This is a genomic window from Pauljensenia sp. 27098_8_83 (genome assembly GCF_041432695.1).
Lineage (GTDB): Bacteria > Actinomycetota > Actinomycetes > Actinomycetales > Actinomycetaceae > Pauljensenia.
The window spans coordinates 1-57,671 of the sequence record NZ_JAPWAD010000006.1; the positions used below are offsets into that span (position 1 = coordinate 1).

Sequence of the window (57,671 nt, forward strand, 5' to 3'; positions counted from 1 at the left end):
GCGCACACACCCCGCAGCCGGTGTCATCCCCAGATGGGGCGACGCCATCGCCTGGCACGACCTCCACCACACAAGCCCCCACCGAAACAACTGGGACTAACCCTCCACCAACTCTTTTTGTCCTTTAACCCCGAAGACCGGCGATGCATCACACAAGCAATCGCACAGTCGATTGCTCGTCGGGTTCGGTCCTGCGGGACCGGGCCCGATTTTGTCTACGACCCGCGGCCGGTGTTAGCTTCAGCCGAGTAAGGGAGTAGGGGCGCGCAGCGCTATGGATAGACGTGAGGGGCCGTGGCCGTATGGCCACGCCCCCTCATGTCTCAGACAGGCTGATCAGCCCGCGTCCACCGCCTGGTTGGCGATCTGACGCTCGCACACGTCGATGAGCTCGCGGATGATGCGGATCGTTCCTGCGGACGCATCCGCGTGAGCTTCGATCCAGGCCTTGCCCGAAGCAACCACGTCGACCTCGGGGGCGTAGCCCGCGATGGCGTTCGGGAAGAGCAGCGTCGTGAGGTCTTCGGCCGTGTGGAAGGTGAAGGTCTCCCAGATGCCAGCAAGGGCCTCGAAGTACTCGCCCACGTAGCTCGCGTAGGCCGACGGGTTGGAGCGTGCCTGCGCCCAGAAGCCAGAGATCATCGCCCAGCGCGTGTCATTGGGGATCGAGGTGTCGGTCAGGACCTTGTCCCACACGTCAGCCTTGATCCACTCGCCTGCGCGAGCCGCACGAGCGGCGGCGGCGTTCTGGTGGCCGGTCATCGTGTCATCGGTGGCCTCCAGGGCGGCGATGTCCTCCTCGGTGGCGGCGTTGCCGCGCACGAGGGCGATCAGCAGACCCCACTTGAGGTCGACGTCGAGGTCCAGGCCTTCGAGGGTCTGGGTCCCGTCGTACAGGGCGCGGATGGCCTCGAACTGCTCGGGGCTGGTCGCGTTGCGGGCTGCTGCGGCCACGAGCATGCGCTGTGCGTCAGAACCGGAGGCAGCCGTGCGAGCCAGGAGGAGCAGACGGCGGCCCGTGTCCTCGGCGGCCTCGGCGCGGTGCTGGGGCGCAACGAAGGTACGTACGGCCTCATCGATGTGACGCAGGGTGAGCGTCAGGAGGCTCATGTTGTCCTCGACGGGCACCGCGCGCAGCGCCAGGTTCAGGTAATCGCGAGCCGGCATCTCACCGTCACGGGTCATGTCCCACGCGGAGGCCATGACGACGCCGCGGGTCAGTGAGTCCGTGAACTTGGTGATGTTAGCGACCGCGAAGGCCAGGGACTGCTCGTCGAGGCGTACCTTCGCGTAGCCGAGGTCGCCGTCGTTGACGAGGATGAAGTCGGGACGGGCGATGCCCGCGGCGGCCTCGACCACCGTGGAGGCGCCGTCAATGTCGAGCTCCTCGCGGAAGACCTGGGCCAGCGTGCCCTCCTCGGTCAGCGAGTAGCCGGCCACGCCCATGCGGTGCGGACGCAGGGAGGCACCCTCGGAGAAGGCTTCCTGGGTGATCTCGAGGCGCTCGATCGTGCCGTCCTCGGCCGTGGTGATGACGGGACGCAGGAGGGTCACGCCGGCTTCCTCCAGCCACACCTTCGACCACGAGGCGAGGTCTCGGCCCGAGGCAGCGGCCAGCTCTGAGAGCAGGTCGTCCAGCGTCGCGTTGGCGTAGGAGTGCTTCGTCAGGTACTCGTGCAGGCCGGCGAAGAAAGCGTCGCGGCCCACGTAGGAGACGAGCTGGCGCAGCACGGAGGCACCCTTGGCGTAGGTGATGCCGTCGAAGTTGACCTCGACGTCGGCCAGGTCGCGGATTTCAGCCGTGATCGGGTGCGTCGTGGGCAGCTGATCCTGCTTGAGGCCCCAGTCCTTGCGGACCATGAACCCGGTCCAGCCCTCGGTGTACTTGGTGGCCTCGGCCAGAGCCAGGTGGCTCATGAACTCGGCGAAGGATTCGTTGAGCCACAGGTCGTTCCACCACTTCATGGTGACCAGGTCGCCGAACCACATGTGCGCCAGCTCGTGCAGGATCGTGTTGGCGCGAGCCTCCATCTGAGCCTCGGTGGGACGCGTGCGGAACACGTAGGCGTCGCGGAAGGTGACGCAGCCCGCGTTCTCCATAGCACCCGCGTTGTACTCGGGCACGAAGATCTGGTCGTACTTGGTGAAGGGGTAGGCGATGCCGTACGCACCCTCGAAGAACTCGAAGCCACGTCGGGTGATGTCGATGATTTCGTCGGCATCCAGGTGCTCGACGATCGACGCGCGGGCGTAGACGCCCAGGTCGATCGTGCGGCCATCGGAGGACGTGAGCGTCGCCGTCGTGCCCTCGTAGGGGCCTGCGACGATCGCCGTGATGTAGGTCGACATGACCTCGGTGGTGGCGAAGCGGTAGATCCAGGCCTCGCCCTCTTCCTCGGGGGTGGGGGTCGGGGCGTTGGAAAAGACCTTCCAGCCCTTGGGGGCCTTGACCGTCAGCGTGAAGGTGGACTTCAGGTCGGGCTGCTCGAACGTCGTGTACACGCGGCGTGCGTCCGGGACCTCGAACTGCGAGTAAGTGTAGGCCTGTCCGTCGGCCGGGTCGACGAAGCGGTGTAGGCCTTCGCCCGTGTGCATGTATTGGCAGGATGCCTCAACTTCGAGGACGTTGTGCTCGGCCAGGTTCTCCAGCGCGATGCGGTTGTCCTGGTGAACCGAGAAGGGGTCCAGGGCGTTGCCGTTCAGCGTGATTGAGTGGACGTTGTTGGACACGAGGTCAGCGAATGTGGAGGCGCCTGCGCGCGCGTCGAACTCGATGCGGGTGAATGAACCGAAGTCGGTGTCTCCGCGCGTGAGGTCCAGTGAGATCTCGTAGCGGGTCACAGAGGAAATGATCGAGGCTCGCTCGGTCGCTTCCTCGCGAGTCAGGTTCAGGCCTGGCATGGGGTGCCTTTCCGTCGATGGAATGGGGGCGCTGTTGCGCTCAACATTCCTATGTTGTCATGTGTTGGGGGTGATTGCGCGGGGCGCGCCGGGTTTTGTCGGCTGGGACACGCTCTACCAGATGGTGACGCGCTGGGCGGGATCGAGCCACATGTCGTCGCCGGGGGTGACGTCGAATGCCCGGGCGAACGTGTCAAGGTTGCGCAGTACCTGATTGCATCGGAATTCCGCGGGGGAGTGCGGGTCAATCGCCAGCATCTGGCGCGCGAACTGGGGGCGTGTTGCCGTGCGCCAGGCGCGTGCCCACGAGTAGAAGAAACGCTGCGGACCCGAGATTCCGTCGATGACGGGAGCAGTCTGGGGGGTCAGCCCCTGCTCGGCGAGCGAGGCGACCCAAGCCTTCCATGCGATCGTCAGGCCGCCGAGGTCGCCGATGTTCTCGCCGATCGTGAGCGCGCCGTTGACGTGGGGGAGGGAACGCTCAGCGTCCGTGGCCTCCGGTTCTTCGCCGTTTCCCTGTTCGAGGAGGATCGCGGGGGTGAGGGCGTCGTACTGCGCGATAAGTGCGTGGGTGCGTTCTTCGAAGGCGGCGCGGTCCTCGTCCGTCCACCAGTTCGATAGGTTTCCCGCTCCGTCGTAGCGCGAGCCCTGGTCGTCGAAGCCGTGACCGATTTCGTGGCCGATGACCGCACCGATTGCGCCGAAGTTCACCGCGTCGTCAGCCTCGGCGTCGAAGAACGGGGGCTGGAGGATCGCGGCGGGGAAGACGATCTCGTTCTGAGTGGGGTTGTAGTAGGCGTTGACCGTCTGTGGGGTCATGTACCACTCGTCGCGGTCGACCGGACGGCCGAGCTTGGCCCATTCGCGGTCGGTCGCGTGCGCGCTGGCGGCGCGCACGTTCTCGACGATGGAGGCGTTGGGATCCAGGTTCAGGGTCGAGTAGTCACGCCACTTGACGGGGTAACCGATCTTGGGGTTGAAGGTTGCCAGCTTGTCGAGTGCCTTGGCCTTCGTGTCTTCGCTCATCCAGTCGAGGCCGCGGATCGACTCACCGTAGGCGTCGAGGAGGCGGCGCACCAGCGCGTCCATCGCTTCCTTGGCGTTGGGCGGGAAGTGGCGTGCCACCCACGCGCGGCCCATGGCTTCACCGAGGTAGGCCTCGATGAGGCCGAGGGCGCGCTTCCAGCGCGGACGCAGCTCCTGCGTGCCCGACAGCGTGCGACCGTGGAAGTCGAAGTTTTCGTTCACGAAGTCGCCAGAGAGAAGGGAAGCGTGGCAGTCGATGGCCGAGGCGCTCAGCCACTCCTTGAGGACGGGCAGGTCGATGGCGGCCCACAGCGCGGCGGCGGCCTTGAGGAAGTCGGGCTGATCGACGTTGACGACGAGGCCGGCGACGGGCATGCGTGCGCCGCTGGCCCACGCGTCCCAGTCGAATCCGGGTGCGAGCGTGGCGAGCTCCTCCCACGGCACTGGGTTGTCCGAGAGCAGGGGATCGCGGTTGCTCACAGAATCGCGGTGGTGTGAAGCCAGTGCAGTCTCGAGCTCCATGATGCGCGTGGCCGCTCCTTCGGGGTCGTCCACGCCAGCGAGGGCGAGGAGACGGGCCGTGTGTGCGACGTACGCCTGACGGATCGGCGCGTAGTCCTCCTCGCGGTAGTAGGCCTCGTCGGGCAGGCCGATTCCGGACTGAACGAGGGAGACCATGTAGCGGGAGGAATCGTGCGGGTCGGTGCCCACGTATGCGCCGACGAGACCTCCGATGCCCTCGCGCATGAGGCGGCCCATTTCGCGGGCGAGTTCCTCGTGGGTGGCGCACGCGTTGATCGCGTCGAGGTCGGGGCGTAGGGGGGTGGCACCGGCTGCCTCGATGGTGTCTTCGTCGAGGAATTGGGTCCACAGGGTGGCGATGCGATCGGCGTCCGGATCGTCCAGGGTGCCTGCCGCCGCGTCTTGAGCAATTGCTCGGGCGTACTTTTCTGAGGCGTCGCGTAGCGCGTGGAAGGCTCCGTCCATCGGGCGATCCGCGGGGATCGTGTGCGTCGCCAGCCAGGTGCCGTTGACGTGGCGGTAGAAGTCGTCCTGGGGGCGCACCGTCGAATCGGTGTACTCGGTGTCGAGGACTCGTGCCAGCAGTGTATTCGTCATGCCTTAACTCTAGGGGGAGAGGGGCCGATGGCGTGGGATGAGTGTCCACGGGGCGTGACTCATCCGAAATTACGTGATGTGCATCGTGTGTAATTCCCTGTTTTTGCCCAGAGTTGTGCGGATGAGTGCGGATGTCGTTGTGCGAGCGCGGCACCGTGCACATATGTGCAGAGTCGTGTGTGCATTCGTGCAATCGGGCTCATAGGGCGCATGATGGAGGCAGCAATGAGGCACTTCCTCATCAACAGGTGAAGGGATTTTTAACGGTGAAGACACTTCGCACTGACGTGTGTGTCATCGGTGGCGGATCCACCGGTGCCGGCGTCGTCCGCGACGTCGCCATGCGCGGCTTCTCAGCCGTCCTCGTCGATCGGGCCGATATCGCTCAGGGAACCTCGGGTCGCTTCCATGGCCTGCTCCACTCGGGCGGCCGCTACATTGCGTCCGATCCCGAGTCGGCCACCGAATGCGCCGAAGAAAACGAAATCGTCAAGCGCATCAACGCCAACGCGATCGAGGCCACCGGTGGCCTCTTCGTGGTGACGGCCCACGACGATGAAGAGTACGCGGACCAGTTCCTGGCTCGTGCAGCGGCTGCAAAGGTGCCCGCCGCAGAAATCTCCATCGCCGAGGCCCTGCGCCGCGAACCCCGGCTCGACCCGCGTATCAAGCGAGCCTTCGAGGTCCAGGACGGCACGGTTGATGGCTGGCAGATGACCTGGGGAGCGATCCGCTCCGCGCAGGCATATGGGGCGCAGATCTTGACCTACCACCGCGTCACCTCCGTCGAACGCGAAGGCGATCGCGTCAGCGCCGTCATCGTTCACGACGAGCGCGGCGGCGAGGACGTGCGCATCGAATGCGGGTTCGTCCTCAACTGCGGCGGCCCCTGGGCCGGACAGATTGCTGCCATGGCGAACTGCCACGGTGTCGACGTCGTCCCGGGCGCCGGCATCATGATCGCCATGAATCACCGCCTGAGCCACTCAGTCATCAACCGCTGCGTGTGGCCCGCCGACGGCGACATTCTCGTGCCCGACCACACCGTGTGCATCATCGGCACGACCGACCTGAAGGCCGACGACCCGGATCGCCTCTCCATCCCCGCCGACCAGGTCCAGCAGATGCTCGACGCCGGCGAGGCCATGATCCCGGGCTTCCGCAAGTCCCGTGCCGTCCACGCATGGGCCGGCGCGCGCCCCCTTATCAAGGACTCGCGAGTGTCCGCGACGGACACCCGCCACATGGCGCGCGGCATGAGCATCATCGACCACAACACGCGTGACGGCGTCTACGGCATGCTCACCATCGCGGGCGGCAAACTCACCACCTACCGCCTCATGGCCGAGCGCATCGTCGACATCATGTGCGAGGAGATGGGCGAGCAGCGCGCCTGCACGACCGCCGACGAGGCCGTCCCGCCCGCCAAGGAAGCGCGCCTGTACGCGATCGGCCACCGCCTCGACAATGTCGAATCGCGCAACGAATCCCCCTCCCACGAGCAGATCATCTGCGAGTGCGAGATGGCCACGCGCACCATGCTTGAAAACGTCATGGATACCCTGCCCAAGGGCCAGCTCGACGACGTTCGCCGCCAGATGCGCCTGGGCATGGGCCCGTGCCAGGGAGGCTTCTGCTCCCAGCGCGCCGCCGGCATCGCTCACGAGCGCGGAGACATCGACTCGATGCGCGCCAACTCCCTCCTGCGTCTTTTCCTGAAGAACCGCTGGATCGGACTGTGGCCCATCCTGTTCGGCAAGCAAGCCAGGCAGGCCGCGTTGGATGCCTGGATCCACGAGGGCACGCTCGATGTTGAGCACCTGCCCGCACCCAGCGAGGAGGTTGTTCGATGAGAGACGTCGTCGTTATCGGCGCTGGCCTGGCAGGCCTGGCCGCCGCAATCAAGGCAGCTGACGCGGGCCTGAGCGTCACCCTCATCACGAAGGGTGTCGGTGGCATCCAGCTCGGCACGGGCACGGTCGACATCCTCGGCTACCGCCCCGAGCCGGTCGACAAGCCTCTCGAGGCTCTGGAAGCCCACGTGGCCTCCCGCCCCACCCACCCCTACGTGCACGTTACCCCCGACCGCGTCGGTGCTTCCGTCGCGTGGCTGCGCGACCTCGTCGGTTCCGACGTGCTCATCGGCGACGAGACCCGCAACGTGCGAATCCCGACCGGCGTTGGCGCGCTGCGCCCCACCTGCCTGATTCCGCCCTCCATGGAGGCCGGAATCCCCCAAGTGGGCGCCCGCTACGCCATCGTGGGACTGGCGCGCTTCAAGGACTTCTACCCCAGCCTCGTCGCCGAAAACCTGACGCGCCAAAGCGGGCCCGACGGCGCTCCGATTAAGGCACGCGCCTTCAGCGTCGACTACGTCGTGCGCGAGGGCGAGGTCGACTCGACGGGCACCAACCACGCGCGCAGCCTCGACCGCGAGGAGAACCGCGCTCGCCTCGCAGACCTGATTCGCCCACTCCTCGAAGAAGGCGAAATCGTCGGCCTGCCCGCCGTCCTCGGCCTCGACGACGCGAACGCCTGGCGCGACCTCGCGGATAAGCTCGGCCACCCCGTCTTCGAAATCCCGATCCAGCCCCCGTCGGTGCCCGGCATGCGCCTCAACGCGCTGCTCACCCGCATCGCCTCCGAGAAGTGCCGCGTCATCCTCGGATCCCCGATCAAGGCCGTGCACACCGCCGACGGACGCGTGAGCGCCGTCGAATACGCCAGCGCGGGACGCCCCACGATCGTGGAAACCCGATCTCTCATCCTGGCAGCCGGCGGTTTTGAATCCGGCGCTCTCGAGATGGACTCCTACGGCACCGTGCGCGAAACCATCTGCGGCCTGCCCGTCATGGGGGCCTCCGGCCAGCTCCTGCACGCCGACTTCTGGGGGGATGACCAGCCCCTCTTCCTGGCCGGACTCGCCGTCGACGACAACATGCGCGTCCTGAACGAGGAAGGCGCGCCCGTGTGCCCCAACCTGTACGCGGCCGGAGGCAACCTGGTCGGCGCCACCCGCTGGCGCGAAAAGAGCGGCGAAGGAATCGCGCTGGCCAGCGCGCTCGCGGCCGTCGACTCGATCGTGGAGGAACTGAAATGACTCTCGAAATGTCAACGCTGATGGGCCCGGGCGTCGAGGAAGAAGACGTCTTCGCCCTGAGTGGCGACGGCGCGCTGCGCGCGAGCCTCGACTCCTGCGTCAAGTGCACGATTTGCGAAACCCAGTGCCCGGTCATGCGCGTCACCGACCTGTTCGCAGGCCCCAAGTACTCCGGTCCGCAGGCCGAGCGCTTCCGCAAGGACGGGCAGATGGTGGATAAGTCCATCGACTACTGCTCCTCGTGCGGCACCTGCTCGCTCGTGTGCCCCCAGGGTGTGAAGGTCACCGAGATCATTCACCACCGCCGCACCGCCATGAAGGAAGCGCACGGCATCCCCATGCGCGACCGCCTCATCGGCCGTACCTCCCTGATCGGCACCATGATGACCCCGGTCGCCCCCATCGCGAACTGGGCGCTCGACGTCAAGCCGATCCGCATGGCGATGGAGGCTGTCATCGGTGTGCACCGCTCGGCGCCCATGCCGCGCGCCTACGGGCGTACCTTCGAGTCCTGGTTCAAGAAGCACACACCGCTGCCCGGCTCGGGCACGCGCGGCCAGGTGATCTTCTTCCACGGCTGCGCGGGCCAGTACTTCGAGGTCGAGACCTCCATCCACTCCGTGATGGTCCTCGAGCACCTGGGTTACGAGGTCCTGGTTCCCAAGCACGGCTGCTGCGGCCTGGCGCTGCAGTCCAACGGCCTGTACAAGGATGCGCGCAAGTACGTCTCGAAGCTGACCAACGACCTGCGCAGCGTGAACCGCGATGCCCCGATCATTTCCGCGTCCGGTTCGTGCGCGGGCATGCTGCGCCACGAGGCCCACGAGATCCTGGAGATGGACACGCCCGAGCTGACGGATGTGGGTAGCCGCATGTGGGACATCAGCGAGTTCTTGCTGCACCTGTATGACAAGGGTGAGCTGGACATGAACTTCCAGCGCATCGACGTCACCATCCCGTACCACGCGCCCTGCCAGGTCAAGTCCCAGGGGCTGGGCAAGCCGGCCATCGAGCTCATGAGTTTGATTCCCGGCGTGACCGTGAAGGACTCCGAGCAGCCTTGCTGTGGCATCGCGGGCACGTACGGCATGAAGAAGGAGAAGTACGCGATCGCCCAGGCCGTGGGTGCCCCGGTCTTCGACTTCATCAAGCAGGTCAACGCCGAGCTGGCGGCCTGCGACACGGAGACGTGCCGTTGGCAGCTGCGCACGGCCACGGGCGCGAACGTCGTCCACCCGATCTGGCTGATCCACAAGGCCTACGGCCTGCCCAACGGCTGACTGAGCGATGGTACGCGAGTGGGGATCCAATCATGGATCCCCACTCGCACGTCATTGGAGCGTAGTCGGCTCCTGGGTGCCTCGCGATCGTCACATAGTGAGGGGCGGCTCTGGGAACTAGTCGAGCCAGGCGATGGGCTCGAAGCCGTCAACACCGTCATTGATGACGGGAACGGTATGGTCGCCGGTTCCGTCGACATTGAGGATGTGGAGGGCGAAATCTGTTTGATCTTCGTTCCACATCGTAAATGCGATCTGTTGTTGATCGGGACTCAAGACGATCTTGTTACCGCCATATTTTTTGCACTTGCGTGCGTCGTCGTAGGGTTTGTAGATGCTCCTCTCCTGGTAGTACTCCCCTGAGAAAGTGCTCCGGTCAAGCTCGGGGCCTGATGCGGTGTAGACGAAGATGCCCCGGCCCTCCATATAATCGAAGCACTCGTTGTTTCTGGAGACGCTCGCATTGATGCTCCAGCACATGTGGTCTTTGTCGTTTCCTTCAGCGTACTGTGTTCCGCTCTCGGTGGCGAGCTTGGTCCCTGAGAGCAAACTGAGATAGCGAGAGCTGGGATCCGACGGTTCGATGTTTAGGAGAAGTTCTGGCTGCGTGCTGCCGATTTTGAGGCGGTAGTACAGTGTCCGCTTGCCATCGTCTTCATCGTACTCACGCTGGAAGTAGAAGTAATCGTCAGCTGAGAATGTCGGCAAGTAATCGGAATATGGGCGTCCCTCGTAAAGGGATGGGACTGCGGCGGACATGTCCGTGACGTTGTCGTCGGTATCGACGTATCCGACGTGAGCCCCTTGGAGGCCACTATCGCCATCGACGTACCATTCGGCCGTGACGTAGGAAAAATCTCGGGAGTAGCAGTAGTTGAAGCTGCAGCCCGCAGCTTGTCTGACAGTGTTTGAATTGTCGCTTGCGGGTTTGTTGCGAAATATGCGCATCGCGACCACTTCCCCTGTGGCTGGGTCAGTGGCTCGGAATCGGGAGAGGTTGCCATATTTGCTGAAGGGATCTTTGATCAAGTCTTGGACGATCAGCCCGCGCATGGGTTTGTCTTCGAGAGGGCTGTGCGGGACGCCAGTTGGTGACGGGCTCGTGGTGGGCGTGGGACTCGGAGTTGTGGTCGCCGGTGTGGTCGTCGTTGCAACCGGTGTTTCGGGCGGCGGAGAGCTCCTGGGTATGCAGGCGCTGAGCGCGAATATACAGGAGCAAACGAGTACGGTAATGGGGGCGACGCTGCGAGACATGACGTTCCTCGGTAAGTGCTGTGAGTGCGATGCTAAATAGTATAGGCAGCCCTTCTATCCCGCCGCTTGAGGGCGAGGAGATGTGTTACGTGTGAATGGGAGCATGACGGTGCGTGCCTGGGGATATTACAGTGTCCCCATGAGCATTTCTCGTCGCGTCGTCGTCACTGGAGCCTCCACCGGAATTGGGCAGGCAACTGCCCGACTCCTCGCTGAACGGGGGTGGAAGGTCGTCGCCGTGGCCAGGCGCCGCGAGCGCCTGGAGGCCCTCGCCCAGCAGGTCGGCTGCGAGTACTGGGCTGTCGACCTGACGGATGAGGCACAGGTGGAGGAGATGGCCGCACACGTCCTGGCGGGCGGCCCCGTGGACGCGCTGGTAAACAATGCCGGTGGGGCGATTGGTGTGGACCGCGTCGCCGACGGTGATCCTGCCAGGTGGAGCGCGATGTTCGAGCGCAACGTCCTGACCGCCCTGCACTGCTCGCGTGCGTTCCTGCCGGGGATGCGCGAGCGCGGGGGAGACCTCGTCTTCCTCACCTCGACCGCCGCCCACGACACCTACCCGGGAGGCGGCGGCTACGTTGCCGCCAAGCACGCCGAGCGCATCATCGCCAACACGCTTCGTCAGGAGCTGGTGGGCGAGCCGGTGCGCGTCATCGAGATTGCGCCCGGCATGGTGCGCACCGAGGAGTTTTCGCTCAACCGCCTCGGCTCGCAGGAGGCCGCCGACCGCGTCTATGAGGGCGTTGCAGCACCGCTCGTCGCCGAGGATATTGCCGAGGCGATCGTGTGGACCCTGGAGCGCCCCTCCCACGTCAACATCGACTCGATGATTGTGCGTCCGGTCGCCCAGGCGACGAACACGCTCGTGGCCAGGGAAGCCGCGCAGTAGAGTCTGCGCGCTAACGGCATAGGAACGAGGCCGGGGACACTCGCGCGATGGGGTGCGCGTCTCGTCCCCGGCCTCGCGTCTTCTACTGAGTCCAGCCCAGGATGCGCACGACGCCCGGGACGTCCTCGGTGGTCGTCGTGATCTGGGTGGCCTCGCCGCCTGTGACGGGGGCGACGAAGAGGTGTAGTGAGAGGTCGGAGTAGGGGTCCTTGGGCGACGCATACAGTGCCATCTGCGTGCCGTCGGGGCTCACGGCGAGCCATCCCTCGATGGTGTGAGTGCTCTCGAGGCTGGGCAGGCTGACCTTTGTCCAGTTGGAAACGAGCAGTGTCTGGTCCTCCGGGGTGGTCTGGGCGAGAGGCGTGCCCGGCTTGGAGTAGATGGTGCCCTGGTCGATCGTGAGGCACGTGCCGTCGGGGGTGACGGCGTCCGCGCCGAAACATCCAACGCCGGCCTCGTTGGCGACCCACATCGCGGTTTTGGTGCGCTGGATGGACAGGTCGGGCATGACTTGGAATCGCGCGTAGTTTTCGACCGTGAAGTCGGTGGAAACGGCCTCGGGCGCTTCAGTTTCTGAGGGGAAACGGTAGATTGTACCGACGCGATCCGATGCGGCGTCCTTGTCGATGTGGGCCACGTAGATGGCTCCGTCGGGGCCGAATTGGGCGAAGTGATTGGACACGGGGGTGTGTCCGCTCGGCGTCGGGATCGCGTCATTGAGGACGGTGAGCGTACCGTTCGTGGAGACCACGGCGACCTTTTCGTTCTCGCCATCGTCGTTCGCGATGATCATGCGTGAGAAGTCGGGGGAGTAGCACTGCATATACTCACACATGTACCCCGGTGCGGACAGGTACTCGCTCGGGAAGGTGAAGGTACGCGTCGCCGTGATCGTGCCCGATTGCGGGTCGATGGCCCGCACGGTGGTGACCGTCGTGTCGATGCCGTCGTCGGCGGCGGCGAAGATAATGCCGGACATGGGCGCGGTCGACGGGTCTGCCGCAGCCGCGGACGAGGCCTCGGCGCTCGCGGTGGGGGTGGAGGGGGTCGAGGCTGATCCGCAGGCGGTGAGAGCAAGCGCGGTTGCCGTGGCAAACAGGATCGTGGGGAGCGGCTTGATGGACATGAGGCACCTCGTGAGCGTGATCGTCGGGTGGCGAACGTTGCAGGATAGTTGTGAGCTGACAAATTAATCAAGCTCCAAAAAGTGATGTGCGACACCTGTTATTTCATAGCGTTTTCACAGTTTCGTCATAACGTCCCCTTATGTGTCGTCCCTAATCTGCGAGGCATTGATGCACATATCAGCAGAAAGGAGCGTCCCCATGGCGGACGACAACAAGAACCCGGCAGGTGACACCGAGCGCACCTCGATCCTGCCCCAGTCGGAGGCGCAGAGCGCAGAGCAGACCGAAATCCTGCCCACTCACGTGTCCCAGGAGGAAACGGCACAGATGCCGCCCGTCCCCCAGCAGGAAACCGGCAATGCGTTTGCTGGCACGCCCCTCGAGTCCGTCGCGCACTCTTCTGCCGACGACCAGGCGGGTGACGAGGCCGTGGCAGCTAGCGCCGCGACGCTCGAGCCTGCACCGAAGAAAACCTCGTGGGGTAAGCGCGCGGCCATCGCCGGAGCGGCCGCCGCCATCCTCTCCGTCGGCTTCGGCGCGGGCATCATTACCCATGCCGCCGTGGTGGGGGATGGACAGGACTACTACGAACAGGGGTACGAGGACGGCTCCAACGATCAGGGTAACGGGACCGAGGATGAGGATTCCGGTCGCGGAAGTGATCGGCAGGGTCCGGGTAACGGCCAGCAGCAGGGGCCGGGCGATGATCAGCAGGGGCAGGGCAATGATCGCCAGGGATCCGGCAGCGATCAGCAACAAGGACCTGGTTCACAGCAGGGAGACACTGGCAGTAGGCGGCCCGGACCTCCTCCGGAGGGTGGCCGAGGCCCCGGCAGCAAGCCTGGAGGCCAAGGCAGTGCGGACACCTCAACCGAGAATGAGGGGTCGACCGCCAGCTAAGCGATGAGGGCGCGCGAGACGGCATCTGTCTCGCGCGCTCTTTCACGCGAGGGTGGCTACGAGGGTCGAGGCGGCTACGCCTACGAGGAGAGCCGCAAAAACGAGTCCGAGCACCCGGTTCGACACTCTCTTGGTGAGCTTGGCTCCCACGATGCCGCCTCCCATCGATGCCGCGGTGAAGAGCGCGACCATCACCCCGGCCTCGGCGGTGATCGTCAGGGTCCCGGCGACCGTGCGCGAGGCCAGCCCGAAGGCGGCGGTGATCACCATGACCAGCAGGGACGTCGCAGAGGCTCGCTTCATCGGGTATCGCAGCGCCAGGTGTAGCGCGGGCACGATCGCGAACCCTCCGCCGACGCCGAAGAATCCCGTGAGGAAACCCGTCAGCGTCGCCAGGGCGACGACGCGGCACACGGTCGCGAGCGTCCACGAGTGGTGATCGGGCGGGCGCGCCCCGGCCTCGTGCGACGATGACTCCGAGGAACGCAGCTGAGAGCGCACCATGAACACCGCGACCGCTCCCAGGAGAGCACAAAATGAGAGCATGAGTGCGCGCGCCGAGACGAGCGGACCGAGCGTTGACCCCGCCCACGTGCCGACGAGGCCCGCGAGCGCGAAGATCGTTCCCTCGCGCCATGCGACGTTGCCGCTGCGAGTGCGCGTTGCCAGCGACACGGCGGCTGTTAGCCCCACGATGATGAGGGACAGGCCCGTCGCCTGGTGGGGGTCTTGGCCGAGGATGTAGACGAGGATCGGTACCGACAGGATGCCGCCACCTGCGCCGAGTGAGCCGACGATGATGCCGACGAATGCGCCGATGAGGAGCGCTTCAATGATCATTGGTGATTCCGGGTTGACGTGGACAAGGGAAGTCCGAGTGAGGAAGCGACTGCGGGATCCATGATGTCCGAGGCTGGCCTGCCCGCTGCGATCAGCATGCCCATCGCACGCAGGGCGGGAGTTGCGTGCTCGTAAAACGCCCGGTATCCTTCGCACAGGTAGTTGTGCGCGGTTTTGCCTCGGCGGACGAATCTGTCTTTCGGGCATCCACCCCAGCACAGTCGCAGGTGCGGGCAGGACCGGCACTCCTCGCCGAGGTCGGGCTTCAGGCGTGCAAAGTCGCGCATCTTGTCCGATGTTGCCAGCTGCGCGAATGATGAGGAGTTGATTGAGCCGACCAGCCAGTCCGGCTCCACCCAGTGATCGCAGGCGTACACGTCGCCGTTGAACTCCATCGCCATGTTCGCCCCGCAGTGGGGCGCATGGACGCACACCGTGGCCGATCCAAAGAGAGCTGAGAGCGTCGAATCCACGTCCTGGATGAACACCTCGCCGACGTCGGCGGCGATCCACTGGTCGAACACCTCGCACAGGAAACGCCCGTAGGAGGCGGGGGACGTGGAGCGGCTGGTCACGCAATCCCCGTCCTGTCGATACAGGAGCGCGGAGGTGCCAGACCTCCAGCCGCGCTCGGCCTGGGCCAGGTCGGCCGCGCGCACGCGCTCCACGATGGGGATGAACTGCAGGTAGCGGGCCCCAAGCTCGTCGCGGAAGTAGCGGTACACGTGCTCCCCGTGGTCCTCGTTCGCGGCGTTGACCGTGCACAGGATGTTCGTCTCCACGCCCGCGCGCTCGAGGGCCTCCCAGCCGCGCACAACCATCGCGTGCGTGCCGCGCCCGCCGCGGTTGAGCCGGTAGGCGTCGTGCAGGGGAGCGGGCCCGTCGATGGACACACCCACGAGAAAGTTGTGGTCTGCGAAAAAGCGCGCCCACTCGTCGGTCACCAGCGTGCCGTTCGTCTGCAGGGCGTGACGCACGCGCTGGGTGGGGCGACGGAAGCGCTCACACAGCGCAATGAGGCGCTCGAAAAAACCCAGGCCTCGCAGGGTAGGCTCCCCGCCCTGCCACAGCATCGTGACCTCGCCGTCGGGGCTCGACTCGAGAAAAGCCTCCACGTAGCGCTCAAGCGTCTGCTCCGACATGGTCTGCGCGGCCGCGTTGTAGAGCAGCTCCTTTGACAGGAAGAAACAGTACTGGCAATCCAGGTTGCAGGCGGCACCCGTCGGCTTCGTGACAACGGAGAAAGGGATCGAGCGGGTCACGGCCTGCCCCCGCGATCGGTGCGCGTGCGCATTGACGAGGCCGACCCCACCTCACGGGTCGGAGCATCCTCAGCGTAACGGGAGAGGGAAACCTCATCGTCGGAGGGGTGAGCAGCGATGTACGCGCTGGCTTGCGCGGCACCCAAGGGCCCCAGCGATGCCCCCACGACATCGATGTCCCACTCCATCACGGGAAGGAGCTCCTTGTACATGGAAGCCGTAATATCGGCCCGAAGGGAAGGGAACGCGTCGACGACCTCACCCGCCACGATGATGGCTCGCGGATTAATGAGGAGCGCGGCCGAGCCGAGGACGTAGCCGACAGCCTCCGCCGCCCGGTCCAATGCCTCGCGCGCACGTGCATTGCCGGACAGGACGGCGCCGCGTAGCTCCGCAATGTCACGAACTCCAGCGCGCTCACACAACGCCGGAACGGAGGCCAGCGTCTCCAAACACCCACGCTTGCCGCACGCACACGGAGAGTCGTTGGCACCCACCGTCATATGGCCCAGCTCGCCGGCCAAGCCACCCGCTCCACCAACGAGTCGAAAATCGGAGACGACGCACCCGCCCACGCCACCCGACAAACGCAGGTAGATGAATGAGGACATGTCGACCCCAGCACCCCACATCGCCTCAGCGAGAGCCGCCATCCGCACGGTGTTATCAACCACCGGAGCGGGAGACCACCAGCGACGCGTCAGAGCTGCGAGTTCCTCCACGCTCGGGTACGCATCCGAGGACAACCTCGCGTTACGCCCCATCGGAATGGGAACGCCCACACCCACCGCGCGCACGGTCGACGTGTCAATACCCTGCCGGGCAGCGCTCGCGGCCAGGGCCTCGCAGGTCTGCTCAAGGGAGAGCTGCAGGGATGGGGAGGCGGGGGAAACAATATGGACGGCGGCCAAGACTGCGCCGCTGCGCGAGAGCATGACGCCCGCACACGACGTGCGCGTGACGTTGAGGCCGACGCAGTGGGCGGCCGAGGAATTGAGGGTGAGAAGCTGGGTGGGGCGGCCTCGTCCGGGGGCGTTGGTACGCACCGGCGTCACCGATCCCTCATCGAGGAGGGTCGTGAGTGCGCGCCCCAGGTTTGTGCGCGAGGTGTCGAGTGCTTCGCACAGCTGGGAGCGTGTGGCCGGGGCTTTGGCCAGGTGAGCGACGATGCGGTCTTCCAGGGTTGGCAGGGGGCTGCGGGTGGGGTAGTGCATGTCTCTCCTTCCCGGCGCTTTGTCGTTGATGTTCGGTCGGTGCGTTCCGACCTCGTTGATACTTTCTATGATACGCGTCACTGCTTGGGGTGTGCAGAGGGCGCGTTGCCTCGGCGGCGGGATGTGAGTGCCTTCCCGCCGCCGAGGCGTTGCGTCAGTCGCTCGTGACCTCGTCGAGGTCGGAGCGAGCCGTGTTCACCAGCGGGATGTCGAAGTCCGTCATCGCCGCCATCCACTTGGCGAAGGAATGATCCCCGCGCTCACGCAGCTGCAGGTACAGGTTCGTGGCCAACTCCCTACGGATCTCGTCGTAGACGGGCACGGTGTACACGTTGTTCATCTCGGCCGGATCCAGGCGCAGGTCGTAGAGCTCGTTGATCGACTCGGGGTTGATGACGAGCTTGAAATCCCGCGTGCGCAGCATGCGCTGCTGGAGGGGGAAGTGATGGCCGTGGAACTCGCACACGATGTCCTCACGCCAGCCCTCGACGTCCTCGCCGCGCGTCAGGTCCACGATCGAGCGGCCGTCCTCGACAAGCGAGGGGTCCAAGCCCGCGATGTCCAGGACCGTGGCCGGCAGGTCGATGAGGGAGACGAACGCGTCCGAGCGGCCCACCGTGGACACGCCAGGGATGTGGGCGATGAACGGGACATTGTAGATGTCGTCGTACATCATCGGGCCCTTGTCGTTGAGACGATGCGAGCCCGTGAACTCACCGTGGTCCGCACAGAAGAACACCGCCGTGTCGTCCAGGATGCCCAGCTCGCGCGCCACGTCCATGATGCGTCCGATTTCGAAGTCGATCATGGCCGTGTAACCCCAGTAGACCGCGATGAGCTTCTTCCACTGCTCGTTCGTGAACGAGGACGTGGACCAGTAGGTCGCGTAGTTCTCCTGAATTGGGGGCTTACCGATGAGGGAGTCGCCGAAGTTTTCCGGCAGCTCGACGTCATTGGGATCAATGAGATCGAACCACTCGTCGGGCAGGAAGTAGGGCAGGTGGGGGCCAAAGAAATGCACGTCGAGGCAGAAGGGCTGAGAAGAGTCCTTCCAGTCGGCCGCGTATTCGCGCAGCTTCTCGATCGCACGGTCCGCGAGGAAGCGTTCGAAGGTTGCCTCCTCGGGTTGGTCGAGGCGCGCGGCGATGATGTGGCCGTCGCGCCCACCTGGGAGCTTGCCGCGCCACAGGTCGTGGGCGCGAACGGGCGGGAGGTTGTTGGCCTCGAGCCAGGCGACGTACTTCTCGTTGGCTACCGGGTTTTCAGCGCCCCAGTAGGTGTCGTCGTCGGCGCCGAACTTATCGGGCAGGTTGTAGCCGCAGTGGTACTTGCCGACGATGCCGACGTTGTAGCCGGCGTCGCGCAGCTCCTGCGTGTACGTCCACGTTCCCTCGGGGATCGACACCTGGTAGGCGATGTTCCACTCGGGGTTGGCCAGCACCTGGTGCTTACCTGGGCGCTTGCCGGTGAGCAGCGAGGCGCGCGCCGGCGTGCAGATAGCCGTGGGGGTGAAGCAGTGTGTGAAGGCGAAGCCCGATTCGCCCATCGCGTCGATGACGGGGGTGCGTGCGTGGGGGTTGCCCAGGCAGCCGATCGTGTCGGTGCGGTGCTGGTCGGTCATGATGACCAGGACGTTGCGCACGTTGTCGGGAATATCCCGAGTCGTATCAGTCATTGCAATGCCTTTTCGTCGTTGAAATCGAAGGGGAGGGCGCTCACTTCTGGGTGACGACCTTGTCCATGTCCTCAAGCTCAGCGCCGCTGGTCTCGGTGAGGAACTTCGCCGTGAAGATGACCGCGAGGACGCCGAAGGCGCAGTAGATCCAGTAGGTGCCGGCGGGCGACCAGCCGATGAGGAAGGGGAAGAGGAGGACAACCAGGAAGTTCACGAGGAAGTCGGCGCCCGATGCGAGCGACATGGCGCCACCACGGATCGAGTTGGGGAACATCTCGCCCATGACGATGGAGAAGATGGGGCCCCACGAAGAGGTGAATCCGAGGAGGAAGGTACACAGCGCCGCGACCGCCAGGAACGCCAGGACCGGGGAGTCTGCGACGTCCGGCTTGCCGTCGACGGTGGGGGCGACCGTGAAGACCGTGGCCACGATGCCCAGCGACACGAAGATGAGGGTGCCGCCGTAGATCAGCATGCGCTTGCGGCCCACGCGGTCCACCAGCATGATGCCCGACAGGACGCCGACGATCTTGAACGCGGTGATGAGCAGCGTCTGGGCCAGGGCCATCGACTCGGTGAAGCCGACGGCAGCGAACAGGGAGTTCGAGTAGAAGAAGACGCCGTTGATGCCGGTGAGCTGCTGGAATGCGGCGATCGCCATGCCGACGAACACGAGGCCGCGCCACTGGGAGGACAGAATCTGTCCGATCGAGAGCTTCGCGCCGCCCGTGATCGTCAGGGACTGGGTGATGGCCGTGACGCGGTCTGCGGGATCTTCCTCGCCGCACAGCTTGGCCAGGATCTGCTCGGCCTCCTTGGTGCGCCCCACGGAGACGAGGTAACGGGGAGACTCGGGGATCTTCGCCGTAAAGACGACGAAGAGGAGGGCCGGGATGATCAGGCACGCGAAGAGGACCTGCCAGGTCATGAGCCCGCCGAACGCGGGCTTCGCGGCACCGCCCGTGATCGAGACGACCGCCGTGTTGATGAGGCCAGCGAAGAACAGGCCCAGGATGATCGCGAGCTGACGGAAGCCGATGAGACGTCCGCGGATCTCAGCGGGAGCGATCTCCGCAACGTAGCCGGGGGCGACCGTGGTCGCCGCGCCAAAACCGATGCCGCCGACGATGCGGGTCAGGAGCAGGAAGGGGTAGCCGAGGCTGCCCAGGAGGGGAGAGATGGGGCCGAGGAGGGCCTCGAAGAGCAGGAAGGGGCCGACCCACATGAGCGTGGTCTTGCGGCCGATCTTGTCGGAGATGCGTCCCGCGGCGAGCGCGCCGATGAGGCCGCCGATGACGCCTGCTGCACCTGCAACGCCCTGCAGGATCGGTCCGAGCTCGAAGGTGGATCCCACCGCCTTGATGGCGGCGTTGAGGACCATGCCTTCGAATCCGTAGAAGAAGGGCCCGAGGGTGGCGATCAGAGCGAGGGACGTCGCGTAGCGCCTCGCTTGTTTTTCGCGGGGAGTAAGTGTTGTTGTCGATGACATGTCTTCATCCTTGAAGGTGAGATGGTGCGCCCGCGCCTGCCGTGTGCGCTTCATTCACCGTACGCGCGCAATTTTGTGTCCGAGGTAACGGACATAAACGATCGAAGTGATCTGCATCACTATAAATTGTGTATTTAGCGCGACTGAATCACGAACTCCGGATTCGGCGCATCGGTCACCTCGACCGAATCAGCATCGATGACGAGCGCCTTCGTGCCGCGCAGGCGCAGCGTACCGCTCACGTGAACCCAGCTATCCGCCTCGGGCGCGGGGCCGGACCACCGAACAACGAAACCGATCGGGTATGCGTCAGCAGCACAGCACCAGATAGCCATGCGGGCCACCGCGAAACTGTCATCCTCCGTCACGCGAGGAATCGACGCCTGTGCGCGAGCCGCCTCAGGGCTCATCACAAAACCGACGAGATCGATGTGATCGCCGTCGTGCGCGCGCCCGTGAGCAATCAACTCCTCAACCTGATCGTAGAAGTTATCAGTCGTCAGCTCCAGCTTCCCCGACGACGAGGCCGATGCGGCGTCCCCGCTCTGCGGAGTAACGGTGGGGGAGGCCTCCCCCTGGGAGGTGGACGTCGACGCAGAGCCGTCCCCATCGTCCCCAGCGTCGAGGCCGGGGCTCGTGCCTGCGTCAGCCACACGAGCGTTCCACGCGGTCGATGCCAACTCCGAGGGAGAGACTCGGAAAGGAAGAACGATCAGAGCACTCGCAAGGAGCGCCACAAGGGCGCGCGAGAGAGCGCGACGAGTGTGAGCACTGTCGGTGTGCTCGTGGTCGGCGGACCCGAGTCGAGCAGACAGAGCGAGCGAGCACGCGAGCAGACACACTCCCGAGGCGATGATCCCGAGACGCGCGGAAGGCGGGACGAACGATGCATAGCGACCCGACAGTGACAGCCACAGCAAGCCAGCGCCGAGGCAAGCCAACGACAAGGACTCGGCGACCGGGGCCAGGCGATCCATAACCCTCACGACAGCACCCCCGCCCACCAGGCGCAGCCAATCACGGTGGCAGCAGCCACGCTCACCGTCACGAACAAACGGACCACAAACGCACCCCGGAACTGAGAGGCCAGGAGCGCCACATTCTTCACATCCATCATCGGCCCGTACACCATGAAACCCATCAGCGCGCCCGTGGGCGCCAACGAAGCGAGAGAACGGGCAATCACTGCGTCAGAGGATGAACACAGAGACAACGCAAAACCGGCACCCATCATCAGGGCCAGTGCTGCGGGCGCGGGAAGCCCCGCGAGCAGAGAAGACACCGGCCATAGCACTTGAGCCAGCGTCGACGCCGCAACGCCACCGAGCAGATACGGCAGAATCCTGCCGAAAGACTGCCCTGTCGCACCCAGCACGCCGAAGAAGGATTGATCCGGCACCGCGCAGCCACCCTCACAGCCGCACGCATCGCCGTCATGGAAGGCGCCATCCGCCCGCAGCGCCCGCGGGGAAGCGACCAGCATCGACAGGCCAACCGAGAGAGCAACAATAACGCTCAGTCCGATACGCGTGGCGACCAACGGCCATGAGCCAAACGCGTAGTAGGTCGACGCAATCACCAGCGGGTTGATGGCGGGAGAAGCCAGCATGAGGGTCGTGGCTGCCGAGAGTGGAACACCCTTGCGCAACAGCGAGCGGAAGATCGGTACCGCCGAGCAATCGCACACGGGGAGCAGGAAAGCCGTGAGAAGCGCAGTAGCGACGGAAGCAATCGGATTCCTCGGGAATACGCGCGCGATGAGCGCGGGGGAGATGAATGCCTCGATGAGTTCAGCGACGAACACGCCCAGCAGCAGGAACGGAATCGCCTGCAGCGTCATGCCGACGGCGATCGTTGCCGCGCGACCAATGGGTAACCCCGATCCAGCTAGAACACCCTGCGCCGCCCACACGGCGATCAACGCAATGAGGAACAGTACGCCAATGAGCGCACCCCAGGGGCGCGCAGGGCGTCTCGTATCTGTCGAACTCACCCCACAACTCTAGGACAGGAGGCCCAAGCCTCCCCGGTCACGCGCCGACCACAGCCCACCAGACCATCGTCTGCGCGTGCGTCGCCGAGCGCTCTCAGGTGCGCTGTGGGCAGACAGACGCTCCGCCCGGTGGGCGCGCCGGAGTTTCTTCGCTACACTTGTTTCTCGCTATGATCCGGCCCGCTCCAGCGGGGTATCACCGGGGAGCATCCGGAAGAAAGAGGAACGCGACAGCCGGCCACGGCCTCGTCCCCTCCAGTAGAACCGGACGGGAGGGCCCGACATAGCCCCAACGAAGCGGCCGCGCCCAGTGTGGGAGCGGCAAGCGGGGTGGTACCGCGGGTGCCGGCGACGCCGGTCCTCGTCCCTGTATAGGCGCGAGACGAGGACACTCATGACGAAGCACGGCTTCTACCCCCGCCACCGGCAAGACGAGGTGGACCCCAGCCCTTCCTTCCCCACGATGGAAGAGGGCACCCTGGCGTTCTGGGCCAGCGACGACACCTTCCGCAAGTCCATTGAGATGCGCGACGCCGGCGAGCATGGCTCCAACGAGTTCGTGTTCTACGACGGCCCGCCTTTCGCCAACGGCCTGCCCCACTACGGTCACCTCCTGACCGGCTACGTCAAGGACGTCGTGGGCCGCTACCAGACCATGAAAGGCCGCCGCGTCGAGCGCCGCTTCGGCTGGGACACGCACGGCCTGCCCGCCGAGCTCGAGGCCCAGCGCCAGCTCGGCATCGAGGACGTCACCGAGATCACCCGCGAGGGTGGCGTCGGCATCGAGGCGTTCAACGCCGCCTGCCGCTCCTCCGTCCTGCGCTACACGAAGGAATGGGAAGAATACGTTACCCGCCAGGCCCGCTGGGTGGACTTCGAGAACGACTACAAGACGCTCGACATGCCCTACACCGAGTCCGTGCTGTGGGCCTTCAAGCAGCTCTACGACAAGGGCCTGGCCTACCAGGGCCACCGCGTCCTGCCCTACTGCTGGAACGACCGCACGCCTCTGAGCAACCACGAGCTCAAGATGGACGACGACGTGTACCAGGACCGCACCGACAACACGGTGACGGTGGGCCTGCGTCTCGAGAGTAAGCTGCGCGAGGACTCGGCGCGCCCCGAACTGGCCCTCATCTGGACGACCACGCCCTGGACCCTGCCGTCGAACTCGGCTGTGGCCGTGGGCCCGCAGATCGAGTACTCCCTCGTCGAGGTTGCAGCCGATCACGCGGGTAACCTCGCGGGCGAGCGCGTCATCATCGCCACCGACCTGATTCCCGCCTACGCCAAGGAGCTGGGCGAGGAACCCACCGTCGTCGCCACCTACAAGGGCCACGAGCTGGTTGGTACCCACTACCACCCGATCTACGACTACTTCGACACCCCCGAGCGCCGCGCTGAAGGGGCCGCCCCCGGCCCCAACGGCTGGTCCATCATCGCCGCCGACTACGTGACGACCACGGACGGCACCGGCCTCGTCCACCAGGCTCCCGCCTTCGGTGAGGACGATATGTGGACGTGCATGGAGTACAACATCGGCATGGTCCTGCCTGTCGACGAGGGTGGCGTCTTCACCTCCGAGGTGCCCGACTACGAGGGCATGCAGATCTTTGACGCGAACCGCTACGTGGTCGCCGACCTGCGCGAGCAGGGTGGCCCCATCGCGCGCCGTGCCCCCGAGATCCGCGCCGTGCTCGTGCGCGAGAAGTCCTACGTGCACTCCTACCCGCACTGCTGGCGCTGCCGCAAGCCCCTCATGTACAAGGCTGTGTCCTCGTGGTTCGTGCGCGTGACCCAGATCCGCGATCGCATGGTGGAGCTCAACCAGGAGATCACCTGGACCCCCGCGCACACCAAGGACGGCATCTTCGGCAAGTGGCTGGAGGGTGCCCGCGACTGGTCGATTTCGCGTAACCGCTTCTGGGGCGCGCCGATCCCCGTGTGGGTCTCGGACGATCCGGCTTACCCGCGCACGGACGTCTACGGCTCCATCGCGGAGCTTGAGGCTGACTTCGGCGTGAAGGTCACGGACTTCCACCGTCCTTTCATTGATTCACTCACGCGCCCGAACCCGGACGACCCGACGGGCAAGTCGACGATGCGCCGTATCTCCGACGTGTTCGACTGCTGGTTCGAGTCCGGTTCGATGCCCTTCGCGCAGGTGCACTACCCGTTCGAAAACCAGGAGTGGTTCGAGAACCACTACCCGGGCGACTTCATCGTCGAGTACATCGGCCAGACGCGCGGCTGGTTCTACACGCTGCACGTCCTGGCGACCGCGCTCTTCGATCGCCCGGCGTTCCGCTCCTGCGTCTCCCACGGCATCGTCCTGGGTGACGACGGCCTGAAGATGAGTAAGTCGCTGCGTAACTACCCGGACGTGGCCGAGGTGTTCAACAAGTACGGTTCCGACGCGATGCGTTGGTTCCTCATGTCGAGCCCGGTCGTGCGCGGCGGCAACCTGATCGTCAAGGAGGAGTCGATCCGCGACACCGTCCGTCAGGTGCTGCTGCCGATCTGGAACACGTACTACTTCTTCACGCTGTACGCGGGCGCCTGCAACAAGGGCGAGGGCTACGAGGCGAAGCGCATCGATCTGTCGTCGCCCGAGGCCGTGGCCGCGCTGGCGCAGATGGATCGTTACCTGCTGGCGCACACTCGTACCCTGGCGGAGGACGTGCGCGGCGCGCTGGACGCCTATGACGTGGCCGGCGCGTGCGAGGCGGTCCGCGACTACCTGGATGTTCTGACGAACTGGTACGTGCGTACTCAGCGTCAGCGTTTCTGGGACGAGGACAGCGCCGCGTTCGACACGCTGTACACGGCTCTCGTGACGCTCATGGAGCTGGCGGCGCCCCTGCTGCCGCTGCTGAGCGAGGAGATCTGGCGTGGCCTGACGGGCGGCGAGTCCGTGCACCTGACGGACTTCCCGGTTATCGACGAGGCCGTGGATGCCCCCGAGCTGGTCGCAGCCATGGACGAGGTTCGTTCCATCGTGTCGGCAGCCCACGCGCTGCGCAAGACGCACCAGCTGCGCGTGCGCCAGCCGCTGGCGTCCCTGCAGGTCGTCTCCGAGCACTTTGCAGCCCTGGAGCCCTTCGCGGACCTGATCGCCTCCGAGGTGAACGTGAAGTCCGTGGTCTTCTCTGCGCCGCAGGACTCGGGCCTGAGCGTTCGCACCGAGCTGGCGCTGAACCCGCGCGCTTTCGATCCGGCCGTCCGTAAGCTGACGAGCCAGCTGTTCAAGGCTCAGAAGTCCGGGCAGTGGGAGGTCGTGGACGGCGAGTGCCGTTTCGCCTCCGTCGAGCTGGACGGGAAGCCGCTGGTGCTCACGGGCGACATGTTCTCCGTGTCCACCTCCGTGGACGCCGCCGAGGGCCAGGTCGCGGACGTGCTGGCGTCGGGCACCTTCGTCGTGCTCGATACGGAGCTAACCCCCGAGCTCGAGGCCGAGGGCTACGCCCGCGACGTCGTCCGCGCCGTTCAGGACGAGCGTAAGAACGCTGGCCTGCACATCGCGGATCGTATCGACCTGTCGCTGACCGTTCCCGCCGATCACGTGGCCGACGTGGAGACCTGGCGCGACATGATCGCCGCCGAGACCCTTGCTCTGTCGCTTGAGGTCGAGGCCGGCGACAAGCTCGCGGTGAGTGTCGCCAAGCACTGAGTGCTGTTAGACAGGCGGGCGGGCTGCGCGAAAGCGCGGCCCGCCCGCCTGTCTCTCCGCGGGTACCTCGGTCGAAAACGTGCGATCAGCTGTCTGTCGCCGTCATCTCCTGGTAGCGCTTGAAGAGAATCGCGAGGCGCTGTTCGTTCGTTTCCAGGGCCTTGCGTGCCCCGAAAGCTCGGTCGACCGCGCGATCGAGGGCCCGGTGAGCCTTGAGCAGGCTCGGGGCCATCGCCAGCGGGTTGTACATGTCGGCCAGGCTGACGCCCGGCTGCTCCGCGCGTGCCTCCAGGACGCCCTGGCCGGCCGCGATGATGGCGGCGCGCTGCTTGTCGGAGACATTGGGCAGCGGCAGGGTGTTCCAGACGATCTTGTTCGAGAAGTTGAGATCAGACTTCAGGCGTCCACCGACGAGTTTCTGCCAGGACATGAACATCGAAGAGCTAATGATTGCGAAGAGGAAGCCATCGGGGTCAAGAGCTGTGTATACCTTGTCACCGGCGATGACGTCTTCACTCAGATGTGCTGCCGTGTAGAAAAGTCGCGTCTCTGACACCACGCGGGGGATCGCAACGTATGGCTCGGACGGCTGTCGGTTCTCTTGGAAGAGGTGAGCGGTCTGGGCTCCCGCAACCGTTGCCTTCTTCTTTGATCCTTGTCTAAAAGTGGCGCATGCTCGCACCCGTTCTTTCAAGATGGGGCTACGGGCAATGTCACGAGGATCGAAATCCTCCGTGTGCATCCACAGGCACCAGCGGTCGAGGCCTCGAACGACCTCGCGGCCCATGCGGAAGGGGCGCAGATACTTCGCCGCGATCGGGTCAGCCGCAACTTGCGGATAGTCACTTATCTCGACGATGAGGTTGCCGCCGTCAGTAGGTTGCGATCCACGTTGCACGGGTGTGACGGAAGATGAAATTGGATGCGTCTGTGGTTCGAGGAAGATATCAGGCCCCTCGACGAGGTAGGGGTTGATGTGGTTGACCGGCAGCGCCTCGGGATGTGCCTTCAGGCTCGAATACGTGAAGAGCACGGGACGTTCCTTCTCGTGCGGTGCTCCCCGGTCGAAGCCCGTGATGACGCAGTGGACCGCGGCGGCCTTCGGGGCCTCTGAGGTCCAGGCGAAGGTCTGGTGAGCGAAACGGATCCTCCAGCCCCCTTCGAGGAGGGGGCGGAAGAGTGCCGCAACGGGCGCTCCTTGTGCGATCGAGTTCGTCGAGACGAAGGCGAAGCGGCCGCCATTCGGGACGGATTGGAAGTAGCGGGACGCCTTGATAAACCATCCAGTCACGTAGTCAAGGTAGCCGTTGTAGCCATCGCCCCACACGAAGCGCAGATCATCGGTCTGCTCCTCGGATCGCATGTGCTGGCCAATAAACGGCGGATTGCCGACGATCCTGACGGTGGGGGAGGGCGGACACACCTGTGTCCAGTCCGTGCGCAGCGCGTTGCCAATCGTGATGTGGGCGGACGTGCTGAGGGGAAGGATCGAGGGGGCCTGGCCGAGCAGCCGCTCCATCTCTCGATTCGCCTGATGGTGGGCCAGGTGCAGGGCCGTCTGGGCGATGCGGGCCGGCCACTCCTCGATCTCGATGCCGAAAAAGTGGTCTAGCTGAACCGCGATGTCGGCGTTTTTACCGCTGTCTTCGAAGAACATCGTGGCCTGGAACTCGTCGTTATCCTTGCGGGCGAGTTCCAGCTCCCGGATACGCACCAGGATCTCGGTGTCCAGGCGGCGCAGTTCGCGGTAGGCGACGACCAGGAAGTTGCCGCAGCCGCAGGCGGGGTCCATGATCCGTAGGTCTCGGAGCTCCTGACGGAGCTCCTTGAGCTTGGCGAAATCGTGCGTGTGTTCTGCGAATTTTTGGCGCAGCTCGTCGAGGAACAGGGGTTCCAGCGTCTTGAGAATGTTCGTCTCGCTGGTGTAGTGCTCGCCGAGCTCGCGGCGGGCCTCGGGGGACTTGACGGCCTGGAAGAGTGACCCGAAGACGGCGGGGCTGATGCCCGACCAGTCGAAGGCGCACGCGCGCATGAGTTCCTCTCTCATTGCGAGAGAGAAGCTGGGAATGCTGAGCGGCTCTGCGAAGATCCCGCCGTTCACGTAGGGGAAACGTGCGATTAGCTCGTCGAGGGTCGACTGACGCCGCTCGGCGGGTGTGTTCAGCGTCTGGTAGAGGAGTGCGAGCTGAGCGCCGAGGTCGCTGCCGTCCTCGCGGGTCCGGGTATCCAGGAATTCAGCGAACAGGTCGCGTTCCCACAGGCCGGCGTCGTCCCCGTAGAGACAAAAGAGCGTGCGGATGAGGAAGATGGAGGCCTCGTGGTCGCTGTAGCCCGATCCGTCCAGGGCCTCGTAGAGGTCGGCCATGACGCGGGCGGCCCGAATCGAGGCCTCCTCCTGCTCGCGCGAACCGACCTGAACCATTCCGTATCCTGCGAGGAACTTCAGGTCGTCGACGTGATCGGGAAGTTGGGCGAGTTTAAACTCTGTGCGCCCTGAATCGATGCCGTCAGCGGTCATCATGTCGTTGTCGAGATCGATGATACGGATGCGGCGGAAGTCGCTGATGATGAGGAGCCGTGGAGTCTCGACGTCGGCGAGGTCGTGGATGTAATCGAGAGCCTGTCCCTCAGCTTCATCCAGGCTCTTACCCGCGGACTTCATCTCGATGAGCGCCTTACCAGGGATGAGAGCGTCGATGTATCCCTGCCGCCCCGTCGACGCTCGGTTAGAACGTTTCTCGTAGGCGATAGCTTTGTGTTTGGTGATGCCAAAGCACTTCATGAGTTTGCGCATGAACTCATGACCTTCTTGTTTCTCGTCCCCCATGCAATCGCTCCATTCGTGGGCGAACTTCACGCATCTGTCGCGGATTGCATTGAGTGAGAGGGCTGTGGGCATGGGCGACTCCTGGTTGTCGACGGAAGTGGACGCGAGCGGTACTCGAGGCCGGTTGCTTGCTCAGTATATCCGGGCTTGACAGTTGGCAAGTATCGCGCGTGAATTTAGCACGGCTACAAGCAGAAATGAGACTCTTTTTCGCACCAGTCCACTGTCTGTAGGTGGGCGCATGCGTGTCGCGACAGCTTGAGAGTGAGGCGGAAGCTGCGAAACAACCGCGCTACTACTTGGAGGGCGTCAGATGCATCATGATCTCGATAGAGTCCATGAACTGGCCCAGCGACTTATTGAACTTTTCGTAGTCAGTGTTCTGGTATTCCTCGCCGACGCGGCCCACCGCGACGTTGACGAAGGACACCTGGTTGTGGAACACCAGCATGGCGGGCGCCTTGATGACGGGCGAGAAGCCGCGAATGGTGATGGAACCGGCCTCGGGAATGGAGAGGATCTCGTCGCGGGAAGAAATCTGGATGATTGCGTCATCGACCAGTACCTCGGGAGTGTCGGCGTTCGGGGAGACGCCGCGCATGAAGGGGAAGACACCGTGCACCCCCTTGAGCAGCCCCTCCCAGGGAACGCGGTAGGTGAGATTGAAGGTGGAACGAATCCAGTCGGGTTCCTCTGTGATGCCAACGAGTAGCATGGCGCATCCTGTCGTCGATGACGGTGATTATGTGATCAGCATCCTATCAGAGCGGTTGTCTGGCCGAGCGTGAGGACAGGCGATGACCGTGCCTGCCCCGGCCTCGTCGCTATTGATGAAAGGGCACCATCGCATCATGCGCGTCAGTAGCGGGCGTCCTTACGCGGATAGGTTATAAGCATGCGGATAGGTTACGAGCATGTGGATAGGTTAATATCCTATCCGTATCTGCATAACCTATCCGCAAGTGCACAACCTATCCGCATGAGCTAGCGTCACCGGGGAAACGGTCACCTATTTGCCGACGCTCTGCGGGCCGCGTCGATTGCCGCCTTCGCCGTCTTGAGGCCGACGCCGGTGCGGTCCTTGTAGTTCTTGACGGCGTAGATCATCCTGCCCTCGGCGATCATCTGGATCTCCACCGCGTTCAGCTCCGGGAGCGAGACTGAGGCCGGGGAAGGGGTAGCAGGAACCGGGGTGGGGGCTGCTGCCTCGAAGGCGGGGGAGGCGGATCCGGCGAGCGCCGTGATACCGGCGTCCGCGTAAGCGGCACGCAGTCGCGCCTCGAGGTTCGCGACCTGTTCCTTCAGCTGGCGGTTTTCGGCTCGCAGCTCTTCGATTTCGCTAGCCTGACCAAACCACTTACCCACGTGCTGCCTCCTTGAGGGGATTACCTTGATGGAAGCAATCCTATGCGTCTTCGCCAACCTGGTGCCGACGATCGGCCTGCGGCGAATACGAAGGTTCGCGGAGAAACCCGCCCCGGCCTCGTCGATGACGATGCGCGGACTGTGCACGACAACGCGCCGTGACCGGTGGAACAAGCCGCCCGCGCGACCCAGCCCGGTAAAATAGCGAAGACACTGTGAGCAGCGGAGGAAACATGGCAGGCGAATCGTTCTTCGGGCAAGACCCCACCCACGAGGACCAGCGCGGTGGCATCCCGGCCGATCTGATCCCGTACCTGGAAGCGGCCGACGAGGTCGAAGACACCGAGGCGGGGGAGAGCACCGACCCGCAGGCCGAGGAGAGCGAGCGCGAGGCTGCCCTACGAGCCCTCGTTGAGCACTCGCTGCTGCTGGGCCCCGACCCGTCGGTCCTCGCCGAGATCGAGGGCGAGGTGGATGAGGACTTCGCCGATGACGCGGCGGAGGAGCGCGACGAGCGCGCCTCACACGAGGCTGCGCTGTCCAAGGCCGAGGATGAGGTCGCCCTCGACGCACGCGTGCAGGAGATCTACCAGTCCATCGTCGCGCGTGCCCCCGAGCACGACATCGACCCGACCCTTGACCGTGTGAAGCTCGCCCTGGATATCCTGGGCGACCCGCAGAACTCCTATCCGTCGATCCACATCACGGGCACGAACGGCAAGACGTCCACGTCGCGCATGATCGACTCGCTCCTGACAGCTTTCGGCATGAAGACGGGCCGTTTCACGAGCCCGCACCTGCTCGACGTGCGCGAACGCATCTCGCTGGAAGGCCATCCGATCACGCGCGAGGGCTTCGTGCGCGCCTGGGAGGACATCGAGCCCTACGTCGGCATGGTGGACGAGCGCAGCCAGGAAGAGGGCGGCCTGCGTCTGTCCTTCTTCGAGGTTTTTACGATCATGGCGTACGCGGCCTTCGCCGACTACCCGGTCGACGCTGCCGTCGTCGAGGTCGGCATGGGCGGGCGCTGGGACGCCACGAACGTCATTGACGCGGGCGTCTCAGTCATCACGCCGATCGCCCTGGATCACACGAAGTGGCTCGGCTCTACCATTGAGGAGATCGCGCGCGAAAAGGCCGGCATCATCAAGCCTGGCCAGGTCGTCGTCATCATGGCTCAGGAGGAGGAAGTCCTCGACATCCTCCTCGAGCAGGCGCGCTCCGTCGATGCGATCGCGCGCGTCGAGGGCCGCGACTTCGAGGTCGTGGATCGTCAGATGGGGGTCGGCGGACAGATGGTCACCATCCGCACGCCTTCCGCGCTCTACGAGGACGTGTTTGTCCCGCTGTTTGGGCGGTATCAGGCGCACAACGCGGCGGCGGCGCTCGTGGCCGTCGAGGCCTTCATGGGGGGCCGCGGCCTGGACGGTCGGATCGTCGAGCAGGGCCTCATGAACGCCTCCAGCCCGGGCCGCATGCAGGTCGTGCGTCATTCGCCCACGATCATCGTGGACGCCGCGCACAACCCCGCGGGTGCGGCCACCCTGCGCGAGGCCGTCGAGTCCTCCTTCGGGTTTGCGCGCATCGTGGGCGTGTACGCGGCGATGGGGGACAAGGACGTCGAGGGCGTCCTGTCCGAGGTCGAGCCCTTCCTCGATCACCTTGTCGTCACGCAGATGCCGGGCGAGCGGGCGGCCGATGTCGCGCGCCTGGCCGAGATCGCGGAAGAGGTCTTCGGTCCCGACCGGGTAGATGTGCGCGAGGCGCTCGCGGATGCGGTCGATCGTGCAGCGGAGATTGCCGAGGCCGGGGCCGAGCCCGCAGATCGCAGCGGAGTTCTCGTGTTTGGCTCGGTGATGCTGGCTGGCGAAATGCTGGCCCTCGCTGGCCACTCTCCGCGCTAGGATGTCATCCAACCAGGGCGGCCGCATCGTGGCGGCCGCCACGGTTGGGAAATCGTGCTCGATGGTGGCACGATTGATCATGCGTACAAGTACAGATGAGCAATGTCGCAAGGAGGCATCATGAAGAAGCTCGTCAATGATGTTCACGCCGTCGTTCGCGAAACCCTCGAAGGTTTCGCCCTGGCACACCCCGATCTCGTCGATGTCCACTACTCGCCGGATTTCGTGACCCGGCGCGCCCCCAAGGCCGAGGGCAAGGTCGGCCTCGTCTCCGGTGGCGGATCCGGACACGAGCCCCTGCACGCGGGTTTCGTCGGCGAAGGCATGCTGGACGCGGCCGTGCCCGGCGCGGTTTTCACCTCGCCGACCCCCGACCCGATTCTGGAGGCCACCAAGGCCGCCGATCACGGCGCGGGCGTCCTGCATATCGTCAAGAACTACACGGGCGACGTCCTCAATTTTGAGACTGCCGCCGAGCTGGCCGACATGGAGGACATCAAGGTTTCCACGGTCGTCGTGAACGACGATGTGGCCGTTGAGGATTCCCTCTACACGGCGGGTCGCCGTGGCGTCGCCGGAACCATCTTCGTCGAGAAGATCGCAGGTGCCGCAGCAGAGCGCGGCGACTCCCTGGAGGAAGTCACCCGCATCGCGACCAAGGTCAACGATCAGACCCGCTCCATGGGCCTGGCCCTGGGTCCCTGCACGGTGCCCCACGCTGGTAAGCCCTCCTTCGAGCTGGGCGAGGATGAGATTGAGCTGGGCATCGGCATTCACGGTGAGCCCGGATACCGCCGCGGTGCGATGGAAAGCGCCGACGCTCTCATCGCCGAGCTCTACGAGCGCGTGCGCGATGACCTCGGGCTGAGCGAGGGTGAGCGCGTCGTCGCCCTGGTCAACGGCATGGGCGGCACCCCCATCTCCGAGCTCTACATCTGCTTCCGAGCACTCGCCGCCCTCCTGAAGAAGGATGGCATCGAGATTGCTCGCCAGATGGTCGGCAACTACGTCACCAGCCTGGAGATGCCCGGTGTCTCCGTGACCCTCATGCGCGCCGATGACGAGCTCCTGGAGCTCTTCGACGCGCCCGTGAACACGGTCGCCTGGAAGTAAGCAACGAAGCAGGACAAGGAGAAGCACGATGAGCCTAGATGCAGCGTGGGCACAGCGGTGGATCGAGCTGGCGGCGGCTGACATCGCCGAGCAGCGCGACTATCTGGTGGACCTGGACCGAGCCATCGGGGACGGCGACCACGGCGAGAACATGGATCGCGGATTCACGGCCGCGCTCGAGGCCCTGGGCCAGGCCCAGCCGGGCAGCGTCGCCGAGGTGCTCAAGACCGTCGCCAAGACGCTCATGTCCACGGTCGGCGGCGCCGCCGGACCCCTGTACGGGACCGCGTTCCTGCGCGCATCGAAGGCCGCCGGTGACGGTGAGCTGGACGGCGCGGGCGCTGCCGCGGTGATCGTGGGCGCGCTCGAAGGGATTCAGGCGCGCGGCAAGGCCACCACGGGCGAAAAGACCATGGTGGACGCGTGGACACCCGCGCTCGAGGCAGCCCGCGCAGCCGCTGAGTCCGGTAGCGACGCGGCCGCCGTCTTCGAGGCCGCCGCCACCGCCGCCGAGGCCGGAGCAGCCGCCACCGAGCCGATGCGGGCCACGAAGGGACGTGCCTCCTACCTGGGAGAACGCTCCATCGGGCACCTCGACCCGGGCGCCGTCTCCACCTCCCTCATCCTGCGAGCCGCCGCGCGCGCGGCGGGCGAGGGCGGCGCAGCATGAGCGTGCGCGTCTCTTATGTGATCGTCTCTCACTCTGCCTCCCTGGCCTCCGGCGTGTGCGAGCTCGCCGCCCAGATGGCCCCCGACGTTCACTTCGAGGCTGCCGGAGGCACGGACGATGGCCGCATCGGCACCTCCTACGACCGCGTGGAGGCAGCCCTCGAGGCAGCCCTTGCGGCCGTGGACGGGGACGGCAGCGGCGTCATCGTCCTGACCGACCTGGGCTCGGCCACGATGACCGTCGAATCCGTCATCGACATGAGCGACGAGCCCGAACGCATTCGCTTCGTCGACACCTGCCTCGTCGAAGGAGCCGTCGCGTCCTCCGTGCGCGCGCAGCTCGGTGAAGACCTCGACCAGGTCGCCGATGTCGCAGCCGCCCTGGCCCCCCGCGTGGACGACGTACCCGCCCAGGAGGCACCCAGCCCCGCTCCCGCGAAGCTGAGCGGGGGAGCGGAAGGGGCCCCGGCCTCGTCGACGTGGGCGCAAGGGGATGCGGTCGTCGCGGACCCCGTCGGTCTGCACGCGCGCCCGGCCGCCGCATTCGTGCGCCTGGCGGGCACCTTCGACGCCGAAGTTACCGTGAACGGGGCGGACGGCGGTTCGGTCCTCGAGCTCATGGCGCTCGGCATCACCCAAGGTCAGAGCGTCCACATCGAAGCCAATGGGGCCGATGCCACAGCCGCGGTGGCAGCGCTGACCGATATGCTTGAAAGCGCAACACCGCAAACGCCAGAATCAAAGGAGACAACGTGAGCGCTAAGAGTGTTCTGCTGGAGCCCCAGCACCTTCTCGACCCCACCCTCGAGCACACCCTCATCGTCGTCAAGCCCGACGGCTACGCCCGCGGTCTGACCGGTGAGATCCTGCGCCGCATCGAGGCCAAGGGCTACACGATCAAGGGCCTCAAGCTCATGGTCGCCTCCCGCGAACTGCTTGCCGAGCACTACGCCGACCACAAGGACAAGCCCTTCTTCGAGGGCCTCCTGGAGTTCATGAACTCGGGCCCGGTCGTCGCCATGATCGTCGAAGGCCAGCGCGTCGTCGAGGGCATGCGCGTCCTCATGGGCTCGACCGACCCGACGACGGCACCGGCGGGCACGATCCGTGGTGACCTCGGTCGCGCGTGGAACAGTCCCCACATGGAGAACCTGGTTCACGGTTCGGACTCTGTGGAGAACGCAACGCGCGAAATCTCCCTGTGGTTCCCGGAGATTTACTGAGTCACGGCTAACCTGCAAGGGTGTACCTCAAAAACCTGACGCTGCGGGGCTTTAAGTCCTTCGCCAGTGCGACCACGCTTGCCCTTCAGCCGGGCATTACGTGCGTCGTGGGCCCCAACGGGTCGGGTAAATCGAACGTCGTCGACGCGCTCGCCTGGGTCATGGGCGAGCAGGGTGCCCGCGCGCTGCGCGGAGGGCAAATGGCGGACGTGATTTTCGCGGGGACATCTGGGCGCGCGGCGTTGGGGCGCGCCCAGGTGGACCTGGCGATTGACAACACCGACGGGCTGCTCGATATTGAGTATTCCGAGGTGACGATCAGCCGCACCCTGTTTCGCGGGGGCGGCTCCGAATACTCCATTAACGGCACTCCCGCGAGGCTGCTGGATGTCCAAGAGCTCCTGTCTGACACGGGCATGGGCCGTCAGATGCACGTCATCGTCGGCCAGGGGCAGCTCGACGCGATTCTGTCCTCGACGCCCGAGGAGCGTCGCGGCTTCATCGAGGAGGCCGCGGGCGTCCTCAAGCATCGGCGCCGCAAGGAGCGCGCGCTGAAAAAGCTGGCCGACATGGACGCGAACCTCGTGCGCGTCCTGGACCTGACGAACGAGATCCACCGCCAGCTGGGTCCTCTCGCACGCCAGGCGCGCATCGCGCGGCGTGCGTCCCTCATTCAGGCGCGCGTGCGCGACGCGAAGGCCCGCCTGCTCGCTGATGACCTGGCCTCTGCGCTGTCGAAGCTGTCCGTGCTCGAGGCCTCGGACGAGTCGGCCGCGACGCGCCGCGCGTCGCTTGAGCAGCAGATAGCTGCTGCGCGCGCCGAGTTGTCACGGCTGGAGGACGCCGAGCGTGCGTCCTCTCCCGCGCTCGATCAGGCCTCCTCCGACTGGCAGTCGCTCACCACGATCACCGAGCGCCTGCGCGGTACGCTCATGGCCGCGACTCAGAAGGTTGCGTTGCGGGCGACCCCCGAGCTGCCGCCGGGCGGCGAGGATCCCGACGTGCTCGACGAGCGCGCCCGCGTGGCAGGTGCCGAGGATGCTGCCCTGGTTGGGCAGGTTGAATCCGCGCGCTCAGCGCTGACGTCCGCGACTCGTGCGCGAGAGGCCGCGGAGGACGCCGACGATTCCGCGTCCCGCGAGCTGGCCCGGGTCAACCGCGTGATCGCCGACCACCGCGAGAAGGTTGCACGCCTGACGGGCGACGCCTCCACGGCGGCCTCTCGCCTGGAGGCCGCGATCGCCGAGGCCGACCGCGCGTGGGGCGCCTACCGCGCGGCCCAGGAGCGCGCCGAGGCCGCCGAGAAGGCCGTGCCCGCGTCGTTCGTGGGCTCCGTTGGTGCGGATGCTTCTGTCGCTGAGGGCTCCTCGTCCGAGGAAGAAGCCGGCGGGGGAGCAGCCCGCGCACACGCCGAGGCCTCCGCCCGCCGCGACACCGCGCGCGCCCGCGTGGACGAGCTGCTCGGCGTCGAACGCGAGGCCCGCGCCGACCGCGCCCGCTGGGAAGCTCGCCGCGACGCGCTCTCCCAGCTGCTCGCCCCCGAGGACGGCACCGCCGAGCTGCTGGGACGACCCGGAGTGCTCGGCCAGGTCGCGCCCCTCCTGCAAGTCACCCCCGGTTTCGAGGACGCCGTCGCCGCCGCGCTCGCTCCCTTCGCCGACGCCGTGGTCGTCGACTCCCTGGCCCGAGGCCTGGGCGAGCTGGACGCGGCCCGCGCGGCCGGTCGCTCGCTGCGGCTCGTCGTTGCGTCGGGTTCTTCTGCTGATCTTTCTGGCGATTCCGATGACGGGATCGGTGCTGCGCGCGCCGATCTGCCAGAGGGGGCGACGTGGCTGTCCGACGTCGTCGCCTGCGAGGGGGCCGCCGCGCCGCTGGCATCCCTGCTGGACGGGGTCGTCTCGTGCTCCCTTGAGACCGCCGCTGACGTGCTGGACATGCCCGGTGTGCGCGCCGTCGTCACGCCTGGTGGCGACGTGCTGCGCTCTTGGTCGGTGGAGGGTGGCCGCCAGGCCTCCTCCGTGCTCTCCGTGCGCGCCGACTACGAGGAGGCGTGCGCGCAGGCCGAGGCCGCCCAGGCCCGCATGGCCGAGGTCTCCGAGCAGCTCAGCGAGGCAAACGCCGACCTGGACCACTGCATTCGCGAGGCAAACGACGCCCTGAAGGCCCTGCGCGAGGAAGACGCGCAGCGCGCCAAGGAAGCCCAGGAACTGGCCCGCGCCCAGTCGGCCGCGCAGGCCGCCCGAGCCGAGGCCGAGCGCGCCCACGACGTGGCCCGCCGCGCAGACGAACAGGTCACCTGGGCCCGCGAGCAGGATGTGGCCGCACGCGCGCGCCTCGACGGGGCGGACACCGTCGGCCCGCCCGAATCCCTTGAAGACGCCCAGGCCCGCGCTGACGCCGCCTCCCGCGCCGCGCGCGAGGCCCGCGAGGCCGAAAACGAGGCGCGCCTGAGCCTGCGTGCCCTCGAAGAACAATCGCGGCGCGCCGCCTCACGCGCCCGCTCCCTGCGCCAGGCCGCCGCCGCCGAGCGCGAGGAGCGCACCCGCTACGCCCGGCGCGAGGCCGCGCGACGAACGGAGCTGGCCACGGCCTCGGACGTGGAGGCAGCCGCCCGCGTGGCCCTCGAGGCAGCCGAGCGTGCCCTGTCCCGGGCCGCAGCCGAACGCGACCGCCTGAGCGAGCGGCGCTCCCAGGTCTCCCAGGAGCTTTCGGATGCACGCCGCGCCCTGGACCGACTGAGCGCGGAGCTGTCGGAGGCCACGGCCTCGGCCCACCAGGGGCAGATCGCGGCGGAGCAGACCCGTCTGCGCGTCGAGGACCTGCAGAGGCGAGCCCTTGAGGAGCTGTCCCTCGAACCCGAGCAGCTGCTCGCCGAGTTTGGCCCGGAGACGCTGGTGCCGATGCTGCCGCTCGACCCTGATCAGGTCGAGAAGGCCGCGGCCGCCGAGCCGAGCGCGTACGTGCGCGCCGAGCAGGAACGGGCGCTCGCCAAGGCACAGAAGGACCTGGAGAAGCTGGGACGCGTGAATCCGCTGGCGCTCGAGGAGCACGAGGCGCTGGCTTCGCGGCACAAGTTCCTCGTGGATCAGGTCCAGGACCTCAAAGCTTCGAAGGCGGATCTGCTGCGCATCGTGCAGGACGTGGATCGCCTGGTTCAGGAGGCCTTCGCGTCGGCGTTCGCCGAGACGCGCGAGCAGTTCGAGCACGTGTTCGGCGTGCTGTTCCCGGGCGGGGTGGGTGACCTGGTGCTTACCGATCCGGACGACATGCTGACGACCGGCATCGAGATCGAGGCTCGGCCCGCGGGCAAGAAGGTCAAGCGCCTGTCGCTGCTGTCGGGTGGCGAGCGGTCCCTGGCCGCGATCGCGTTCCTGGTCGCGATCTTTAAGGCGCGCCCGTCCCCGTTCTACGTGATGGACGAGGTCGAGGCCGCCCTGGACGACATGAACCTGACGCGCCTGCTCGCCATCTTCAAGGAGCTGCAGGAGACCTCGCAGCTGATTGTCATCACGCACCAGAAGCGCACGATGGAGATCGCGGACGCCCTCTACGGCGTCACGATGCGCGACGGCGTCACGACGGTGGTGTCCCAGCGCCTTGCGGACTAGGGGAGTGTACTGTCAAGTGTCACTGGTAGCCTTAACGCATGGTGGAACGATGCAACGTAAGTGAGCGGGACCAAGGCGACAGCTTCGACAATGGCGTTGACTGGGAAGCTTTCGGCGAGCTGAGGACCCGATCCGATGACGTCAGTGAGCCGTGGATTACGGACGCCGATATCTACGACGAGTTCGGTGCTGTGCCTGTGTCTGACGAACGAAGCGTGACTGCACAAAGGGCACGTGAGACCGGTACCTATCATCTTGCGAGCGGTTACGTCGTCACCGATGCTGATCTTGAGGCAGACGCGGTGCGCTTTGAGGATGGGGAGTGTACCGGTGAGTGGAGGATCGTATAGGGAACTCCATTCGTATATCACCATGAAGAGCCAGTTACGCGCGTGCCAGCTGAGAGATTCTGGACCGGGAAACGCCCATGATCCAGGCAGTATCGTCAATGGGATAGGCCTGAGGCGCGTAGTGAACGAGCGACTTCGCGGGATTGAGCAGCAGCGGCTGCCTGGGCATCAATGGCGTCTTGTGTCGCAGCCTTTGCTTCTTTGACGGACTGTGCCTGTGGGATAGCTGGGGTGATGGTGATATCCCAGTCCCTGTGGTCGACATCTGGGTCAATCGTGTCCAGGTAATCGATCACTTGCTGTCGGGCGTCGGAAAGGCGTCGGACCTGCGTCATTGCGTGGTCGCCGTTGAGGAGCTCCCAGCCACCACCGAGCTTGCTTTCCCACCGCTGGGCGGTGACGATAATGCTCGTCATTTCTGTTTACTCCTTTCAATAGCCGCAAGGGCTTGTCGTGTTAATGCGGGCGACACTTCGCGGGTCTGTGTAGTAACAACTGTCTAAACTCGCTGGGCAATGCGATTGCGGTGATTGTCCGGTAGGTAGGGGTTGGCTGTGCTGCGAAACGCGGGCGGGGACCCCGTCGGTCCCCGCCCGCGCCTCAAAGCCGTGCGTCCCGTCGCTGCGGGAGGCTCGCTCTCAGTCGTTCATGAAATGACGCTCGTCCAGGATCTGTGCGCCGCCGCCCACCAGCGAGGGCAGGTGCTCGTTAGCGTGGTGGCCGCAGAAGTACAGCTGGCCACCCGACGGCATCGTCGCACGAACCCAGGCGCGAGCGCCGCAGGCGTCGCAACGATTCGCCGCGGTCAGCTGCGGCTCGTTCAGTACGGGGCGTTCAAGAGTCTGTGCGTTCATGCTTCCATCACACACCATCACCCCGCCGCGCGCACCCCTGTTCACCCGGGGCGCAATCGAGAGCTCACACGCCGACACATCGAAACGGGGGTGTGCAAACCCTCCCGAAGCAGCACCCAACGCGTCCCAAAATGGCACTCACCAGCGCGATCTGGCCCCGGCCTCGTCAATCGTGGAAAGCATCCCAGAACCTGCGCCACGCGCACCGGTGGCCCCAAACGGGCATGGCTCCACCTATGATGCACCTCGTGACTCCTACCGACGCATCCGACTACAACGCACGGCACCTCTCGGTCCTCGAGGGGCTCGAGGCCGTGCGCAAGCGCCCCGGCATGTACATCGGCTCCACCGACCACCGGGGCCTCATGCACTGCCTCTGGGAGATCATCGACAACGCGGTCGACGAGGCCCTGGAAGGCCACTGCGACACGATCGACGTGCGCCTGCACCCCGACCACTCCGCCTCCGTCGCCGACAACGGCCGAGGCATCCCCGTCGACATCGTCCCCGGTCAGGGCCTGACGGGCGTCGAGGTCGTCTACACCAAGCTCCACGCCGGTGGTAAGTTCGGCGGCGGCTCCTACGCGGCCTCCGGCGGCCTCCACGGCGTCGGTGCCTCCGTCGTCAACGCCCTGTCGGCGCGCCTCGACGTGCAGGTCGACCGTGGCGGTAAGACGCACGAGATGTGCTTCCGCCGCGGCGAGCCTGGCGAATTCGACGACTCGAAGCAGCGCACCCCCAACTCACCCTTCACGCCCTTCGTGGACGGCTCGACCCTCAAGACGGTCGGCAAGGTGAAGAAATCCCAGACCGGCACGCGCGTGCGCTTCTGGGCGGACTTCCAGATCTTCCCGTCGACCGAGGGCTTCTCGTGGGAGAACCTGCTGGCGCGCGCCCGCCAGACCGCCTTCCTCGTCCCCGGCCTGACCATCAACTGCTACGACGAGCGCGGCGAAGAAGAGCTCCACGAGAGCTTCCGCTTTGACGGCGGCGTCGTCGACTTCGCGAACTGGCTGGCCTCCGACGGCCCCGTCACCGACACGTGGCACATCACGGGCGAAGGCACCTACAACGAAACGGTGCAGGCGTTGGACTCCGAGACCGGGCACCTGCGCGCCACCGAGGTTGAGCGCACGTGCGAGGTCGACATCGCGCTGCGCTGGGGTATCGGCTACGACACGACCGTCCAGTCCTTCGTCAACATCATCGCCACCCCCAAGGGCGGCACCCACGTGACCGGCTTCGAGCAGGCGGTCCTCAAAACCCTGCGCGCCGCGATCGACAAGAACGCGCGCAAGCTCAAGGTCGGAGCGAAGGACGGGCGTCCCGAGAAGGACGACGTCCAGGCCGGCATGACCGCCGTCATCACCGTGCGCTTCCCCGAGCCCCAGTTCGAGGGGCAGACCAAGGAAACCTTGGGCACGCCGCAGATCCGCACCGTCGTCAACCGCGTGGTCTCCGACTGGCTGAAGGCGAAGTTCGCCTCCTCCAAGCGCGACGACAAGCAGCAGACCTCCCTCCTCATGGAGAAGGTCGTCGGCGAGATGAAGGCCCGTGTTTCCGCGCGCCTGCACAAGGAGATCTCGCGCAAGAAGAACGCGCTGGAAACCTCCTCGCTGCCCGCCAAGCTCGCGGACTGCCGCCTCGAGGACGTCGAGGAGACCGAGCTGTTCATCGTCGAGGGCGACTCCGCCCTGGGCACGGCCAAGGCCGCGCGCAACTCCCAGTACCAGGCCCTCTTCCCGATTCGAGGCAAGATCCTCAACGTGCAGAAGGCCTCGACCGCGGACATGCTGGCCAACGCCGAGTGCGCCAACATCATCCAGGTGATCGGCGCGGGCTCGGGCCGTACCTTCGACTTGTCTCAGGCTCGATACGGCAAGGTCATTCTCATGACCGACGCCGACGTCGACGGCGCGCACATCCGCACCCTGCTGCTGACCTTGTTCTTCCGCTACATGCGCCCGATGGTCGAGGCCGGCCGCATCTACGCCGCCGTCCCGCCCCTGCACCGCATCGAGGTCGCGGGCAAGGGACGCAAGAAGCGCGAGTATATCTACACGTACTCCGAGGACGAGCTGCATCGCAAGCTCGCCTCCCTGCGCCGGTCGGGGCGCACCTGGAAGGAGCCCATCCAGCGCTACAAGGGCCTGGGTGAGATGGATGCCGACCAGTTGGCGGAGACCACGATGGATCGGGCGCATCGCTCGCTGCGTCGTATCACGCTGGCCGACGAGGAGGCTCTGCGCCAGGCCGAGGACGTGTTTGAGCTGCTCATGGGTTCGACTGTGGGCCCGCGCAAGGAGTTCATTGTCGAGGAGTCTGCGGGGCTGGATCGTACGCGCATCGACGCGTAATCACGGGCAAAAATGCCCGTGCGCTGCACAAACGTTCATGCACGTTGCCCATATGTCATGCGCCAGTGTGACTAAAGGCCCGAATAGCCGGTAGGATATCTGCCATGACAGGACTTGCGCAGCGACTCACGCCGCCCGGGTCCGTCCCGTACCCGGGCAATCACCTCGGGTTGCGCTGGCGGCCCATGATCGGCGGCGATGCCCCCGCCGTGTACGCGCTTATCGCCCTGATCGAAGACGATGACAACGCCATTCGGCGCACCTCCGTCGACGACATCGCGGACATGATGGAGGGCGAGAACGGGCGCGACTGGGTCGACACCATCGTCGGCCTCGACGCGAAGCGAAACATTTGCGCGGTGGCATCCGTGCGCGTGCTGCGCGGTATCCATGAGGCTGCAACCGCCATCGTGAGCGCTTACATTCACCCGCACTGGCGTGGCCGAGGCGTGGGCCGAGCCCTGCTGTACTGGCAGGACGGGCGCGCTCGCCAGATGCTCGTCGAGGCATTCGGTGCCGAGTCCGAGGTCCCGGTGTCCATCTCGAACCTCGTTGACGCGCACATGACCGACCGTCGCCGCCTCTACATTGCGGCCGGTTTCTTTGCCAAGCGCACCTACCAGGTCATGTACCGTGACCTTGCTGGTGGCGAGGTTGCTCCGCAGCCGCGCCATGGCTACCGCGTCCTGCCATGGACCCAGGTTCCGCAGGAGCAGGTTCGTGCCATCCACATGGAGGCTTTCCAGCAGTCGTTCCGTTCCCCGCTGCGTGCCCTGTGGTGGGATGACGCGATGAATCACTTTGATCCGCGGTGGTCTTTCGTCGCTGTCGATTCCGAGGGTGACGTGGTCGGCTATGCGATGACGGGGCGCCCCGCGCAGCGCTGGGTGGCCACAGGTCGGCCCGAGGCGTACATCTACCTGCTGGGCGTCGCCGAAGCTCACCGTGGCCGTTCCGTGGCGACGGCTCTCGTGGGGCACACGGTCGCGGCAGCGTCGGCCTCGGGAGTGAGTCGGATCGGCTTGGATGTCGATATGTCGAGTCCCGACGGCGCGCATAATATCTATGAACACCTTGGCTTCGTTGATGAAGCCGCCGAGGTTTATTACACGATCGACCAGTAGAGTCGGAAGGAGACGAGCATGAGCATTCCTCTCGCGCAGCGAGCAAATGCCCCGGAGTTCGTCCCCTTCCCGGGCGAGCATCATGGGATCGAGTGGGAGGAGCTGACGCCTGCCCACCACACGGGTCTTGCTGCCCTGTTTGCTCGCATGGAGGCCCGCGATAATCCGCCGTATCGCACGAGCCCGGATGAGGTTGCAGAGATGCTCTCGGGTGCCTCGCAGTGGCGTGGCCTGGTAGGTATCGCACGGAGAGGAATCGCGGCGGGTCGCATCGTCGCCTTTGCTCAGGTGGTCCTGCGTTTCCCTGGGCGAGTGGAGTGCGTGTGCGTCGGGGGAGTGGACCCCGACTTTCGGCGCATCGGCCTCGGCAATGCGATCGTCGACTGGCAGGAGGGTACTGCCCGCCAGATGCTGGCCGAGGTTGAGGGTGATGCTCCCGCCCAGATCACCTGTCACGTCGAGACCGGCCAGGATGACCTCGAGGTGCAGCTGAAAGTCCATGGTTTCCGTTGGACGCGCACCTACTACGAACTGCGCGCTTCGCTCGAGGGACTGCCGCAGCTGCCTGGCCTGGGCTCGTACATGAGCATCGAGGCCTGGGGCCCCCAGTGGGAGGAACCTGCCCTGCGTGCGGCGAACCGCCTCAACGAGTCCGAGTGGGGTCGGCCCCCGCTCACTCAGGAGCAGTGGATGCAGGGGCGCACGGCCTTCGCTCCCGAATGGTCGTTCGTCGCCGTCGACCGCACGGGGGATCGCCCCCGCGTCGCCGGCTTCCTGCTGGCATCGTGTTACGAGCAGGATTGGGCGGCTCTGGGCTGGCGCGAGGGGTACATCGACCAGCTGGGCGTCCTGTCCCAGTGGCGCGACAGTCGCGTCGCGGACGCACTGATCCTGGCGTCGATGTGGGCGCAGAAGCGCGACGGCATGGACCGTGCGGGCACGGGCGTGGGCTCCGCGAACCATACGGGCGCGCTCGCCATCTACGACTACCTGGGCTTCCGTACGGTGGGCCAGACGAGGCTGTACGCCATCGAGATCTGACTGTCGTTTCGCATGGTGGACGTTTCCGCGCATTCCCTTGTGTTATCATCGTTACTTTTTCTTTGTCGGTGGGCGCTGTTCTTCCTTTTTCTTTTCAGTTTTCACGTAACCGCTCCCTAGGTCCTAATCGTCTGACCAATTAAATTCTTAGGCTCACTGCGGAGGACCGCGAGCGTCCTCGGCGCCACGCGCGCCCCATCTCCACAGTGCGGAGCCAGCATGACTACGAAGTCGTCAGCACCAACCAAGTCCATTCCGCCTCTGGTCATTCGAAGCGCCATCGTTGCCTCCCTCGGCGGCCTGCTCTTCGGCTTTGACACAGCGGTCATTTCCGGCGCGGAAGAAAAGCTCACCAAGCTCTACGCGCTCTCCTCCATGGGGGAGGGCATGATCGTTGCCATCGCAACCATCGGCACGATCTGCGGTGCCATCGTCGCCGGTAAACTCGCCGACCGCTTTGGCCGTAAACCCATCCTCTTCTGGATCGGCATTCTCTTCGGCGTGGGTGCGCTGGCCACTGCCCTGGCGCCTGTGCCTACCCTGGTGACAGCTGCTGACGGCACGGTCTCGGCCTCGTCCGCCTTCCCGATCACCTTCTTCATGGTGTTCCGCTTCCTGGGCGGCGTCGGCGTCGGCCTGTCCTCCGTGGTCGCTCCCATTTACACCGCCGAAATCGCCCCCGCCCGCGTGCGCGGACGCCTGGTCGGCCTGGTCCAGTTCAACATCGTCTTCGGTATCCTCCTGGCCTACGCCTCCAACGCGGTCATCCGCGAAATTGCGCACGAAGACACCGCGTGGCGCTGGATGCTCGGCGTCATGGCCGTGCCCGCTGTCTTCTTCCTGATTTTCCTTGCAACCGTGCCCGAGACTCCTCGCTGGCTACTTGCCCACGGCCACGAGGAACGCGCCGTCAAGATTTCTGAGCGCCTGACCTCTACGCAGGAGGAGAGCATCGAACAGATTGGCGAGATTAAGACACAGATCGCCGAGGATGCCGCTGGCGGCAAGGTCGCTTTCTTTACGCGCCGCTACCGCAAGGTCATCCTCATGGCCTTCTGCATCGCGATGTTCAACCAGCTCTCGGGCATTAACGCCATCCTCTACTACGCGCCCAAGGTCATGAAGCTTGCCGGTGGTGAACAGGTGCTCGGACCGGCATTCCCCTATGTCGCATCCGTCATTGTCGGCCTCATGAACTTGATTGCCACGATGGCCGCCCTGACCGTCATCGATAAGCTTGGTCGCCGCCAGCTCATGATTGTTGGTTCCATCGGCTACCTCGTGTCGTTGGGCTTCCTGTCGGCCATCATGTTCGCCTACAAGGGAGGAGCATTCGAGGAAGGAAGTGCTGTCCCGGTGTGGCTGATCCTGATTGGCCTGCTTGCCTTCATCGCCTCTCACGCGTTCGGTCAAGGGTCCGTTATCTGGGTGTTCATTTCGGAGATCTTCCCCAACCGTGTACGCGCGCGCGGCCAGTCCCTCGGTTCGCTCACACACTGGGTCTTCGCCTTCATTACCACCTACGCGTTCCCGGTGCTCACGGATAAGCTCGGCGGTGGATTCGCATTCGGGCTGTTCTTCCTCGCGATGGTTGGTCAGCTATTCTGGGTCCTGAAGGTGATGCCCGAAACGAAGGGCATCCCGCTCGAAGAAATGGAAGAGAAACTGGGGTTGACGAATGACTAGAATCGTGAACATCGGGGAAGCTCTCATCGATGAGATCACCCGCCCGAACAGTGAACCCGTCGAGGTCGTCGGGGGATCGATGCTCAACGTCGCAGCCGGACTGACCCGGCTAGGGCATGAATCCGAACTGGCAACATGGTTCGGCCGCGATGCCCGCGGCAACAAGGTCCGCGCTCACGCCGAAGCGGCGGGGGTGACCCTGACTCCCGGCTCCGATGGGGCTGACTTCACGACGGTCGCTCATGCGACCCTTGATGAGCGAGGCCGTGCCACCTACGAATTCGATCTGTCGTGGGATGTGCCCGCGGTGGAGGATCCCGACAGTGTCGGGCACGTGCACACCGGCTCGTACGCAGTTGTCCTTGAGCCCGGTGCCGACAAGGTCCTGGCGGCTGTCAAGCGCCAGGCCATCCGCGGTACCGTCTCCTACGACCCGAACATCCGCCCCGCCCTGCTCGGTACTCCCGACGAGGCCCGCCCGCACATTGAGGCGATCGTGGCCCTCTCGGACGTCGTGAAGGCGTCGGATGAGGACCTGGAGTGGCTGTACCCGGGCCGCCCCGTTGAGGACGTTATCCGCGAGTGGTCGCAGTCCGGTCCGTCGCTGATCCTGTGCACGCGCGGCCCCTGGGGCGTCTACATCAAGGCGGCCGCCGAGCGCGACATGCTCGTCGTCGACCCGCTGGACGTTGAGCTGGTGGACACCGTGGGCGCGGGTGACTCGCTCATGGCTGGCCTGATCTCGGGTCTGGTGGATGCGGGTCTCCTGGGCTCGGGCGAGGCGAAGCAGCGTCTGCGCGAGGCCTCGTGGGATCAGATCCTGCCCGCCATCCACCGCGGCATCATCACTTCGGGCATCACTATCCTGTACCAGGGTGCATACTCGCCCACGCGTGACGAGGTAGCCGACATCCTGGCTGCCGATCGGACGCTGCGGGGCTGACAGGAAGCATCCCTGAACGAATGGGTGTGGGCCCGGCCAATCGGCCGGGCCCACACCCATATCTGCCGGTCTGTGGTCGCTGTGCGGTCTTCGGACACGCTTGTCAATGTGAACAAGTGGTCATATGCTTGCAGGGGTCTCATAGTGTTCCGTGGAACACGTCATTTTCGGCCTTGGTATTCGTGGAGGTGACGCGTGGCTGACGTTGGCTTTGACTCTGATAAGCATGCCCAAACAAGCGGAGATATGGAGAAGGGGGGGGCAATCGCTCACTGACTCCTCTCAGGCGATCAGTCGATTGATCGATGCTCAGAAGGCGTCATACTGGTCCGAAGAGGCGGGGTTTCAGGCGATGCGCCGCTCGTTGATTGCATATCTGCGGACTGAGAAAGACGTCGTCTCCAACCAAAAGGTCCGTTTCCAGAAATTTGATGGCGACGTCAATACAGCTGTGAGCGCTTTTGAAGCCGCCGAGCAGGGTAACGCCGATGAGCTCGCTCGGATCCTCGCTTCTATGGACCCGCAGCCTGCAGGCTCACCCTCATCCCCTGCGACGCAGGCACCCTCGCAGATCGCGGGCGGGGGCACAACACAGTCTGGAAATGCCAACGGTGCTGCGACGCCTAGCGCAGGTAGTAGTAGTTCCGGCGCCGGCACAAGTCCCACGCAGAACGCGCCGTCTGAGGTCTGAGAAAGAGAGGAATCATCATGGTTGATAGCCCCATGTACGACCGACTCATGCGCTTGGTCGCCGCCATTGAGAGCGCCTCCGCACTCGATGCCTCGGACGATGAGCACAACACGATCGTGTGCGGCCTGAACGAGGCCAATAACGTCACGCACCACATGCGCTCCTACCAGGGCTTCACGGGTGAAACCGGCGATCAGATTGATGCGTGGACCGACGCGACGATGAAGCAGGTCCAGGGAATCAAGGAGAACCACAACACCGCGATGGAGTACTACGTCGAGGCGCGGCGAGCCATGAGGCATATTCGTGAGGAGGCGCAGCAGCTTTCGCCGACTCTCATCGACTCCAATCTGCAGAAGCTCGCTGACGCGACGCACGTGGCGGTACCCGTCGTGAAGTACCTCGGCCCGTTCGGTGAACCGATCAACACGGTCGCTGTGTCGGCCGATGCCTACTTCCAGGCGCTTATCGCTCAGGCCAATGCGCAGCGGGAGGTCGCGGCGACGGACATCCTCGAGCGAGCGAATAATACGATGCAAGGCTTGGCGGATGGTATTTCCGCTCAGACGCAGCAGCTCGATGATCCTGGCGCACACCAGTGGTCCGGGCAAGGACCGTCAATTCCTTCGATTCGTAACGACATCGAGAATGGATACCTGAACGTCTCTCCACACGCGCCTGGCGTGTATCCCGGAGATCGCGATAGTGACTACGGGCGTTCCGATCTGCGTGGCACGGGTTCCGGCCTCTACGCGGATGGCTATGACGAGGGTGGACCTGTCAACGGTCGTGTCATGTCCTCGCCCCGCATCCCGAACGAGTACATAACCGAGGGAGAGGCCGGCTCACGACTGAACCCCGTCACCGACCCGCAGGATCTTATGCGTATGGACCTGCTGCACACGCGGGTGAATGGCGATCGGCACGCGAACGGAACGGTAGGAGGATACACGCCCGCGCCGCCCGTCGATCGCTACCACCCTCTGTGGAATGTGAACGGCGGACCGGGTAGTGAGGCAGCGCTTGCGGCCCGTATGGGTGGTGCCGGCGTTCTCGGGGCAGGTGCTCTGGGGATGGGCGCCGCCTCGCGCCTCGGGGCTGGAGGAATGAGTGCGCTGGGGCGTGCGGGTGCTTCCGGCGCATCTGGTAGCGGTCTATCGGGAGCGGCTGCCCTTCGAACGGGATCCTATTCAGGCCCGGGATATGGAACGTACAAGGCTCCTGCCACCGGTGGTGCAGGGAACGGTGCCAGTGGAACGACCGCCGCCCCCGGTGGATCCGTCGGCTCCGGTAAGGTCTCGGCCTCGGGAGGCGCTGGTCAGGGGAATGCTCGCGGTGCCGGTGGCTTCATGGGTGGAGCCGGTGCCGGTGGGGCTGGCGGTAAAGACGATAAGAAGAAGTCGGCGCGTCGCAAGTACACGCCCTTCCGCTTTGACGATGATGGAGATGAACTGCCCGAGGGCTACGTGAATCCGATGTCGCAGACCTACGGGTCGGATACGGACTTGAGCCCCGCCCCGCGAAAGGACGATGGATGGGATCCGCGCCAATGGTAGAGCAGAGACGAGCGCCTCGTAAGCGCAGGCACGCATGGGGAGCTTCGGCTGCCGCCCTCGTCGTTGCTGCCGGAGTTACGACGCTTCCAACCACTCCATCCCGGGCAGACAATACGATCACCGCGGCGGACCAGCCTTACTTCGCGTATTACCACCTGGATCAGGCCAGGGCAAAAGGGTACACGGGTAAAGGCGTAACAATTGCGATGATCGATGGGCCTGTTGAGACGACGGCTGCAGAACTCACGGGCGCGTCGATTCAAGAACGGGAGACGTGCACGATTAACTCGTCGCTCGCATCGAAAAGCCACGGTACTTCAGTGGCCTCAGTTTTGGTCTCTGGAAGCTATGGCGTTGCACCAGAAGCCACACTTTTGACGTACCGTACTGGTTCTAAACAAGATGGTGATCAGCCATCATCCGATTGCTCGGATAACGGTAAGCATTTGAAATACGGTTATTCCTGGTTGCTTAACGCAGCCATGAATGATGGTGCGCAAATTATTAATGTCTCATCCTCGAGTACCTCTCAGGAAGATCCCCTTAAATGGGCAATTGCACGATCCATGGTTCAAGGAACGATCGTTACGGCTTCTGCAGGTAACGGCGGAGCAGATGATAATGCGACCTCGTTGTCGCAGTGGTCTGGCGTAGTAGGTGTTACTGCTATTGGAACTGATGGTAATCGTCAGGATTATTCGTCGTGGGGGCAGGGAGTAACAACAACGGCGGTCGGTGGGCCGCTGTCTGTGCATGATTACGACACTGGGCAGATTAAACAGGTGTCAGGTACGTCGGTATCTGCGCCCATTGTCGCCGGCGTCCTAGCGCTCGCCCGCCAGAAGTGGCCGAACGCGACCTCCAATCAGCTGCTCCAACTCCTGGTAAAGACGGGACTGAACCCCGACCACACCTGGAATCAGTACACCGGCTATGGCGGCATCGATCCGGGGGCGATCCTCAATACGGATCCCACGACGCTACCCGACGTCAATCCACTCGCTGACAAGGGGAATGGATCGAGCCCGACCCCCGACGAAGTTCAGCAGTATGCGGACGGCGTCGTCAGTCCCCTCCAGATTGTCAACGACAACTCGTATTCTTACAGGGGCTTTGACGAATCCTTGATCACCGATCCGATGGTCACGGTTCCCACGCATCTGGGAACCAGCCCCCGCTATCACGCGAAATAAGCGCGCACGCACAGCTGACAAAGCGGTGGGGTGGCCGGGAGAAATCCCGGCCACCCCACCACTTAAACGACAGGGGCGCGTCAGCCAATCGACGCGATCGCGAAGGTGATCGGCACGCCCGAGCCATCGCGTCGCTCGTCCTCCGCGGGCAGCTCGATGGGAGAACCGTCCGCGGACGCTGCGCGGCCCGGCTTCGTTCCCACCCACGCGATGTCGAGCCGATCCTCGCCGCGCAGGAAACGCTGGCAGCGCACGCCCTGACCGCCTCGACCCTTCGCCGGGTAGCAGCCGAAAGGCGTCACCTTCACGGTCGTCTGACCCGTACCCGGCAGTGCGCCCAGCGCCGCCGCAACCGTCACGACGACCGCATCGATAGGTGCCTCGACCACCCAGAAGCCCAGGGCCTCGGCCCCGGCGTTTAGTTTCATGCCCGCCATGCCGCCGGCCGTGCGACCCTGCGGGCGTACCTTCGCGGCGGGGGTGCGCAGCAGCTGCGCGTCCGACGAAATAAACACGAGATCCGCCCCGTCCGAGCAACGATCAAAGCCCACGAGACGGTCCCCGTCCTCCAGGGCGATGACCTCCCACTCGTCGCGCTGAAGCACATCCGGGCGCAGGCGCTTGACGGTTCCACGGGCCGTGCCCATGGCGACGACGTCCGTACCCTCGGGATCAAGCAGACCCACCGCGGGAACATCCGTGTGTAGCAGCAGAGACGCGGGCATAGCGCCCGCCAGCGACAAGCCCGTCTCGAAGCGGGGCAGCGCCGGCAGGTCCACGACGTCAATGCGGTGTGCGAGACCGTCCTCCGTCACCACCGCCACCTGCGAGCGCGCCGTCGACGGCAGCTGCACGCGCCATCCGTCCGATGCTGCGCGCGGCCCGGGCTCCAGCGGTTCCCCGCCCTCCACGCGGGCGAGCGCGCCCGAGGAGGACAGGACCACCACACATGGGTCGTCGGGAATCTGCAGGTCGAGGCCCTTACCGGAACGTGACACCGACGGCAGGGCCGCCAACGCAGCGTCGTCGGCGGCCGCGGCCGCCGCGCCCACGGGCGTGCCCGTCGAGGCCAGCAGCAGCGTGCGACGGGGCGTGCCCAGGCGATCCGAAACTTCGCGCAGCTCCTTCTTGACGAGTGCGCGCAGCAGCTCCGGATCCTCCAGGATCTCGCGCAGCGAGGCGATTGCTGCCATGAGCTCATCGCGCTCGGTCTCCAGCTCGATACGCGAGAACTTCGTGAGGCGGCGCAGGCGCAGCTCGAGGATGTAGTTGGCCTGGGCCTCGGACAGGTCGAACGCCGTCATGAGGCGCTCGCGCGCGATCTCCGCGTCGTCGGAGGACCGAATAATCGCGATGACGTCGTCAATGTCCAGGATCGCGATGAGCAGCCCCTCGACTAGGTGCAGGCGATCCTCGCACTTCTTCAGGCGGAAGCGGCTACGGCGCGTCGTCACGTCCAGGCGGTGATCCAGGAAGACCTGCAGCATTTCCTTCAGGCCCAGGGTGCGCGGCTGGCCGCCCACGAGCGCCACGGCGTTGATCGAGAAAGAATCCTCCAGTGGCGTGCGCTGGTAGAGCTGCTGAAGCACCGCCTCGGGGTTGAAACCGTTCTTCACCTCAATGACCAGGCGCAGGCCGTGGATGCGGTCGGTGAGGTTCTGGACCGAGGAAATGCCCTTGAGGCGTCCCGCGTTCGCGTTTTCCTTGATCTTCTCAATGACCTTTTCGGGGCCCACCATGTAGGGCAGCTGCGTGACGATAATGCCCATCTTGCGGGCAGTCACGCGCTCGATCTGGACCTTCGCGCGGGTCTTAAACGCGCCTCGACCCGTCTCGTAGGCTTCCTTGATCCCATCGAGACCCACGATGACGCCGCCCTCGGGCAGGTCGGGACCCGGGATGTAGCGCATGAGGTCAGCGACAGACGCCGATGGGTTATCCAGCAGGTGGATAGCGCCCGCGATTGTCTCCGACAGGTTGTGCGGCGCGATGTTCGTCGCCATGCCCACCGCGATGCCCGAGGCGCCGTTGACCAGCAGCTGCGGAAAAGCGGCCGGCAGAACGTCCGGCTGCATGAACTGGTTGTCATAGTTGGGGACGAAGTCGACCGTGTCCTCGTCCAGACCGGTCACCAGGTCCAGTGCGGCGGGCGCCATGCGCGCCTCGGTGTAACGCGCGGCGGCTGGGCCGTCGTCTAGAGAGCCGAAGTTACCGTGCCCATCGACCAGGGGGACGCGCAGGTTAAACGGCTGAGCGAGGCGCACCAGGGCCTCGTAAATCGCGGAATCGCCGTGCGGGTGGAGCTTACCCATGACCTCGCCGACGACGCGCTGGGACTTCACGTGCCCCTTGTCGGGGCGCAGCCCCATCTGATCCATCTGGAACATGATGCGGCGCTGGACGGGCTTGAGGCCGTCGCGCGCGTCGGGGAGCGCGCGAGCGTAGATCACGGAGACGGCATACTCCAGGAAGGACCCGCGCATCTCATCGGACACGTCGATCTCTGTGATGTTCTCGTCCTTCTCAGGGATGTCGACGACCTGGTCCTTCTTAGCCATACGCGCAATTATTGCGCGGGTCGGCGCTCATTTCGACTGGCGCGCCGCTTCGGGGCACAATTGGAGGATGGACACATGGACCCGTATCGAACGTGGGGGCTTCTATCCCAAGGCGGTGCAGCGTGCGCTGCGCCGAGCACTGGGCGCCGCGGAGCCATTGGCGACGCTGTGCCAGGTGGACACGGGCTTCGACCGCGGGACGGTCTTCCGTCACCTCACGATTGCGTCGTTGACGGATCGCGCTATCGTCCAGCTGCACGTCGATGAGATGGACGCGGGTTCGGCGACGATCGCGACCGCTGTGCACCGCGTGGGAGACATCGCCGGGTACTCCACGATGGAGGTCTACACCGACCCCGAGAACGCGACCGGTCTGTCCGAAATGACGATCGCGCTGGACCTGAAGGGTGCGCGCCACCTCGAGCTTGAGCCCGCCCGCTGTGACGACCCGAATTGCATGGCGGACCACGGTTTGACGGGCTCGTCTTTCCCCGACGACCTGACCTTCCGCATCTCGGCGGCCGCCGACGGGCAGGATGCACTTGACGAGGCCATGGTGTTCGTTGATCGACTGGCACAGCTGATGGGGACCCGCAGTGAGTGAGGGCCTGGGGACGCTACATCTGCCCGGAGCGGACCTCCCCGGTGTGGGCGACCCTCTCATCACGAACGTTGTCGCGGGTGGCCTCGCCTCGATCGACCCCGCCCTGCCTGGTGCATCAGTTCAGGCCGCCGCCTCACTCGGCATGGCGGCGGGGGCTGACCAGCTGCTTCTTATCCTCGTGGACGGCCTCGGATACGAGCTCATCCAGGAGTATGCCGGGCACACTCCGACGCTGCGCCGCATGCGAGACGATATCCGTTCAATTCACACGGTTGTCCCTTCAACGACGGCCGCGGCGATCACTGCGTTTGGGACGGGAGAGCGTCCGGGCACCACGAACATGGTGGGCTTTTCCGTTGCCTACGGCGGCGGCGTCATGAACCTACTGGCGATGGAGGGCGGACCGGCGCCCACCGAGTGGCAGCCGGTCCCCACGTACTTCGAGCGCCTGGCTGCCGCGGGTGTTGCTTCGGCGGTCATCTCACCGGCGCGTTTCGCTGGCTCCGGCCTGACGGGGGCGGCATTGCGTGGTGCGCGTCATGTGCCTGCAGAGACGCTCGACGACCGCGTGAGCGCCGCGTTGCGTGAGCTGCGCGCCGGCACGCCCGTTGTCTACCTGTACTGGTCGGAAATCGATCACGCGGGCCACGGATCGGGAGTCGGCTCCGACAGCTGGATCGGCGCCCTGGAAGAGTTCGACGCTGGCCTTGCGCGCCTGCTCAGGTCGCTTCCCGCCGGCGTGCGGACCGTCATGACGGCCGATCATGGGATGATCAACGTCGATGCGTCGCAGATCGTCGATGTCGCCTCCACCCCCGCGCTACGCGATGGCGTACGCGTCGTCGCTGGGGAAACCCGGGCTGTACACGTTCACACCGATGAGGGGCGCGCCGACGAGGTCGAGATGCGCTGGCGCGACGTTCTGGGGGAGAGCGCCTGGATCATCTCCCGCGAGGAGATCAGCGCCCTCATCGGTGAGGGCGACGGTGCATCGATCATCGGAGACTTCCTCGTGCTCGCACGAGGCCGTTGCGGAGTCGTCGACTCGCGCACGCAGAGCGCGTCTGCGATCGCGATGCCAGGTGTTCACGGGTCGCTCACCTCCACGGAAATGCGCATCCCGGTCGTGGTTTGGTCCTAAGAATCCGCTGACATGCGGCAAGCGGCCGCTCTGTGCCAAGAGCGACCGCCTGCCGTGAGCGAGTCCTTAGGATTTCGAACCGAAGAGGATCTCATCCCAGCTGGGCACCGACCTGCGGTTTTTCTTCGAGGAAGCGCGGGCCATTCGCGAGCCGGTAATCCCCTGGGAGGGGACAGCCCCCGTTGCGCCTTCCTCGGCCTTGCCCGGCGCTGAATCAGTGGGTGCAACAGCTTTCATGGGAATTGCTGGGGTCTGCTGCTCCTCGGCCTGCGGCTCGCCTGCATTCTCCTCATCCGAGGAGGTGGGAGCTTCAGACAGCCACGGGAGGGCGCCCGACGAGGCCGGGGCCTCGCTCTTGGACGAGCGTGATGCGACGGGAATGGATCCCGTCGCCGTGGGGCGAGCTGACGGGATCTGGCCGGTCGCGGGGAACAGTCCGTCCTCGGCCGTCGGAGCCGGCACCTCGGCCTTCGTGCGTGCGGATGCAAGCGAATAGATGCGCGCAGAAATGGGGCCGGTGGAGGTATCGGGCTCGGTTGCCTCCGGCTCCTCCTCACTCGCAATTGCGGCGAGGTACTCGGCTTCCTCGTCCACCTCGTCATCCAGGTCCAGATCAATCTGCTGACGCTTACCGCGCGCAGCGTTGAGCTGATCGAGGATCGCCTCACGGTTACGGAGGTCTTCCTCATCCGGATCGGGGGCGGGAGCAGGTGCCGTGCGCGGCAGGGGCGTAAAGATCGATGCCGTCGGGGACGTGGACACCTGCTCCGTCAGCCACTGAGCTTCCTGGTCGATAGCCTCGAGAGAACCGGAATTCGACAGATGCCAGTGCGCAGCATGCTCGGCTGCGCCCTGCACGAACGTGACGATAATCTGCCAGGGCTCTCCCGCCTCGCGCGTCGCAGCCCACTCCAGGGAAGTGGGATCAACGCCACGCGCCGCCAGACGATCAACGACCAGATCGCCCATCGTCGGACCGCCCTCGCCGATGCGAACAGCGCGCGCACGCGTGAGCGCGTAGTCCTTTTCCGCCTGAACGGGAGCCTCGAAGCGCTCCACCGCGCTGACCTCCATCCCGTGCTCGGAGGCGATCTCCGCGGGGGTGGCGCCCGCACGCAGCAGCGCCTGGATGTCACGAGGAGCGAGAATCGGACGAGCGGGCGCAAGCTCCACCCGCGGACGGTCACGGCGCGTCGCGCCGCGGAGCTCGTCCGAGATCAACACCGAGTAGCGTTCACCCTGGGCATCGGTGAGCACCAGGGACTCGCCATCAGCGCTGGTCCCGAGCAATTCGAGCTCAATCATCACTTCCTCCTCATACGTCTAGGTCGAATCGTCTCAAATAATGCCGAGAATGTCGCGTAGTCGTGCGCGTGTCACACAAACGGTTGCACATTAGCCTCACAAGTGTTATCCTCCCTGCGCACAGACCGCTCGCGCGAACCGGCTCGAGTGGCGAAAGGGGAGAACCATGGCAACCGATTACGATGCGCCGCGCAAGAACGAAGACGAGGTCGCAGAGGACTCGATCGAAGAGCTGAAGTCCCGTCGCAACGACGCCGGCTCCGCGGAGATCGAGGAAGACGAGAACGAGGCCGCCGAGAATTTCGAGCTTCCCGGCGCTGACCTGTCAAAGGAAGAACTAACCGTTCACGTTGTTCCCCGTCAGGAAGACGAATTCACCTGCTCGCAGTGCTTCCTCGTGCACCATGCGTCGCAGCTCGACCACGTGGACGCCAACGGCGCCCCCGTGTGCACCGAGTGCGCGATGTGAGGTAGGACGATGTTCGGACGTAAGAAGAAGACCGTCGAAGACGAGATCGAAGAGGTCGAGGCCCTGCCTCGCCTCAGCGATGAAGACGCGGAGATCTGGAGTGAGCCCGGCCCTCGCAACTACGGTGAGGTCGACGCCTCCGAAGGCTACGTCGACATGGGATCGATCCTGTTCCCGGCGGTTCAGGGCATGCAGCTGCGGACGCAGGTCGCGGACGACGGCACGACCGTCCTGCAGATCCTCGTCGTGCTCGGCAACTCCGGCATCCAGATGAGCGTCGCCGCGGCACCCCGATCCGGGGGTGTGTGGGAGGAACTGCGCGAAGAAATCCGGAAGGGTTTCGAAGAGCAGGGTGCCAAGGTCGCCGACTATCCGACACGCTACGGCAACGAGCTGCTCGTCGATATGCCGATGCAGATGCCTGATGGTCGCACCGCGACCTCCCGCATGCGCATCATCGGTCGCGAAGGCGACCGCTGGTTTGCGCGCATCGACATCCTCGGCCCGGCTGCCGCGAACGAGGAAGCCGGTGTCGAGATCGAGAAGGTCATCGATCGCATCATCGTGCGACGTGATGACCACCCGCGCACGCGTCTGGAGCTTCTCCCGGTGCACCTGCCCGCGGGTGCTCAGGAGGCCTGAGATGGCCTCGTGGATCACTCGGGTCGGCGCCGCGCTCGGCCTCGATAAGGATGCGCGTTCCCTGGATGCAGCTCTCGACGAGGATTCGGCGCGCGCCGCCCGCGGCATCACGCCTATCCGCGACGTGACGGACCGCTCTCACGCGCTCGTTTTCGGCACGCTCCTGGGCATGACCTACCCGCCCGAGGAGGGATCCCAGAGGGTCCTCGTCGCCACTCTCTACGACGGTACCGACACTCTGGAGCTGCGGTGGCCCGGCCGCACGTCTATTCCCGGACTCAGCGTCGGCCAGCGCCTAGAAGTTGAGGGCACTGTCGGGCGTACGGGGGATCGCCTCGTCATCATCAATCCCCTGTATCGCGTTATCGCAGGGGAAGGCTGATGCCGACCCCACGTTGGATGGATCAGGCAACCTCCGAGGACTTCTCCTGGTCAGACGCGCTCGGAGGTACGCGCGGCGTCATCGAAGCGACAGCTCCGGGCCTCGTGTTCGTGATCGTCTTCGTCGCAACGCGTGCCCTCGTACCGACGCTGGTTGCAGCATCGTGTGTGGCACTACTTGCCTGCGCGATCCGACTGGTTCAGCGACAGGGAGTCCAGCAGGCACTCTCAGGGCTTTTCGGCGTCGCGATCGGTGTCATTTTTGCCGCAGCCACGGGGCGCGGAGAGAACTACTTCGCATGGGGCATTGCCACGAACGTGGCCA

The 57,671-nt window shown here is 65.1% G+C and carries 45 protein-coding genes (1 of these 45 running past the window's edge); 27 read left to right on the forward strand and 18 right to left on the reverse strand.

Going from position 1 to position 57,671, the window contains the following annotated elements; all coding sequences use genetic code 11:
- Nucleotides 1-336 precede the first annotated feature (336 nt).
- A complete protein-coding gene (gene pepN, locus O3656_RS03640) occupies nt 337-2,901 on the reverse strand; it encodes an aminopeptidase N (RefSeq protein ID WP_500062663.1) in 2,565 nt (854 codons plus the stop codon).
- 114 nt (nt 2,902-3,015) lie between these two features.
- The gene (locus tag O3656_RS03645; RefSeq protein WP_500062664.1) at nt 3,016-5,046 is read right to left on the reverse strand and encodes a M13 family metallopeptidase; all 2,031 of its coding nucleotides are present in this window, start codon (nt 5,044-5,046) and stop codon (nt 3,016-3,018) included.
- A 266-nt stretch (nt 5,047-5,312) separates the two neighbouring features.
- On the opposite strand from O3656_RS03645, the gene glpA reads away from it, so the two are divergent.
- Genes glpA through O3656_RS03660 form a run of 3 tightly spaced genes read left to right on the forward strand, consistent with a single transcriptional unit; the run spans nt 5,313 to nt 9,426 of the window.
- The gene (glpA, locus tag O3656_RS03650; RefSeq protein WP_500062665.1) at nt 5,313-6,899 is read left to right on the forward strand and encodes an anaerobic glycerol-3-phosphate dehydrogenase subunit GlpA; all 1,587 of its coding nucleotides are present in this window, start codon (nt 5,313-5,315) and stop codon (nt 6,897-6,899) included.
- Nucleotides 6,896-8,146 (forward strand): glycerol-3-phosphate dehydrogenase subunit GlpB, encoded by a 1,251-nt coding sequence (gene glpB, locus O3656_RS03655; RefSeq protein WP_500062666.1) that lies wholly within the window; start codon nt 6,896-6,898, stop codon nt 8,144-8,146. The genes glpA and glpB overlap by 4 nt, the downstream gene beginning before the upstream one ends.
- Nucleotides 8,143-9,426: an anaerobic glycerol-3-phosphate dehydrogenase subunit C gene (locus tag O3656_RS03660; RefSeq protein ID WP_500062667.1), complete on the forward strand. Its 1,284-nt coding sequence runs from the start codon at nt 8,143-8,145 to the stop codon at nt 9,424-9,426. Before glpB ends, O3656_RS03660 begins: the two co-directional genes overlap by 4 nt.
- Before the next feature lie 117 nt (nt 9,427-9,543).
- Here the strand turns inward: O3656_RS03660 and O3656_RS03665 are convergent, their stop codons facing one another.
- The gene (locus O3656_RS03665; RefSeq protein ID WP_500062668.1) at nt 9,544-10,479 is read right to left on the reverse strand and encodes a hypothetical protein; all 936 of its coding nucleotides are present in this window, start codon (nt 10,477-10,479) and stop codon (nt 9,544-9,546) included.
- Between the two features lie 340 nt (nt 10,480-10,819).
- Here O3656_RS03665 and O3656_RS03670 point away from each other — a divergent pair, with 340 nt between their 5' ends.
- A complete protein-coding gene (locus tag O3656_RS03670) occupies nt 10,820-11,572 on the forward strand; it encodes an SDR family oxidoreductase (RefSeq protein WP_500062669.1) in 753 nt (250 codons plus the stop codon).
- 82 nt (nt 11,573-11,654) lie between these two features.
- On the opposite strand, the gene O3656_RS03675 is transcribed toward O3656_RS03670, so the two are convergent.
- Entirely contained in the window at nt 11,655-12,698 is a 1,044-nt protein-coding gene (locus tag O3656_RS03675; RefSeq protein WP_500062670.1) for a hypothetical protein, read from the reverse strand.
- A gap of 199 nt (nt 12,699-12,897) precedes the next feature.
- Between O3656_RS03675 and O3656_RS03680 the strand changes: the two genes are divergently transcribed.
- Nucleotides 12,898-13,599 carry a hypothetical protein gene (locus O3656_RS03680; protein ID WP_500062671.1) on the forward strand — a complete coding sequence of 234 codons (702 nt, stop codon included), beginning with the start codon at nt 12,898-12,900 and terminating at the stop codon, nt 13,597-13,599.
- Between the two features lie 42 nt (nt 13,600-13,641).
- Here the strand turns inward: O3656_RS03680 and O3656_RS03685 are convergent, their stop codons facing one another.
- From O3656_RS03685 to O3656_RS03715, 7 genes are all read right to left on the reverse strand, one after another.
- Nucleotides 13,642-14,439 (reverse strand): sulfite exporter TauE/SafE family protein, encoded by a 798-nt coding sequence (locus tag O3656_RS03685; RefSeq protein WP_500062672.1) that lies wholly within the window; start codon nt 14,437-14,439, stop codon nt 13,642-13,644.
- Nucleotides 14,436-15,701, reverse strand: coding sequence for an anaerobic sulfatase maturase (locus tag O3656_RS03690; protein WP_500062673.1), 1,266 nt, complete (start codon nt 15,699-15,701; stop codon nt 14,436-14,438). Before O3656_RS03690 ends, O3656_RS03685 begins: the two co-directional genes overlap by 4 nt.
- Nucleotides 15,698-16,915, reverse strand: coding sequence for an ROK family transcriptional regulator (locus O3656_RS03695; protein WP_500062674.1), 1,218 nt, complete (start codon nt 16,913-16,915; stop codon nt 15,698-15,700). The genes O3656_RS03690 and O3656_RS03695 overlap by 4 nt, the downstream gene beginning before the upstream one ends.
- Nucleotides 16,916-17,069: 154 nt before the next feature.
- The gene (locus O3656_RS03700) at nt 17,070-18,590 is read right to left on the reverse strand and encodes a sulfatase family protein (protein WP_500062675.1); all 1,521 of its coding nucleotides are present in this window, start codon (nt 18,588-18,590) and stop codon (nt 17,070-17,072) included.
- A gap of 40 nt (nt 18,591-18,630) precedes the next feature.
- Nucleotides 18,631-20,079, reverse strand: a complete 1,449-nt coding sequence (locus tag O3656_RS03705) for a sugar porter family MFS transporter (RefSeq protein ID WP_500062676.1) — start codon at nt 20,077-20,079, stop codon at nt 18,631-18,633.
- A 134-nt stretch (nt 20,080-20,213) separates the two neighbouring features.
- Entirely contained in the window at nt 20,214-21,065 is an 852-nt protein-coding gene (locus O3656_RS03710) for a TIGR03943 family putative permease subunit (RefSeq protein WP_500062677.1), read from the reverse strand.
- On the reverse strand, nt 21,062-22,072 hold the full coding sequence (locus tag O3656_RS03715) for a permease (protein ID WP_500062678.1): 1,011 nt from the start codon (nt 22,070-22,072) through the stop codon (nt 21,062-21,064). The genes O3656_RS03710 and O3656_RS03715 overlap by 4 nt, the downstream gene beginning before the upstream one ends.
- A 394-nt stretch (nt 22,073-22,466) precedes the next feature.
- On the opposite strand from O3656_RS03715, the gene ileS reads away from it, so the two are divergent.
- Entirely contained in the window at nt 22,467-25,742 is a 3,276-nt protein-coding gene (gene ileS / locus O3656_RS03720; RefSeq protein ID WP_500062679.1) for an isoleucine--tRNA ligase, read from the forward strand.
- An 85-nt stretch (nt 25,743-25,827) separates the two neighbouring features.
- On the opposite strand, the gene O3656_RS03725 is transcribed toward ileS, so the two are convergent.
- The 3 genes from O3656_RS03725 to O3656_RS03735 form a co-directional block, all read right to left on the reverse strand.
- Nucleotides 25,828-28,641: a DNA methyltransferase gene (locus tag O3656_RS03725; protein WP_500062680.1), complete on the reverse strand. Its 2,814-nt coding sequence runs from the start codon at nt 28,639-28,641 to the stop codon at nt 25,828-25,830.
- Between the two features lie 223 nt (nt 28,642-28,864).
- Nucleotides 28,865-29,284 (reverse strand): hypothetical protein, encoded by a 420-nt coding sequence (locus O3656_RS03730; protein ID WP_500062681.1) that lies wholly within the window; start codon nt 29,282-29,284, stop codon nt 28,865-28,867.
- Nucleotides 29,285-29,574: 290 nt separating this feature from the next.
- Nucleotides 29,575-30,081 (reverse strand): coiled-coil domain-containing protein, encoded by a 507-nt coding sequence (locus O3656_RS03735; protein WP_500062682.1) that lies wholly within the window; start codon nt 30,079-30,081, stop codon nt 29,575-29,577.
- 86 nt (nt 30,082-30,167) lie between these two features.
- Between O3656_RS03735 and O3656_RS03740 the strand changes: the two genes are divergently transcribed.
- From O3656_RS03740 to O3656_RS03770, 7 genes are all read left to right on the forward strand, one after another.
- A complete protein-coding gene (locus O3656_RS03740) occupies nt 30,168-31,838 on the forward strand; it encodes a bifunctional folylpolyglutamate synthase/dihydrofolate synthase (protein ID WP_500062683.1) in 1,671 nt (556 codons plus the stop codon).
- Nucleotides 31,839-31,958: 120 nt separating this feature from the next.
- A complete protein-coding gene (gene dhaK / locus O3656_RS03745) occupies nt 31,959-32,951 on the forward strand; it encodes a dihydroxyacetone kinase subunit DhaK (protein ID WP_500062684.1) in 993 nt (330 codons plus the stop codon).
- A gap of 28 nt (nt 32,952-32,979) precedes the next feature.
- Complete coding sequence (gene dhaL / locus O3656_RS03750) at nt 32,980-33,621, forward strand: dihydroxyacetone kinase subunit DhaL (RefSeq protein WP_500062685.1); 642 nt, start codon at nt 32,980-32,982, stop codon at nt 33,619-33,621.
- Nucleotides 33,618-34,376, forward strand: a complete 759-nt coding sequence (gene dhaM / locus O3656_RS03755) for a dihydroxyacetone kinase phosphoryl donor subunit DhaM (RefSeq protein WP_500062686.1) — start codon at nt 33,618-33,620, stop codon at nt 34,374-34,376. Before dhaL ends, dhaM begins: the two co-directional genes overlap by 4 nt.
- Nucleotides 34,373-34,843: a nucleoside-diphosphate kinase gene (gene ndk / locus O3656_RS03760; protein WP_500062687.1), complete on the forward strand. Its 471-nt coding sequence runs from the start codon at nt 34,373-34,375 to the stop codon at nt 34,841-34,843. The genes dhaM and ndk overlap by 4 nt, the downstream gene beginning before the upstream one ends.
- 20 nt (nt 34,844-34,863) lie before the next feature.
- Nucleotides 34,864-38,451 (forward strand): chromosome segregation protein SMC, encoded by a 3,588-nt coding sequence (gene smc, locus O3656_RS03765; RefSeq protein ID WP_500062688.1) that lies wholly within the window; start codon nt 34,864-34,866, stop codon nt 38,449-38,451.
- A 38-nt stretch (nt 38,452-38,489) separates the two neighbouring features.
- Nucleotides 38,490-38,801: a hypothetical protein gene (locus tag O3656_RS03770; protein ID WP_500062689.1), complete on the forward strand. Its 312-nt coding sequence runs from the start codon at nt 38,490-38,492 to the stop codon at nt 38,799-38,801.
- A 95-nt stretch (nt 38,802-38,896) separates the two neighbouring features.
- On the opposite strand, the gene O3656_RS03775 is transcribed toward O3656_RS03770, so the two are convergent.
- Nucleotides 38,897-39,217, reverse strand: a complete 321-nt coding sequence (locus O3656_RS03775; protein WP_500062690.1) for an antitoxin HicB — start codon at nt 39,215-39,217, stop codon at nt 38,897-38,899.
- 222 nt (nt 39,218-39,439) lie between these two features.
- Complete coding sequence (locus O3656_RS03780; protein WP_500062691.1) at nt 39,440-39,655, reverse strand: DUF7455 domain-containing protein; 216 nt, start codon at nt 39,653-39,655, stop codon at nt 39,440-39,442.
- A 236-nt stretch (nt 39,656-39,891) separates the two neighbouring features.
- Between O3656_RS03780 and O3656_RS03785 the strand changes: the two genes are divergently transcribed.
- The 8 genes from O3656_RS03785 (at nt 39,892) to O3656_RS03820 (ending at nt 50,246) form a co-directional block, all read left to right on the forward strand.
- Nucleotides 39,892-42,012 carry a DNA gyrase/topoisomerase IV subunit B gene (locus O3656_RS03785; protein WP_500062692.1) on the forward strand — a complete coding sequence of 707 codons (2,121 nt, stop codon included), beginning with the start codon at nt 39,892-39,894 and terminating at the stop codon, nt 42,010-42,012.
- A gap of 185 nt (nt 42,013-42,197) precedes the next feature.
- Nucleotides 42,198-43,136: a GNAT family N-acetyltransferase gene (locus O3656_RS03790; RefSeq protein WP_500062739.1), complete on the forward strand. Its 939-nt coding sequence runs from the start codon at nt 42,198-42,200 to the stop codon at nt 43,134-43,136.
- An 18-nt stretch (nt 43,137-43,154) separates the two neighbouring features.
- Nucleotides 43,155-44,177, forward strand: a complete 1,023-nt coding sequence (locus O3656_RS03795) for a GNAT family N-acetyltransferase (RefSeq protein WP_500062693.1) — start codon at nt 43,155-43,157, stop codon at nt 44,175-44,177.
- 219 nt (nt 44,178-44,396) lie between these two features.
- Nucleotides 44,397-45,863: a sugar porter family MFS transporter gene (locus O3656_RS03800; RefSeq protein WP_500062694.1), complete on the forward strand. Its 1,467-nt coding sequence runs from the start codon at nt 44,397-44,399 to the stop codon at nt 45,861-45,863.
- A complete protein-coding gene (locus O3656_RS03805; RefSeq protein WP_500062695.1) occupies nt 45,856-46,806 on the forward strand; it encodes a PfkB family carbohydrate kinase in 951 nt (316 codons plus the stop codon). Before O3656_RS03800 ends, O3656_RS03805 begins: the two co-directional genes overlap by 8 nt.
- 151 nt (nt 46,807-46,957) lie before the next feature.
- Complete coding sequence (locus O3656_RS03810; RefSeq protein ID WP_500062696.1) at nt 46,958-47,497, forward strand: hypothetical protein; 540 nt, start codon at nt 46,958-46,960, stop codon at nt 47,495-47,497.
- Nucleotides 47,498-47,514: 17 nt separating this feature from the next.
- The gene (locus O3656_RS03815; protein WP_500062697.1) at nt 47,515-49,053 is read left to right on the forward strand and encodes a hypothetical protein; all 1,539 of its coding nucleotides are present in this window, start codon (nt 47,515-47,517) and stop codon (nt 49,051-49,053) included.
- Nucleotides 49,032-50,246: a S8 family peptidase gene (locus O3656_RS03820; protein ID WP_500062698.1), complete on the forward strand. Its 1,215-nt coding sequence runs from the start codon at nt 49,032-49,034 to the stop codon at nt 50,244-50,246. Before O3656_RS03815 ends, O3656_RS03820 begins: the two co-directional genes overlap by 22 nt.
- 80 nt (nt 50,247-50,326) lie before the next feature.
- On the opposite strand, the gene O3656_RS03825 is transcribed toward O3656_RS03820, so the two are convergent.
- Nucleotides 50,327-52,804, reverse strand: a complete 2,478-nt coding sequence (locus tag O3656_RS03825; protein ID WP_500062699.1) for a DNA gyrase/topoisomerase IV subunit A — start codon at nt 52,802-52,804, stop codon at nt 50,327-50,329.
- Nucleotides 52,805-52,871: 67 nt separating this feature from the next.
- Between O3656_RS03825 and O3656_RS03830 the strand changes: the two genes are divergently transcribed.
- On the forward strand, nt 52,872-53,408 hold the full coding sequence (locus O3656_RS03830) for a DUF5998 family protein (protein WP_500062700.1): 537 nt from the start codon (nt 52,872-52,874) through the stop codon (nt 53,406-53,408).
- Nucleotides 53,401-54,549: an alkaline phosphatase family protein gene (locus tag O3656_RS03835; RefSeq protein ID WP_500062701.1), complete on the forward strand. Its 1,149-nt coding sequence runs from the start codon at nt 53,401-53,403 to the stop codon at nt 54,547-54,549. Before O3656_RS03830 ends, O3656_RS03835 begins: the two co-directional genes overlap by 8 nt.
- Before the next feature lie 66 nt (nt 54,550-54,615).
- Here the strand turns inward: O3656_RS03835 and sepH are convergent, their stop codons facing one another.
- Nucleotides 54,616-55,854 carry a septation protein SepH gene (sepH, locus tag O3656_RS03840; protein ID WP_500062702.1) on the reverse strand — a complete coding sequence of 413 codons (1,239 nt, stop codon included), beginning with the start codon at nt 55,852-55,854 and terminating at the stop codon, nt 54,616-54,618.
- 166 nt (nt 55,855-56,020) lie between these two features.
- On the opposite strand from sepH, the gene O3656_RS03845 reads away from it, so the two are divergent.
- The 4 genes in view from O3656_RS03845 to O3656_RS03860 are tightly spaced (at most 9 nt apart) and all read left to right on the forward strand, a layout consistent with a single transcriptional unit that may run on beyond the window.
- Nucleotides 56,021-56,323 carry a DUF4193 domain-containing protein gene (locus O3656_RS03845; protein WP_003792577.1) on the forward strand — a complete coding sequence of 101 codons (303 nt, stop codon included), beginning with the start codon at nt 56,021-56,023 and terminating at the stop codon, nt 56,321-56,323.
- A gap of 9 nt (nt 56,324-56,332) precedes the next feature.
- Nucleotides 56,333-56,965 carry a DUF3710 domain-containing protein gene (locus O3656_RS03850; RefSeq protein WP_500062703.1) on the forward strand — a complete coding sequence of 211 codons (633 nt, stop codon included), beginning with the start codon at nt 56,333-56,335 and terminating at the stop codon, nt 56,963-56,965.
- A gap of 1 nt (nt 56,966) precedes the next feature.
- Complete coding sequence (locus O3656_RS03855; protein WP_500062704.1) at nt 56,967-57,347, forward strand: OB-fold nucleic acid binding domain-containing protein; 381 nt, start codon at nt 56,967-56,969, stop codon at nt 57,345-57,347.
- Nucleotides 57,347-57,671: the start of a DUF3159 domain-containing protein gene (locus O3656_RS03860; protein WP_500062705.1), read on the forward strand. It continues 344 nt past the right edge of the window; 325 of the gene's 669 nt are visible here — the first part of the coding sequence; it begins with the start codon at nt 57,347-57,349; its stop codon lies beyond the right edge, outside the window. The genes O3656_RS03855 and O3656_RS03860 overlap by 1 nt, the downstream gene beginning before the upstream one ends.

Bases quoted from the DNA above. Each gene is read 5' to 3' on its own strand.
- pepN (WP_500062663.1), bottom strand. From the start codon at position 2,901: ATGCCAGGCCTGAACCTGACTCGCGAGGAAGCGACCGAGCGAGCCTCG.
- O3656_RS03645 (WP_500062664.1), bottom strand. From the start codon at position 5,046: ATGACGAATACACTGCTGGCACGAGTCCTCGACACCGAGTACACCGAT.
- glpB (WP_500062666.1), top strand. From the start codon at position 6,896: ATGAGAGACGTCGTCGTTATCGGCGCTGGCCTGGCAGGCCTGGCCGCC.
- O3656_RS03660 (WP_500062667.1), top strand. From the start codon at position 8,143: ATGACTCTCGAAATGTCAACGCTGATGGGCCCGGGCGTCGAGGAAGAA.
- O3656_RS03665 (WP_500062668.1), bottom strand. From the start codon at position 10,479: ATGCGCGGGCTGATCGTCCAAGACTTGATCAAAGATCCCTTCAGCAAA.
- O3656_RS03670 (WP_500062669.1), top strand. From the start codon at position 10,820: ATGAGCATTTCTCGTCGCGTCGTCGTCACTGGAGCCTCCACCGGAATT.
- O3656_RS03675 (WP_500062670.1), bottom strand. From the start codon at position 12,698: ATGTCCATCAAGCCGCTCCCCACGATCCTGTTTGCCACGGCAACCGCG.
- O3656_RS03680 (WP_500062671.1), top strand. From the start codon at position 12,898: ATGGCGGACGACAACAAGAACCCGGCAGGTGACACCGAGCGCACCTCG.
- O3656_RS03685 (WP_500062672.1), bottom strand. From the start codon at position 14,439: ATGATCATTGAAGCGCTCCTCATCGGCGCATTCGTCGGCATCATCGTC.
- O3656_RS03695 (WP_500062674.1), bottom strand. From the start codon at position 16,915: ATGCACTACCCCACCCGCAGCCCCCTGCCAACCCTGGAAGACCGCATC.
- O3656_RS03700 (WP_500062675.1), bottom strand. From the start codon at position 18,590: ATGACTGATACGACTCGGGATATTCCCGACAACGTGCGCAACGTCCTG.
- O3656_RS03705 (WP_500062676.1), bottom strand. From the start codon at position 20,079: ATGTCATCGACAACAACACTTACTCCCCGCGAAAAACAAGCGAGGCGC.
- ileS (WP_500062679.1), top strand. From the start codon at position 22,467: ATGACGAAGCACGGCTTCTACCCCCGCCACCGGCAAGACGAGGTGGAC.
- O3656_RS03725 (WP_500062680.1), bottom strand. From the start codon at position 28,641: ATGCCCACAGCCCTCTCACTCAATGCAATCCGCGACAGATGCGTGAAG.
- O3656_RS03730 (WP_500062681.1), bottom strand. From the start codon at position 29,284: ATGCTACTCGTTGGCATCACAGAGGAACCCGACTGGATTCGTTCCACC.
- O3656_RS03740 (WP_500062683.1), top strand. From the start codon at position 30,168: ATGGCAGGCGAATCGTTCTTCGGGCAAGACCCCACCCACGAGGACCAG.
- dhaK (WP_500062684.1), top strand. From the start codon at position 31,959: ATGAAGAAGCTCGTCAATGATGTTCACGCCGTCGTTCGCGAAACCCTC.
- dhaL (WP_500062685.1), top strand. From the start codon at position 32,980: ATGAGCCTAGATGCAGCGTGGGCACAGCGGTGGATCGAGCTGGCGGCG.
- dhaM (WP_500062686.1), top strand. From the start codon at position 33,618: ATGAGCGTGCGCGTCTCTTATGTGATCGTCTCTCACTCTGCCTCCCTG.
- O3656_RS03770 (WP_500062689.1), top strand. From the start codon at position 38,490: ATGGTGGAACGATGCAACGTAAGTGAGCGGGACCAAGGCGACAGCTTC.
- O3656_RS03775 (WP_500062690.1), bottom strand. From the start codon at position 39,217: ATGACGAGCATTATCGTCACCGCCCAGCGGTGGGAAAGCAAGCTCGGT.
- O3656_RS03780 (WP_500062691.1), bottom strand. From the start codon at position 39,655: ATGAACGCACAGACTCTTGAACGCCCCGTACTGAACGAGCCGCAGCTG.
- O3656_RS03785 (WP_500062692.1), top strand. From the start codon at position 39,892: ATGATGCACCTCGTGACTCCTACCGACGCATCCGACTACAACGCACGG.
- O3656_RS03790 (WP_500062739.1), top strand. From the start codon at position 42,198: ATGATCGGCGGCGATGCCCCCGCCGTGTACGCGCTTATCGCCCTGATC.
- O3656_RS03795 (WP_500062693.1), top strand. From the start codon at position 43,155: ATGAGCATTCCTCTCGCGCAGCGAGCAAATGCCCCGGAGTTCGTCCCC.
- O3656_RS03800 (WP_500062694.1), top strand. From the start codon at position 44,397: ATGACTACGAAGTCGTCAGCACCAACCAAGTCCATTCCGCCTCTGGTC.
- O3656_RS03805 (WP_500062695.1), top strand. From the start codon at position 45,856: ATGACTAGAATCGTGAACATCGGGGAAGCTCTCATCGATGAGATCACC.
- O3656_RS03815 (WP_500062697.1), top strand. From the start codon at position 47,515: ATGGTTGATAGCCCCATGTACGACCGACTCATGCGCTTGGTCGCCGCC.
- O3656_RS03820 (WP_500062698.1), top strand. From the start codon at position 49,032: ATGGGATCCGCGCCAATGGTAGAGCAGAGACGAGCGCCTCGTAAGCGC.
- O3656_RS03825 (WP_500062699.1), bottom strand. From the start codon at position 52,804: ATGGCTAAGAAGGACCAGGTCGTCGACATCCCTGAGAAGGACGAGAAC.
- O3656_RS03830 (WP_500062700.1), top strand. From the start codon at position 52,872: ATGGACACATGGACCCGTATCGAACGTGGGGGCTTCTATCCCAAGGCG.
- sepH (WP_500062702.1), bottom strand. From the start codon at position 55,854: ATGATTGAGCTCGAATTGCTCGGGACCAGCGCTGATGGCGAGTCCCTG.
- O3656_RS03845 (WP_003792577.1), top strand. From the start codon at position 56,021: ATGGCAACCGATTACGATGCGCCGCGCAAGAACGAAGACGAGGTCGCA.
- O3656_RS03850 (WP_500062703.1), top strand. From the start codon at position 56,333: ATGTTCGGACGTAAGAAGAAGACCGTCGAAGACGAGATCGAAGAGGTC.
- O3656_RS03855 (WP_500062704.1), top strand. From the start codon at position 56,967: ATGGCCTCGTGGATCACTCGGGTCGGCGCCGCGCTCGGCCTCGATAAG.